The following is a 57,671-nucleotide window of genomic DNA, read 5'->3' on the forward strand; positions in this document are numbered from 1 at the left end:
ACTCATGACGGTTAGTGTGCTGGGGGTGGGGTGCTCAGGGCGGTGAGAATTTGCTCGGCCTTGGGGGTTAGTTGTGGTGCGGCGGTGAGGTGGTGGTCGTTGAGGTTGATGGTGACGTCCTGGAGGGGTTTGAGGGCGCGGATGACGCGTTTGATGCTGATCCCGGTGGCCTCCTGGAGGTGGCGGGCTACGGTCAGGGAGGCCATGACCATGGTCAGGTGGGCTTCGATGGCGTCTCGGGTGTGGTGGAAGACGGGGCGGGCTCTCAGGTCGTGCTTGCTCATCCGCAAAGGACTGCTCGGGCGTGCCACAGCTCGTGGTAGGAGGAGATGACCTCGCTGGCGTCCATCAAGCGTGCAGGAATGTTGGTGACGTAGCCCTTGAGCCCCACCAGGGGCCTGGCCCTGGCGATGGAGGCCTCATCAAGGACCTGATCGCCTTGACGGACGGTGACAAAACGCGTGTTCTTGGGACGCTTCTCGCCGGCGATGACGGCCCTGGCGCGGTTGGCCTGAGGGGTCAGGGTCTGGTTGTCCCGGGCCGCACGCTTCTTGGAGTAGGCCCATACCGCTCTCCATGAGCCTGGATGGGTGTGCGGGGCCCATACCGGCTCGGACTTGCGACTCTTGTCCCGCTCGGTGTTCGAGCCTCTTCTGGGGGTGATGGTGTCGATGACCTGCCCGTCGGTGAAGGCGTCCCCGCTCCAGCGGAAGTGGGCCTCCAGGTCGCCCGGGGCGTGGGTGGTGCGTGAACCGACGATGAACCGCAGCCTCGCCTCATCCAACGCACTCAGGTTCGATGCTGACAGCATGCCTGCGTCAGCGACGATGACGAGGTCGGCGATGCCGTGGGCGGCCTGGAAGGCCTCCACGATGGGGATGATCGTGGCGGTCTCAGCCTTGTTCCCCTCCCAGCAGCCGACCTGGAGAGGGAAACCATGACGATCGACCAGCAGCCCGACGATGACCTGAGGATCGACCCTCCTCTCCTTGGAGTAGCCGACCTTGCGCAGGTCGTCCTCACGCTCGGCCTCGAAGTAGAGCGTGGTCACGTCATACAGGCACAGGGCCAGGCCCCCACTGGTGGTGACGTGCTCGAACAGGGCCCCAGACAGGCTCTCGCGGTAGCCCCGCTCCTGGGCTCGGGCCAGGGAGCGGAACAAGGTCCGCACGCTGACCGACTCCAGTCCCAGATCACCCAGCACGCGGGGCACCTGGGCCTTGGATGTCGGCTCGATCAAACGCGCCAGAACCATCTGCTCAAACGCCCGATCACCCCCAGTAGCATCCCCCAGGCCCAGGCAGTTATACGCCCTGTGCAGGACGTCCCACAGCAGGCCCGAGCGCTTGGAGGCCACCACCGCGTCAGTGCCGACCGGGACTGAGACTCTTGGAAACCCCTGGACCGCTGGTGGTGTGGGGGTCAGCTCCAGGGCCAGCTGGTCCGGGGCAATGCGGTGCCGGCCGATCTCCATCAGAGCAGCCAGCTCGGCCTGGGTGTGGGCCGATCCCAGGTGCTCGATGACCTTGTCCCGGCGCCCTTCCTTGACCGCGATCTGCACCGCCATCGCCCCTGAGACTGTCTTGACCTTACGCAGAAACGGGCTCACCACCCCCACCCTACCGGCCCCTTAGTGTGCCAGCACACCCACAACCACCACGCAACATCAACGAAAAACCCACCTCAAAACCCAGACCCCACCAAAGTGTCACGAGTCAGGTCAGCCTGCACGCCATGATCCGAAACGGCGCCCTCTACGATTCACCCCACCCATCGACTGCCCGCCGCCGTTTGATACGCAACATAGGAGTCTCAGATCGTCTACGGACATGAGCGGCAAATCATCATGTCGGCCCAGACGGGCCCAGCCCCGAGCTAACTCCGGACCACCAACAAGGTAACGGAACAGCAGATACTCCACCGTCCAGGGCGGCTCGCATGGTGTGCGTGAGGTTAGGTCACAGGTTTTCCCGTAGCAGCTGCCTCATATCCCTTTGAATACCACGTGGCCACCGTTGTAATTCTTGAGGTAGTCGTCGAAGTTCTGGGGGTAGGAGGGGTAGGAAGAGGTCATGCCGAAGAGCTGGGTCATGTAGGTGTGCCCTTCGGCGGGCCCCGAGGTATGCATGCTCACGTCGAGGTCGCTGTTGTCGACGAGCGACTCGGCGTTGTTCTTGATGCACTGGCCCTGCCCGGCTCCTGGGCTGATGAACTTGTAGCAGTCCGTCGGAGAGTCGCCGTAGTCGTCGATGCCATGATCGGATGAGAAGTCTGAGAGCGACCCGGTGGCGTCGCTGCCATAGTAAAGGCAGATCTCGCCATACTCGCAGACGCCGTTCTGCTCCACAGACTGAGCGGGCTGAGCTTGTGCGGCGGCGGCCGGGGCGCTCAGGGCGCCAGCGGTCAGGAGGACAGCTGAGGCCAGTCCCGTCAGGCGCGAAATCAGGGTGATGGACATGCGCATGAAATCCCCTCATCAAGAAGAGGCGCCCCGGCTGGTCAGGGACGCCGGTAGGGTTCAGGAACATATTTGGAAGCTGGTCGCTGACCAGGTTCGGTCGTGTCGAGACCGCTCGGTGACGACTCGACCAGTCAACCATATAGTGACATGGAAGTGATGTAGAACAGCCACCCCATGGGAAATTACTCCCCCCTTACCCTCTATACCCGCTCCCGAGGCGGCATGAGGACCATATGCCCCATCCAATGCCCCATCCAGCGGCTGACCGGTGCACCGCCCGCCCGAGCGAGTCGCGCATTGAGCTGGCTGAACTGGCCGGGCTAGTCGGGCTGATCAAGCATTGTCCTGCCGCACCTGCCGGTCTCCCAATTCCCTGCTCAGCGTCACTCGGCACCATGTGCGGGTGGTGACGGCGTCACATTGCGTCCCGTTTGAAGGATCGCCGATGGTCAGGTTGATCGTCACATCATCATCCGTCTCAATGAGCTCGACATAGATGGCCTGGCACATAGCGGGCAGACCCCAGAAGCTGACCTCAATCGTGTCAGGAGATACCAATGTCCACGATTCCCAGGCCTCAGGCCGGGGTGAAACCAGATCGTCGCGCGACGTGACCAGCTGCGGACCAGAGGCGTCAACGGTGGCAGATGCGCTAGCGCTGCTGGTGCGTCCAGCCGGACTGCGGCACCCGCTCAGAACTGCGCTTGCACCGGCCACCGTCGGAAGAAGCATTAGGCCGAGGAGGGCTCTGCGCCGGTTCGGGGCACGGTCGTGATTCATGCGCTGCTCCTTGGCTTATTGCGATTCGACTCAACGCCGCCGCAGGGTGCCGAAGATCGATCGGGTGATCTCGCGGGTGATCTGGCGGCCCACACTGCCGATGGTCTTCTCCACCTCGCGCTTGCGACGCTCTGCGGTCCTTTCGGCCTCACGCTGGCGGCGCTCGGCCTCCTTGGCAGCCTCCCGCTCCAGCCTTTCGGCCTCCTTCTCCTGGCGGGCCGCCTCCTTGGCCGCCTCTTTCTCCGCAGCTTTGGCGGCTGCCGCCTCGGCCTTGGCCTGTTCCTTGGCGGCTTCCTCGGCTGCGCGCGCCTCCTCGGCGGCCTGGGCGTCCGCCTGGACCCTGGCGGCCAGCAGCTCGTAGGCGGACTCGTTGTCCACCGTGTCGGCGTACTTGGGCTTCAGGGGCGAGGAACTCAGGACCTGGGAGACGGTGGACTCCGAGGCCGGACCCATGACAGCGGCAGGCGCGTTGATCACCACCGGCGCCACCGGTGCCGGGCGGCCCTTCTCGTCCAGGACGCTTACCACGGCCTGCCCGGTCCCGAGCGAGGTGAGCACGCGGCTCAGGTCCAGGGGACTGACCGGGAAGGTGGAGACTGCCTTCTTCAGGTTCGCGGCGTCGGCCGGGGTATGAGCGCGCAGGGCGTGCTGGACACGGCTTCCCAGCTGGGCCAGGACCTCGTCGGGCACGTCCGTGGGCGACTGGGTGATGAAGACGATGCCGACGCCCTTGGAGCGGATCAGGCGGACGGTGCGCACCACGGCCTCCAGGAAGGCCTTGGAGGCGCCCGAGAACAGCAGGTGCGCCTCGTCGAAGAAGAACACCATGGTGGGCTTGTCCGGGTCGCCCACCTCCGGCAGGGTCTCGAAGAGCTCGGCCAGCAGCCACATGAGGAAGGTGGAGAACAGCGTCCCCTGGGACTGGATGTCGGCCAGCTCCAGGGCGGAGATGATGCCCTTGCCGTCGGGGGAGATACGCATGAGGTCGTGCACGTCCAGGGCGGGCTCCCCGAAGAACGCCTCGCCGCCGGCCGCCTCCAGGGCGGCGATCTCGCGCAGGATGACCCCGGCCGAAGCGGCCGAGACACCGCCGATGGTCTTCAGCTCCTCCTTGCCGGCGTCGGAATTGGTCAGGTAGTCGACGACGGCGCGCAGGTCCTTCAGGTCCAGCAGGGCCAGCCCCTGGGAGTCGGCCCAGTGGAAGACCAGCTGGAGGGCAGAGGTCTGGGTGTCGTTCAGTCCCAGGACGCGCGAGAGCAGGACCGGCCCGAACTCGGTGACGGTGGTGCGGATGGGCGTGCCGCTGATGGCGCCCGCGCCCGACTGCGGCCCACCGCCCAAGGTGAACAGCTCGATGGGGAAGGAGCGCCCCTCCCATGCCTGCCCGGTGGAGGCCAGGCGGGCGGCCAGCTTCTCACTGGTGGCGCCGGGCTCGGCCAGGCCGGTCAGGTCTCCCTTGACGTCGGCCAGGAAGACCGGAACGCCCGCGCCTGACAGGCCCTCGGCGAGCATCTGGAGGGTGCGGGTCTTACCGGTTCCGGTGGCGCCCGCCACCAGGGCGTGCCGGTTGAGCAGTCCCAGGGGGATGCCGACGTTCAACCCCGGCACCGGTGCCGGGTCGCCCCCGGTGAGGGTGTCCAGGTAGGTGCCCACCGGCAGGGTGGGGGAGGAGAAGCTGTAGCCGGAGCGCACCTGGGCCGTATACCCCGTATCCCCGGAGCCATCAGCGCTTCTGGTTTCCCCGGTGTCTTCAGTGCTCTGAGCGTTCTCTGTGTGCTCTGAGCTTGGGGCGTCGGCGGGTGGCGCGGGCTCCGTCTGTGACGGCGGTGCTTCAGTGGTGTTCGACGGCGGGGCCGTGTCCTGCCCGTTCGATTCGGCCTGCTCGGCCTGTTCACTGCTCGGCTCTGCGGGAGCGTCCGTTGCCGCCTGAGCGGATTCTTCGGCCCGCGGTTCGGGGTGGTCGGGGTCGCCAGTCGCGAGTGCGGCGTCAAGGGCGGCTTGAGCGGCGGCCGCCTTGGCTGCGGCGGCGTCGGCGGCGGCCTGTGCGGCTTCGGCTTTGAGGCGTGCGATCGCAGCGGAGTCGGTCATAACGCCATGGTAGACGCCGACCAGTCGGGTATCAGGGACGTGTAGGAATGCGGCATGCCCTGGAGTTTTCCACAGAAGGGTTTGTGAGGGTGGCGGTCCTCACAAGGGGGTCGCTACAGTGTTGCTGTGATGCCTGTTCGGTCCTGAGTGGTGCTGAGGCGCTGGGTGGGGCCGCGAAGGTCATGGATGCCTGTTTTCCCTGAATCGTCGTTGTTGATAGTGGTGATGATGATGGCTGTCCCGGTCTGGTTCCGTCTCTGTGTGCACGTCTGCCGTGCCGGAAGAAGCCGTGTTCGCCGTGCCGGAGACAGTTGTCTGCGGGCGGTGTTGGTTGTGGTGCTGAGTGCGTCGGGGGCCTTGGGGGCTATGGGAGCGCTGGCGGCGTGTAGCAGGGGCGGTGATGATGTCCGTGGTGGTGGCGGTCCGTCGGCTTCTGCTGTGTCTGCCTCTGCGACGGCATCTCCGACGGTGGACCTTCCTGCCGATCAGGCGGCGGCGCGTGAGGCGGCCCTGGCGATGCCGGCTCCGGAAAAACCGGAGAATATGGATGAGAATTCCTCTGAGGGTGCTATTGCGACGGCGACTTACTTCGTTCAGTTGTATCCCTATGTGTATGCCACGGGGGACCTGGAGCAGTGGAAGTCGATGAGTCGGCAGGACTGCCTGTTCTGCAACTCGGTGATCACCAATGTGAAAGAACTCCACGAATCCGGCGGGTGGCGTGACCCATGGGCTCAAACTGTTGTTCAGTCGGGTTACTCCGATCCCGGCCCCGGCAGCGAGTACTCCCGAGTGGACATCGCCTTCGATAGAGATACCACGTATACATATGACGGAACTGGAGGAGAGCCCGAGGTCGCGGAACCTCATTCGTACACGGTAATTATTTTTGCCATGAAATACACGGACGGGCACTGGATCATTCGAGAGGGGGAGGTGGAATGAGGAATTTTAACAAAGTAAGTGCTGTACTTGCTGTGGCTTTGGTGGTGCAGATGATGATCTCGTCGACCGCTGTAGGAGATAGTGACGATGAAGTTTTTTCTTCTGAAGGAAGTGGGGATTCTGTTGGGGTTACCCGTATTCGTACGCGTGTGATCGACCCTGATACGGTTCCTGAGGCGGTGCCTGCTCCGGTGGTGCAGGGTGGGGAGGCTTCTGTGGGGGAGGGGGTCGGTGATCCGCTTGTGGAGGAATTCTCGAAGACTGTGGATGACTGCCTGCCGGAAACAGGGCTAGCTCGCGTATTTTGCACGTCAAAAGCGGTCGATCTAATGTTAATGCTCCTCAATAGACCCCAGTCCGCGCCCGAAGAACCCGCCGCCGTGGAAGCTGCAGGGGCAGCCGGCGTGCCCGTCGTGGTCACGTCCTCGGATGTTTCTAAAGTCATGGCCAACGGATCAGGCATTACACGCCAGCCCCCGGGCGCCAAGGCGTTGGTGTCCAAGATCGTGATTGTCTACACCTCGGGGGATTCCCAGACCTTGGAGACTGAGGTTGGGGGAGCCCCGGTGACCATTGTGGCTACTCCGGTGTCCTATGCCTGGGACTGGGGCGATGGGGCCACGACCACGACTACGGATCCGGGGGCTGCCTACCCTGATCAGACGGTTTTTCACAAGTACTCCCACACCGCCAAGGGCGTGGTCATCAGCCTGACCACCACCTGGACGGCCACCTACTCCGTAGGCGGCGGGCCCGCCCAGCCGATCTCCGGCACCCTGACCACCACCGACACCTCCGACCCCTTCGACCTCGTCAGACGCATCTCCTACCTCACCGACGACGCCGAAGAAGCCCAAGGCCACTAGAGACGCCCCCCTGAGGGGCGCGAATCGGGACCGATGGGTGGAGCGCCCAACGTCAACGGCAGTTCGCCACGTAAACGGGCCTTTCTCCCATACTTCTAGGCTTTATCCTCAGAAGGATGGGAGAAAGGCACGTTCACGTTGGAAAAGTACGTTGGTTCCACAGCAGGGTCGGCGTGGGGATCAGTGTGAAAAGTGCGCAGAGGCATCACTTTCATGTTCATGGGAACGGCGGAGTCCGGCGGGATTCCCGGACCGAGATCGGTCGCCCTTTGGCATCATCCATCATCGCCCATCAGGGTGCCCGAGGCGTTCAAGGATATTCGACGTTGTTGGCCCGGTCGGCCCGCTCGTCGTCGTTGGGAGGACCGAGGTCAGTGGCCGAACCACTCGGTAACCCGTGACATGATCGCCTTGTCGAAGGCGTCGTCGGAGTGATGATTGGCGATCCAGGACGAGAAGGATCCGCCTGCGGCCTCGTCCATCTTCCTGCGGCAGGCCTCCGGCTCCCTGAGCGCCCGGGTCAGCATCGTCGCCGCCTCGTCGAGGTCGCGGTAGATGAAGGGGTAGGACGGCGGGACGAGGGCGCGCGCCCACTCCCTGTCGGGCAGGACGCCGATGACGCCCGCGCCCAGCGCCTCCACATAGAGCAGGCCGTAGGACTCCTTGTCCGCGGTCGCGAGGAAGGCGGTTGTCCGTGCCAGGGCCTCCCAGTAGGACCGTCTGGTGGCGGTCAGCGGCCCCATCCACACCCAGTCCCGCTGCGAGATGCTCATAGCGGCCTCCGAGACGAGGCTGTCCTCCTGCAGACGCATCTCGACCCTGAGCGGAACTGCCCGGCGAACCTGTTCGATGACCCGGAAGAACTGCTCCGGGTGCTTGCCGCGCGTCAGATAGATCGACGGATACAGCACGATCGGCACATCCGAGTAGGTGCGGGGCTGGATGTGGTCAAGGCGGAATCCGAGATTGACCCATGAGAGCCTGGATTTCTCATACAAATGCTGGGCGGTCCACTTCGCCACGAGTTCGCGCACCTCGTTGGCGGTGCGCTGGGAGTCCGCGAAGGTGGGGAACAGGGCGCACGACAACGCGAGCGTCGCCATGTGGGCCTTGGGGGCGTCCGAGGGCATCGGGCGCCAGACGAAGTTCATGATGCGCGGCTCCGCCACCGTGCCCGGCGCCGTTCCGGGGGCGCGGGAGAGGACTTGCCAGACATGGGGGGAGTCCACCGCATCCATGTTGATGACGACCAGATCCGTCGGGTCGAGTCCCTCCAGGGGGACGACGTCGAAGTCCTCGCTCTGGCGGGGAACCGGGGCGATGACGGTCGACTCGGGGAAGATCCTCAGCAATCGCCGTACCAGGGTGTCGCCCGCCTCATGACCTGCGACGCGCCCTCCCGACGAGATGTCGATGTCGTCGTATTTGATGGCGATCCTCATGACCTTACCTCCATGGATTCTCAGTCCTCCGCCAGGATCTCGTCGATGTTGTCGTCGCCGCTTGTGCGAGCGGGGATCCTCATGCCGTAGAAGGAGCGGTGGACGAAGAAGAGGGACACGAGGAAGAAAGCCGCCGCCAGTACATGCACCAGAGTCCCCAGCCCCTGTTCGGAGAGGCTGGCGGCGAGCTCGACGGCGAGCAGGCCGAAGAGAGTCGTGAACTTGATGATCGGGTTCAGGGCCACCGATGAGGTGTCCTTGAAGGGATCGCCGACGGTGTCGCCCACGATCGAGGCGTCGTGCAGGGCGGTTCCCTTCATGTGCAGATCGACTTCGACGACTTTCTTGGCGTTGTCCCACGCACCTCCCGCGTTGGCCATGTAGATGGCCTGATACAGCCCGAAAACGGCGATCGACACCAGGTAGCCGATGAAGAAGAAGGGCTCGACGAAGGCCAGGGACAGCGTCGCGAAGAAGACCGCGAGAAAGATCGTGAGCATTCCCTGCTGGGCGTACTGGGTGCAGATCTCGACGACCCGCCTGGAATCCTCCACGGAGGCCCGCTCGGCTCCCGTGTCCAGGTGAATCGACTCCTTGATGAAGGCGACGGCCCTGTTGGCGCCGGTGGTTACCGCCTGAATGGAGGCCCCGGAGAACCAGAACACCACGGCTCCTCCGGTGATCAGTCCCAGAAGGAAGGGGGCGTGCATGAGGGAGAGATTCTCGATGCCCCTGGTCAGGTGATCGGTCAGCCCGATGATGATCGAGAAGATCATGGTGGTGGCGCCCACGACCGCGGTTCCGATGAGAACGGGCTTCGCCGTTGCCTTGAACGTGTTGCCGGCTCCGTCGTTGTCCTCGAGGAGGAACTTGGCCCTCTCCCAGCGCGCAGTGAGGCCGAAGTCGCGGTGCAGCTCCTCGTCGATGCCGTCGAGGTCCTCGATCCGTGAGAGCTCGTAGACGCTCTGGGCGTTGTCGGTGACGGGCCCGTAGGAGTCGACGGCGATGGTCACCGGTCCCATGCCCAGGAATCCGAAGGCGACCAGGCCGAAGGCGAAGACGGCCGGTGCCACCATGATCCCCTCCAGTTCGGAACCGGACAGGAGGAAGGCGCCGCCCATGAGGCCCACGACGGTGATGCCCAACCAGAAGGCGGAGAAGTTGCCCGCCACGACCCCGGAAAGGATGTTCAGGCTGGCGCCGCCCTGGCGCGAGGACTTGACGGTCTCGCGAACGTGCTGGGAGCCGGTGGAGGTGAAGACCTTGACCAGCTCGGGGATGAGCGCCCCCGCGAGGGTTCCGCAGGTGATGATCGTGGCCAGGCGCAGCCACAGTCCAGCGCCCTGACCGCCCAGGACGAGCCAGGTGGACAGGTAGGTCAGCGTGATGCACAGGGCGCTGGTGAGCCATACCAGTGTGGTCAGCGGAGTCTCGAAGTTCATCCGCTCGGCGTCCCCGAAGCGCGCTCGGCACCAGGCCGCGTTGATCCCGTAGGCGGCCCAGGCGGCCAGGATCATCGCGGCGCGCACCGTGAAGATCCACACCAGCAGCATCGCCTGGAGCCCGGCGTCCGGGACTGCCAGCAGTACGAAGGTGACCAGGGCGACGCCGGTGACGCCATAGGTCTCGAAGCCGTCGGCGCTGGGGCCCACCGAGTCGCCCGCGTTGTCGCCGGTGCAGTCCGCGATGACGCCGGGATTGCGCGGGTCGTCCTCGTCGATCTTGAAGACGATCTTCATCAGATCGGCGCCGATGTCGGCGATCTTGGTGAAGATGCCGCCGGCGATGCGCAGGGCCGATGCCCCGAGCGACTCGCCGATGGCGAAGCCGATGAAGCAGGCGCCGGCCACATCGGCGGGCAGGAACAGCAGGATTACCAGCATCATCAGCAGTTCGAGACTGATGAGCACCATGCCGATGCTCATGCCCGATCGAAGCGGTATCCGGTGCACCTCATGCGGCTTGCCGCGCAAGGAGGCGAAGGCGGTCCGGGCGTTGGCGAAGGTGTTGACCCGGATTCCGAACCACGCCACGCAGTATGAGCCGCCCATCCCGAGCAGGGAGAAGACCACGACGATGCCGACCCTGGCCCACCCGAAGCCGACCAGCGCCTTGTAGTAGACGATGATGACGGCGGTGATGAAGGCCCACAGGATCATCAGGAAGCGTCCCTGCCGGATCAGGTACGCCTGACAGGTGGAGTAAATGGTCTCGGCGACCTCCAGCATTGATGAGTGCACGGGGGCTCTGCGCAGGCGCAGGAAGGTGACCGTGCCGAAGCCCAGGCCGAGCAGGCACACTCCGATGCCCATCAGGAGCAGAAGCCGCCCGCTCAGCCCCCAGGAGACGAGGACGCCGGACAGGTCGGGGAGGACGAGATTGGCTTCTCCTCCGCCGGCGTCGGCGCTGTTGTCGCTGGTGAGGATGCTCGCTGCGAGGGGGGAGGAGGGGCAACACGAGAGGAACATGGATCATCGCCTGGTTCGTCCGCTGTGTGGGTGCACCACTGACCGGGGAGAGTCTAGTCACTGCCGGGAGGACGAACCAGGGGGCGGCGGGCCTCTAGCGACCCTCGCCCGTGGAATCGGCGTCGAGGCGGGCGCTGTAGTCCGCGATCTTGTCGTCGACGACGCTCAGCGACAGGGCCAGACGCGCCATGCGCTCGATGATGGCCTCCCGATGGTCCCTCAGCAGCGCGAGGCGCTCGGGCACGCCGTTGGGGTCTTGCTGCACGAGCCTGGTGAACTCGGCGATCCTGGCCAGGGGCATGCCGGTGTCGCGCAGGTGGATCAGGACGTCCAGCAGGTGCAGCTCCTCGGGCCCGTAACGGCGCCGGCCGCCCGCGTCGCGAGCAGCCGGAGGAATGACGCCGGCGCGCTCGTAGTACCTTAGGGCGTCAACGCTCAGGCCGAGATGCTCGGCGGCCGCGCCGATCGTGCAGTCGTGATTCCGGGCGCCGGCCATCATACCGTTCCGCGTGCGCTCTCCAGGTCGGCCAGCACGGCCGCGGGCAGCGGGGCGCTCATCGCCCGCACGGCCGAGTCGAGCTGGGCCCTGGTGGACACCCCGACCACGGGGAGCACGGGCACGGCCCTGCCCGCCATCCACGCCAGCACGACCTGGCCCGCGTCCAGTCCCGTCGAGTCCGCCGCACGTGCGAGTGCGGCGAGCTGCGAGGCGGTCGCACCGTGCTGGTAGGCGTCGGGCAGTCGACGATCGTCCCGGGTGTAGGCGCCGCCGAGCAGCGGCGAGTAGCCGGCTAGACTGAGGTGCTGGCCGACGGCGAGGTCGATGAGGTCGTCGTCGAGGAGCACGTGGGGAGACAGGTCCGCGCCGGGCGCGGCGGTCAGGTAGGTGAAGCGCTGCTGGACGACGGAGTAGCGCGGGCCGTCCGCAGCGGCGCGCAGTCCGGCCCCGAGTCGCGAGGAGGTGATGTTGGAGCAGGCGATCACTCGGGCCGTGCCGCGGCGGACCTCCTCCTGAAGGGCTCCCACGGTCTCCTCGATCGGCACCCGGGTGTCGTCGATGTGGGCGTAGAGCACGTCGATGCGATCGGTGCGCAGGCGCATCAGGCTGTGCTCCGTCTGCTCCCGCACTGCGGGCGCCGACAGGCCGAGGGCCTCGTCCAGGCTCCTGGTGCCCGGCCGCGGGCGCGCGCCGATCTTGGTCGCCAGGACGACCTGCTCGCGGGCGCCGGGGCGCGCGTCGAACCAGTCGCCGAGGACCGTCTCGGACTCGTCACCGGTTCCGTCCTCGACCCAGAAGGCGTAGTTGTTCGCGGTGTCCAGAAACGTCGCGCCGGTGTCGAGCGCGGCGTCGAGGATCTCGTGCGCGATGGTCGGGGCGACGCGGGTGCCGAAGTACATCGTGCCCACCGCCAGCGGCGGCACCATCAGGGCGTCATTCGGGCTATTACTGCAGAGTTCGATCGTCTCCATGCGGGCCAGCGTGCTCCCTGGAGCCCGCTCCAGGTCAAGTCGTGGGCACCGAGGGCGGGCCGGGAGCGGGACTCGGTCAGCCCAGCGGGCGCACGAAGCCCTCGAGCCGTCTCATGCCCTCGGCGAGCTCGGCGCGCGATGCCGCGTAGGACAGGCGCACATGCGTGTCGGCCATGGCGGGGCCGAAGTCCACTCCCGGCGTCAGGGCCACATGCGCCTCCTCCAGGGCTCGCATGCAGAATGTCGTCGAGTCCAGTCCTGTGTCCGAGACGTCGAAGTAGGCGTAGAAGGCGCCGTCGGGCTTGGCCGGTACCGGCAGTCCGATCCTCTTCAGGCCGTCCAGGACGATGCCGCGCCGTGCCAGCAGCTCGACTCGCCGGGCCTCGCAGGAGGCCAGGGCCTCGGGCGTGAAGCAGGCCAGTGCCGCCATCTGCGTGGGCGTGGAAGCGCACAGGAAGAAGTTGACGGCCAGGTTGTCAGCGGCCTCCAGCAGTTCCTCGGGCAGTACCAGCCAGCCCAGGCGCCAGCCCGTCATCCCGAAGTACTTCGAGAAGCTGGAGACGATGATGGCTTCCGGATCGGCCTCCAGCGCTGTGCGGGCCGGATGACCCTCGGGGTCGGGATCCGCCAGTGACAGGTAGATCTCATCGACGATCCGCCAGGCGCCGCGCGCCTGCGCCTGTTCGCAGATGCGTGCCAGCTCGTCGAAGGGGATGGTCGTGCCCGTCGGGTTCGACGGCGTGGCGAGCATGACGGCGCTCGTGGCCGGGGTCCAGGCCGCCTTCATCGACTCGACGTCGAGCTGATAGCGGCTGGAGGCGCTCGTGGGGGCCAGGACCACGCGGCCGCCGAAAGCCTGGACCAACTCGCGATTGCAGGGGTAGCACGGATCCGCCATGACGACGTCGTCGCCGGGCTCGGTGGTCAGGGCCGTGGCCAGCAGAAGGCCCGCCGAGGCTCCGGCGGTGATGAGGATCCTGCGCGGGTCCACGCTCACCCGGTGCCGCGACGCGTACAGGTCGGCGACGGCCTCGCGCAGGGCGGGCAGTCCCGCTGCGGGCGTGTAGGGCAGGGGGCGGCCGTCCATGGTGGCGCGCATGGCCTCGTGCACACCGGGTGGCGCGCCGAAGTCCGGCTCGCCCAGACTCAGTTTGGACACATGACCGCCCGCCGCCTCGATCTGGCGCGCGCGTGCGCCAATGGACATGGCGTGGAAGGGCTGGGCCATGCGGGCGCGCTGAGCAAGTTTCATCGTCACTCCTGGGCAAGACGGGAGGCCCCGGCGGGGTGCTCGCCCACAGCGTAGGCGGGCGGTGGTTCTCGCGCTCGGTGCGTCCGGGGATCGGGTGCTGCGGTAGGGTTCGGACGTCGGAACGGAAGGGCCATCCTTCCCAGCTCCGACGGGCCCCCATAGCTCAGCGGTTAGAGCAGCGAGCTTATACCTCGTGCGTGCCTGATAAGCACATGGTCCTGGGTTCGAATCCCAGTGGGGGTACCGGCTCCCGGAGAGACTTCGGGTGTGCCCAGCCCTCGTGGTGGAATCGGTAGACACCGCGACCTTAAAAGTCGCTGCCTGCGGGCGTGCGGGTTCGAGTCCCGCCGGGGGCACTACGACTTCTCCTTGCTCAAACCCGCACAATGCCCGCATCGTGAGTACCGGGTGTCGATCACAGCAGTTCACCCCACTACGTTCCGCATCGAAACTCCACCCGCATCATGTGTTCTTCCAGGAGGTTGGGATTGGGTATCGGAGGATTCGCATTCATCACGATCGTGCTGTTCATGGTGCACGAGTTCGAGGAGATCATCTTCGTCCGGCCATATATCGGCAAGCACGCGGGGGATGGGCGCTATGAGGCCGAGGTCTTCATAGCCGGCGCCGATCACTGCCCATCGACCGAGGCGGTTGCCGCGATGATCTGTGAGGAGTTCGTGGTCTCCAGCCTCATCCTGCTGGCCGGGGTCCTGATCGGGTCCATCGAGGTGGTGGCTGCCACGTTCATCGCGTACGCCCTGCACCTCATCATCCACATTCGGGAGGCGCTCGTCTTCCCCGGGTGGGCGCCGGGGAGTAGGACGGCCGTGTTCACGATGCCACTGGTGCTGGTGGCCCTATGCGCCATGTTCGCCATGCACACGGTGAACTACGTGATGCTAGCGGTACTCACCGTCGCCATAGGCGCGGGCCTCCTGATGAACCTGCGGCTCATGCACGGGCTGGCACGCATAGTCGATTCTCAGATCAGAGCCTCCTCCTGATAGGAGGCGCCGGAACGCTGAGGGCGTTGCCGGCGCTAGACTTCAGCTCACTGAGGCCAGCAGCCACAATGCCGTGCAGCGGCGCAGCCCCAGCACGTGATGGCCTGCCAGCCCTTCCTCCCCTTCATTTCCCCTCCATCCCGAAAGACATCCCATGAACGGCACCAAAGCGAGCACGCCAGCCGACCCCGAACAGCACCGGAGTGAGTCGCAAAGGGCGATGATCTCTGAGCCAAGCAGCAGTACAGCCGACAGTGAGCGCACTGATCCCACCGCCATCGTCGAGGTGTTCCCCGGTGTGGCGGCCGTGTTCGGCGCTGTCCCTGAAGGGCTTGAGCGCATCGACCTCGAGGCATCGTCCCCGGACGGCGGCCAGCTGGCACAGCTCCTGGGCGTGGCGGGTAATACCAGCACCATCGCCGGAAACCTAGTGTCGCGTGTCGTTAGTTGTTTTGTGGTTGGTGTTTAGGATGATGGGGGGTATGGCGAATAGACCTGCTCCTGGACTGGTTCTGCGTGAGGGTGACCTGGAGGTGCTCGAGTCCTGGCTGCGTGCCACGACGGTGCCGGCTGGTTTGGCGCGGCGGGCGCGGATCGTGCTCCTGGCTGCTCAGGGGGTGGCTAACAGTCGGATCGCGCAGGCGGTGGGGGTCAGCGTCCCCACGGTGGTCTCCTGGCGGCGCCGCTACCAGGCCGGGGGTGTGCGGGGGCTGGAGGACGCGCCCCGCTCGGGGCGTCCCAGGCAGGTGCCTCGGGAGCGGGTCGTGGCCGCTACCTTGGCGCCACCTCCCAAGAGGTACGGGGTCACGCATTGGTCGAGCCGGCTGCTGGCCCGTCACCTGGGCATCGGCAACGCCACCGTGGCGCGGGTGTGGCGCAGCTATGGGATCCAGCCCTGGAGGTCGGGGACCTTCAAGTACTCCACCGATCCCGAGCTGGTCGCCAAGGTCACCGACGTGGTGGGCCTGTACCTGGCACCCCGGACAACGCCGTGGTGCTGTGCGTCGACGAGAAGTCCCAGATCCAGGCCCTGGACCGCACCGCCCCGATGCTGCCCATGGCGCCGGGCAGGATCGAGCGGCGCACCCACGACTACACCCGGCACGCCACCTCCACCCTGTTCGCCGCCCTGGAGGTCGCCACCGGCCGCGTCACAGCCGCCTGCAAGCCCCGCCACCGCCGTACCGAGCTGCTCGTCTTCCTGCGCCAGGTCACGCGCGCCTACCCCGACGACGAGCTGCACCTGGTGATGGACAACTACGCAACCCACAAGACCCCCGAGGTGCGCGCCTGGCTGGAGGCCAACCCCCGCGTCCACGTCCACTTCACCCCCACCAGCGCCTCCTGGCTCAACATGGTCGAGATCTTCTTCTCCGTCATCGACCGTGCGGCCATCCGCCGAGGAGTCTTCACCTCCGTCAAGGACCTCAACACCAAGATCCGCGCCTTCATCAACGGCTGGAACCAGCGCTGCCACCCATTCACCTGGACCAAGACCCCCGACGAGATCCTCACCAAATGCCAACCAAAAACAAACTAACAACACAAGACACTAGCAACCCAAGGGATTGTCGAGGAAGGCGACTATCCCTTGAGAAGACGCCAGATAGGGCGCTACCACATGTATGGAGTTGTATGGGCTGCCTGAGAGGTGCTAGGCTATGGCATGGCTCACAACGGAGGTGAGCGCAGCTCGGAGGCCGAGAGCCTCCCCAGGACGGGACTAGATCCCGCAACCCCGCAGCGCTTCGGCACTGCCAGTCGATCCACTAGCGCGAGACCCAGCGTCTCAGTGCCCACTGTCTACATCGGCTCCTATCGGAATCGCCTGGCCCATCCAGGTCAGGCCCCTCAGGAAGGAGGGTTCATCATGAGCTCCCTCACCACCCTGTCCTTACCCCTCCTCCGTCCCGCTCCAAGCGGTGGCTGGCCACCATCTCGGCCGTACTCCTCACCACCCTGGGACTCACTGCCATCGCTCCGGCCGCGCAGGCGGCGCCGACGGAGGCGACCGCGACGGTGTTCTCCGTACCGGGCTGGGACTACGCGAATGTGCGGAGTGGGCCCAGTACCGACAAGGCGGTGGTCAAGACCATCCCTGCTGGCTCGACGGTGACGCTGGGCTGCTCCACCCACGGCAGCATCGCCGCTGGCCCGTACGGAGCCTCCAACCTCTGGTACAAGGTGGCTGGGACCGACACCTACATTGCCGACGTCATGGTGTTGACGGGGAGTGACGAGGCGGTTACCGGCGCGTGTACCGAGACAGAGGAGGTACCAGCACCCGCGCCCAAGCCCGCCACCCCGTCGCAGAACTACAACCGTTCGGCAGCCGTCCAGTGGGCGCATGACAATGTGCGTACCGCGCCACGTTTCGAAAGCGACTGCACCTGGTTCGTCTCTCAGGCGCTGTGGGCAGGAGGTTTGCCTAAGTCCTCCGATTAGACTTCTAACGTTACCTCGCTCTCCATCAAGAAGCCATATCTCCTACACCCCAGAGCGGCCACCGGGACGGACTACCTGAAGAACTACCTCGTCAACGACACTGGCATGGCGACGATCACCGAGCTGAAGTGGAGTGACAACACTGCTGGAGGCGCCCAGCCTGGCGATATCATCGCCTACGACTAAAATAGCGGCGCTGACGGCGTGATCGACCACCTCGCCATCGTCACCGGTTCCACTCCTGAGGGCTACCCGCTCGTCTCTCAGCACACCCCCGCCCAGTACGACCGATACTGGTCTTACTCTGAGTCCGGTCGGGACTGGATCGAGAACGCCGAGAAGGGAGCGCGCGTCTACCTCATTCACATCGCCTACTAGTTGACAAAAGCCAGCCGGTAGCTCACAATATCCTCCAGCATGACCGCATAATTCATGCTGGAGGATATTTTTTATGGTTATATGCCCAGAGCCGGGATACACGAAGCAGCCATACAGTCACGAGATTATTGGTGACTGGGTCTTCACTCCTGTTCTTACGCGACATGTGGGTGGCGACTTCGGTCGCTCGTTAGACGAGCGCTGCGTCATCCCCTTCAATGCCAAGCAAGGCGTAAGTCTCTTCGCCTTCGGCGGTGAACTCGTCATCGTCGTGTCGTTGCTCATTTTTGCCCTGCTGACGCGGCGGCAAGCAAAGCGCACGCCACATACTCTCTGGAAGCGCGCGGCACGTGTGTCGATGTGGGTACTCCTATTCTACATCGTCGCTATATCGGCGGTGACTGCATGGCGGATCTTGAGACCCTAGGAGCGAAAATGTGCATAGCCTGAGAGACTCAGGAACTCGTTGACGTGAGGCTGCCATTGTAGATGCCACCGCTACACACAAGAGGTAAGAGGATTCAAGACTGCACGCCGAGTTCACAGATACCGACGCAGCCAGTCTGGAATATAGGGGTCGTCTAGAGCCCACGATTCGACCAGGCTCTCTTCCCGATCCCATGTGTTCTCGTCGCCATCGAAAAACTTCTGTCGATGACACTTGTACTTGACGACCTGGTCGCCTTCGCGGCGGTACTCATTCCAATAGTAGTTCTGCCTCCCGTAGCCTTTCCATTCATTGGTTCGGTAGATTAGCATGCGAAGCGCCCTCCTTGACATCGTGTAGTATTGATGCGTAGTTCATGCGTATTGGTTGCTCAGATCAAGCCTGCGTCAGACGGTATGAAACGTACGGATATCCAATGTCGTAGTGCTCGATTGGGCTCTTTTCCAACTCCTTGAGTTCACCACGTGAGGTGCGAAGCCAGTTGTGGCCAGCGGCATCGCGGAAGGCGAGCTCAACGCCGGGGTACGCATGCATACCACGCCAGCCTTGGGGGAACGGAAACTGCCAGTCTCCGGGTGGGACGCTCCTGAAGGTGTGACGGTAATTCTGATCCTGCTCGACGGGAGCGTGTCGCCCGTCCCCGTCCTTGATGACGAATGTCAGGCACGCGTCGTAAATCGGCTTGCCTGAGGTGTTGCTGAGGATCTGGAGCTCTTGTGCCTCGTCGACCCATGCGGTGAGCTGCTCGGCTTGGTGTCGGCGTCGATCTGAGCGGTCTTGCTCATAGTTGGCTTGATACTGGAGCGCATTGGCCTTCAACTGTTTGTTAGAGGTCCGCAATGCGAGGACGGCAGTAATAGCGGCAATTGTGGCGCAGAAGGTGCTGATTACCGACAACCAGTTTTGAAGCATGGTCGTTCTCTTTCGGTGGTATTCGGATATTGGTGACTGAACATCACAACCAGTTAACCAAAGGGAGCATCGATGATTTCCAACCTACGTCATCGCTCTTCGTGAGCCATCCGACTGGGCTAACTGGGCCAGGTCGCGCATCATCTGTGTAGCCTTGGTCATTATGTCAGCAATGAACTGACTGGATGAAACCTCGGCCAGCTCCTTCTTCATGAGATTTTGTCCGCTTGAGCCTGAAGCGTGCGCGGCGATCAGGGACCTCATTTTCTGGATCTTCTGTAGCAGGGTGATATCTCGATCGACGTGCGAGTAGGAGTGATTCTCCAGATACCGCTTGAGTTTTGCGATACCCTTCTCGTTGTCGATCTTTGGAAGCTCTGCGGTCAATTTCTTCTCATTGAGCGGGTCGACGAGCACGAGTGCAAGATTCAACAGTTGATCGCGAAATTCCGTCTCAGTTTCGTTCAGTGGAATCCTTAGACGCTGAAGGGCTGAGGAAACTTGCTGGTCATCCGAGCGATAGAGGGTCCAGCCTTTGTTTTCGTTCCATGCGTTTTGGAGATCTCGGTAGGCAATCTTGAAGAGGTGCTCTGGGCTCTCGCTACCAACCCATTGCCCTAAAATTGATCGTCTGAAATGTGATTCGCTCATGCGACCTGTCGGCGGGACGTTGTGCGCCAGCCAGTGCGGCCACTGTGCGCTTGGGATATCTCGTCCAATGTCGCCGAGAAAAACCATGACGCGTCCTGGCGTGTCGTTGTCGATCTCGACACCCCATTTGTGCGCACATGAAAGGCGGCCGGCCTTGACCGAGTAAAGCGAGGTGTCATCGTAGTACCTTTGGAGCACCTCTGGCTTGAAGAAGACAGGAGTGAGATAATGTGGTGCCCCCGGATTGGCGCCGAAGTAGTTCCCCAGTTCTTTCGGATTGCATGTGTACTTGATTGGCCGTCCGTAGTCATCTTCACCGATAATGAACTCGGGGTACTCACTCGCTGAGACTTTATCCCATGGCCAGAGACCGCACGTCTGCTGTGGTGGAGCCTTGATGATCCGCTTCGCCAGAACTCGAGAGAATATTTCCTCTCGATGTAAAGTGCCGATATTGCGGCTAAGAATGAAGTTGTCCTGTACGGTTCGTTCCAGATCGAGATGCGAATAGTCGTGATTGTCGCCTATCGGCTCGGACACGACAGAATCGACGAACACTACCGCATCAAGTTGTCTCGCTGCCAAGTAGCGCTTGAGAATTGGTGTGCGGATCTCGATCTTACTGAGTGAGATACGAATGGCGAGATCTCGAGACCCATCATCCTCGATGCGATAATAGTCGCCTGTCTTGGGATCGAGCCAGAGATTCATGAGCAAGCGAAATTCTTCGGATATCAGGAGCGCATCAGGCACCGCTCCGTGGAATTCTTGCACAATGACGAGCGGCTCGATATCGGGACCACAGCCGGTCCTACAGTATTCGGTAACCTGCTCGCCATCCTCGTAAGACTTAGAGAAGCCAGGGGTCCCGTCCCCCTTCATGAGGTCCCAACAAGCATCTGCCAGGACTCGCTCGCGGATGCTCGGCTGAGAGAGCATGATGTACCGACCACCGTGGTCCTCAGCATGATGCCAGTCCTCATAGACGATAGTCCACGCGCTATCGCCGTTCGACAGACTCGACTGAATCAACTGTTCCTGGCGCAAACGTGATTCGACACGCCTGATCTCATCGTCTGCGTGGTTACTTTCAGACATGTCTTGCCTTAGTCCCCTTCTGGCGCATCAGATACGGTCGGATGGGCCACTCCACCGGCTGCCTCCGTGTCCTTTTGGAGTCGGTCAAAGTCGCTGACGTAGTGTCGATCCTGGATGAGCCGGAATCGCTCGAACTCACTCAAGGCGTAGTCGTCTGCCTGGGTTTTCGAGATACGACCTGCGCCTTCTAGGACCTGGCGGTCGTCGAGATCGAGGAAGGCGTCCAAGCGCTTGGCCCAGTCTTCCATGGTCATGGGGATATGACGTCGGGCTCGTGATTCGGCGAGGTCAAGGAAAGCGTTGACGAACCGGCCAAGATCCTCAAGTTCTTCGCGGGTCAAGTAGTTCTTGCCTATCGTCACGTCGCCTCGCAGGATCTTGCCATCAGGGCTACCGCCCCAGGTGGTCAGTCCCATGTGAGGGCGGTCTGCGTCTGCGCGCTCACGGATCAGCTCGGCAGCGGTATGCCCGTGGACTGCGTAGTGCAGCTTGTTCTGGACGGTGGCGAAGAAACGCTTGGTGGTGGGAGCATCGCGGTTGTAGTCCACGCTGGTGGCGTAGATGTCCGTGACCTTCTGGTAGAAGCGTCGTTCAGACAGTCGTATCTCGCGGATCTCCTCCAGGAGTCGCTCGAAGTAGTCCTCTCCCAGGAAGGTGCCGTTGGCCATGCGCTCTCGGTCGATGACATAGCCGCGGATGGCGAAGTCGCGCAGTACCCGTGTTGCCCACTGGCGAAACTGAGTGGCTCGGACTGAGTTGACACGGTAGCCGACAGAGATGATGGCGTCGAGATTGTAGTGAGGGACGCGTCTGCTGACTTCGCGTGACCCTTCGGTTCGAACCTGTAAAAATTCTTTACAGGTTGCCGCTTCTGTCAACTCTTCAGATTCATAGATGTTGCGGAGATGGATGGAGATGTTGGCTCGGCTCGTACCGAACAGTTCTGCCATTAGCTGCTTGGTCAGCCAGAGCGTCTCCTCTTCGTAGCGCGCCTGAATCGAATCGACGCCCTCTTGAGCAGTGAAGATCAGGAACTCGGCTGTCGAGTTACGAATAAGCTTCTCCGAACGATTTGACGGTATGGCGTCAGGTGTCATAAAACTATTATACCTCACATAAATTACATGTATATAGGCCGAAAATCTGGCTTCCACATTTCATGTGGTGCAGAGTTTTGGTGTTGTGATGGATGAAGTTGTCGGGCAGACTGTCGTGGTTTCAATTAGTCTTCTCCGGTCTGACCTGCTCCAACTCCTCAAGTGAACCCCTGATTTTTGTCTTGAGCTCCAACGACAACGGCATTCGCTCAACCTTGGCGAGGATCGTTTTTGTTGTCTCGCCGCGCCGATTCAGTTCTTTGGTAACCTCTAGGAATATGGTCTGCGCCCCGTACTTTGTGACTGCGTCCGAGACCAGTACTCCGACGCCAAGCGTCGCGACTCCTCCCAGCATGCCACCGGGACCAAGTGCTGCAAGTGCGGTCGTTAGTGCAGCGGCACCGGTGTAACCAGTAGCAGTCATGGCGACGACGAGTACCAAACCAGGTACTCCGAGCGCAGCGATCTTTGCTGCGACCACGTCGAGACTGAGGCGATAGCCAAGGCTTCCGACAGTCGAACGAATGGAGGGAACACGTGGCATGACGCGAGTCTAGGGTGACCAGCGAGGAGCCAGATGCGGACGGAGCGGCGCCGTTGGTCACGGTTCGGCCACGAGCGTCAGTGCGGGTACGCCACTACCCCTCTCGTTTAACAGCTCGTGGGGCGCTACCGCCGCTCCCTCACCAGCTCCTCTGCCTCCACCCCGATGGTCTGGGCAATGCGCTCAAGGCTCTGCAGAGTCAGGTTGCGTTCTCCTCGCTCAACACCACCCATGTAGGTGCGGTGTACACCCAGTAGCTCGGCGAAGGCTTCTTGGCTGAGACCTTGAGACAGACGGTAGGCGCGCAGGTTCGCGCCTACCGTCCTCTGCAGATCTCCTACCGCCACAAGGCCATAGCCTCACCATGCGCTACTTGAAGGTCTACAGACTTATGAGTAGCATCAAGGGTGACCTGCACGGATGCGAGCCCGAGGAGGTGGGAGCCATGGGTGGCGACTGAAGCGCGACCAGGGCAATCCACTCCTGGCGGCAGCCTGGGTGCAGCGAGAGATCAAGGGAGGCGATGGCCATGCTGTGCGGTGGCGACTGAGATCAAAGATCGTCAGGCTGCCTCGCGATGCTCGGTGTCGCGGGGCAGTTCGTCGTGGAGAGCCCAGGTGGCGGAGAACCCGGCCTTGGGAAGGAGCCAGCCGTCGAGATTGACCGATGAGACCTTCCCGGCCGCAGCAGCCGGCGACCGGGTGAGCTGCGTGGCCCGGCCGCTTGGTAGGTTGTCGGTGATAGCGAGCTCAGCGATCGTCGTGTCGGTGTAGTCGAGGCGGAGTGAGAAGCCGCGTGCTGGTTGTGGGACCTGAAAGTAGAGCCGATGGCCCCACATCGGCGTCACCGTCCGGAAGACTTGGCGGATGCGGACGGGCTGGCCACTGCAGACTTGGCGGTCGAGCTCGATGGTGTAGGTCTGCCCGGTGGCGGTGACGGTGCGCTGGATAGGTTGACTGCGGCCGTCGACAGTCAGTTCGAGCAACTCGTACGCATCGCGGCTGGTGGCGTCCATGCCCGGACGCGGCTTCATCAGCCAGGCGGAGGTTGCGGGGACGTCCAGGAGGAGCTGGCGGTACTCATCCCGATCCGACACACAGGCGAAGCGGCGGATGCTGTGTGCGGGAACGGTGGTGTACTCCCACTCCACCGTTAGGTCAAAGAGAGGAGTACGCACAGTACTCCTCTCTGGTGCACCAGAGAGCCTGGCTCGGACATCGACGTCGTACCAGCGCTCGGCGGCGCGGATGGCCTGGTCGCGGATATCAGCATAGAGCTCCCGGGCGAACTGGTCGTCGCCCAGGCGCAGGGCCATGACGTTGGCGGCGATGTCATCGAGCAGCTCAGGCGTGGCGACGCGTTTGAGGTCGTCCGGGTGGATGGCGAAGCCGTCGATGACGGCATCACGCATAGTAGGAGCTTGCTCCCTGATGATCTGCCGGAACTGAGCGATGGTGGCCTGCTCTTGGTCTCGACGGAAGGTGTACTCAAACAAGGTGGACAGGACACCGGCGCCAAACAGGGTGCCACCGAGCTCAGTGAGCGGGAAGCTGTGCAGCCAGCTCCAGGTGCCGAGGTCGAGGTGATTAAGCCAGGCGGCGAGCATCATCAGGAGGATACCGGCCAAGGTGAGGGAGACCGCCAGCAGGGCCGCTTTGACGCGGCGGAGGCGATGCAGTGGTGATGGTCCGGTGTTGGCTGCCATTCATTGTTTAGTATAGCAAATCGAGGCAATGGCGGCTATGGCGAAGGGGTATGGACTTTACTGCTTGCGCTTGACTGGATTAGGTGAATTGTCGTCATAAAAGCGGCTCTTCGCGTTTGAGGGTGTAGTAGCCGGAGCCTATTGAAGTGCATAGGTGGGGGTGCGTCGTTACACCAGGTAGGGGTCGAGGTCTCCTGATGATGGGAGCTGCTACACAACCGTCACGAGAGACCTCGACGTGCCTGAGACTACCTTCGCCTGCCCTGATCTGACGACCTTCCTGGGGCTGGCTGCCCTGGGACTGACCGCGGTGGGCCAGCACCTCACAGCCAAGCGCGCGGTGATCGAGTGCCGCATGCCGATCGGGTTTGAGGACCCCTTCTGCAAGGCCTGCGGCGCTCAGGGAGTATCCCGTGGGACGGTGGCCCGACGCCTGGCCCACGTGCCGGTGGGGTGGAGACCCACGCAGCTGGTGGTGCGCGTGCGGCGCTTCGCCTGCACCCACTGCCGCCGGGTGTGGAGACAGGACACCTCCACCTTGGCTGAGCCCAGGACCCGGCTGACGCGCTCGGCGGTGGAGTGGGGCTGCGTGCCCTTGCCCTGGAGTGCATGTCGGTCTCCCGCATAGCAGCCGCCCTGGGGATCTCCTGGCACACCGCCAACAACGCAATCCTGACCCGAGCCAAGCAGATCCTCAACGAGGCGCCCGACCGATTCAAGGGGGTGGAGGTCCTCGGGGTCGACGATTCCCCCGCGCGCTTCGCTCCCGTGCGGGAGGTGCCCCCTCTGTGTGGCGCCACACCAGGCGGGGCGACCGGTACGTCACCGTCATGATCGACCTGACCCCCGTGCGCGACCGCAGTGGTCCGGCCCGGCTTCTGGACGTGGTCCCGGGTCGGTCCAAGAAGGTCCTCAAGACCTGGCTCTCCCAGCGCGACCAGGACTGGCGTGGGCGGGTCGAGGTGGTAGCCACGGGGCGGTTTCACCGGGTCCCGAGAGCGCCGCCGGCGAGGAGCTCCCACAGGCCCGGGCGGTGATGGACCCCTTCCATGTCGTGTCCCTGGCTGCCAGCAAGCTCGACCAGTGCCGCCGCCGCATCCAGCGGGCGATCACAGGGCGGCGGGGCCGGGCGGGTGACCGGCTCTACCGGGCCCGGCGCACCCTACACACCGGGGCCGGCCTGCTCACCGATGCCCAGGCCGAGCGCCTGGAGAACCTCTTCGCTGATGAGCGCCACGCCGCGGTCCAGGCCGCCTGGGGCGTCTACCAGCGCCTCATCCAGGCCTACCGCACCGAGGAGGCGGGCCTGGGAAAGTACCTGATGCAACGGCTCATCGACTCCCTGAGGCAGGCCGTCCCCGACGGGCTGGAGGAGATCCAGACCCTGGCCAGAACCCTGATCAGCCGCAGCCAGGACGTCCTGGCCTACTTCGACCGCCCCGGTACCTCCAACGGCCCCACCGAAGCCATCAACGGACGCCTGGAGCACCTACGCGGCATCGCCCTGGACTTCCGCAACCTCACCCACTACACCATCCGCAGCCTCATCCACACCGAACGCCTCAAAGACCACCTGACAACAACCACCTAAACCAGCCGACAAGCCCCACCTACAACACCCTCAAACACGAAGAGCCAGATTGGCGGCGTTGCGCCGACTTTATGGGAGACCATCGCCCCGCATGACCATACTTTGCGAGAGCAGCTTGACCTCTACCCCACGAAAGTTCAAGAGCACATCCACAAGCTCCATAGCGCACGGAAAGCGGAGCGACGCCAGTACGTCGAGAAGAATGCCGCGGCCATCTATTTCGATGCCCAGGCGCTGCTGCTGACCTTGAAGGCAAAGGTTGGCTACCAGGCGCTTTATGTTGCGCGCCTGCAAGCCCGCGGCACTACCGACCCGTTGGAGGCGCGTCAGGCTGACGTGGCGCTTAGAGACACCAAAGTACAGTTCGACGAGCAGTTCCAACTGGCCATCGACCTTTTGGTCGACCTCACCCGCGAGCTTCATCTCATCACTGAAATCTCGGGGTCTTCCACCTGGTCCTTCCCGTGGGGGCGCCAGGATGATCGGGTATCTCGCGAGGTGTGCGCCAAACTGCTGGAAGTCATCGAGCCATTGATCAACGCTTTCCACCCTGGAACGCCTGAGCTGAAAGTCCCGGATGTCACTTGCGCACCGGCTGATTTTGACGTTGATCCATATCTTCGTGTTCTTCGTTGGTTATTGGATGACGGTGAGGTGCTGCGAGGGCTAGCGCTCTCGCACATTTCCAATCAACTCGGTGTGCTTGCTGCTCAAACGGGTATGCTAGATACTGTTGTTGATAACAGCTGGAAGTCTCTCGCGCCCGATGTGCTAGCCTTGTCCTCTCTTATTGCCATCACCGACCAGCGCATCGTCACTGCCAACCCGCAAACGCTTCGCTCTGAGGGGAAGCTCGGTGATTGCTTTGACCTGACGTCGATTCGCAATGTTCGTCCACCGGAGATGCATGATAATCAAATTCGCCGAACCATCACGGTAACCACGGAGCGGCGGGACCTTACATGGATGTTCTCCCAGGCGGCCGACGATGACGCGATCAATCAACTTGCTGAATTACTTCAAAAGAACCTATCTGAGGAGAAGTCCCAACAGCTGGCCGTGAATGAACCTCAAGCGACTGCTGATGCGCCTGAGCCCCTGCTCGATCGGCCTCCGCGAACAGACGTTTCCGCGAAGTAGCGGAGCAGAAGGCCCCGCCTGCCGTCGGATGGCGTCCGCATTGGTCATGCGCTTCAACCCGGTTTATCCTCGCCTCATGAGGTTCGGCCCGCACCGCGGCAAGGAAGAGTCCAGCGAGATGTGCCGCGTGCTTCGTGCAATCTCTGTCGTCTGCGCGTTCGGATGGTTCGCCAATGCGTTACTCCATCTGCTGCTTCTCATCGGCATGCCCTTGGGCGCGTTCGTGCTGGGAGGCAAATACACGGTGATACCTGTTGCCATGCGGCCTATCAACCTCCTCCTGATGGTGCTGTGGAGCTTGTGCGGGTGGAGCTATCTGGCGTACGGCGGCGTCATCTTCCACACCCGGCGCCGTTGTCTGCGACCGGGCCTGATCATCATGACCGTCTTCCTCCTGCTCGCGTCCGTCTTCAACATCGCCGTCACCTCGAGTCCCACTGAGCGATACGCGACCGGCACCCTGAGCGTCGTCATGGTCCTACTCAGCGCAGTGCTCCTCCTCGGCTCCTCGGGACATGCCCGCACGATCTCCTGGCTTCGGTGCGGGACGCCGTAGCCGGCTCATGGGCGGATGGAGAACCACTCCAGGGCTGTTGCAATGGTGCTGCATATGTTGCGTATTCCTGCATGTTTCGCAGATGCTGCGCTGCCGTGTGCGCCGGGAGCCGGTAGGCAGCCAGATGCCTCGTCGGTGAGGATGGTCTCGATCTCTCGGTCAGCCTGCCGCAGCCCAGGCGCGCAGACGCTGCATAGCGGCGTGTGCGGGGGAGCCGGCAGACGGAGTGAACACGACGACCTGTGCGCCGTCGTCCTCGGCGAGCATGCGGAAGGGGACCGTGACAGTGCCGATGAGGGAGTGGAAGATCTTCTCCTCACCCTGCGATGAGTGCGGCGGCAGATCCTGATCGATCCACATGCGGCAGAACAGGCGACTGCGGGCGGTCAGAGTGCCGACCACACCGATGAGGTCAGGATCGTTCGGATACGCCTCAAGCGCCGTTCGCAGATCGGAGACCGCGCGTGTGATCACGTCGCCCCAGTCGGGCCAGAAGCTCTGCGCCGCGTCTTGGTCGAGGAAAGCGAATTCGAGCAGATTCACCGTCTTCTTCCGGGCTCCGGCCCATTCCAGCACGGGCGCGTACAGGAGGCGACCCGGTCGATTGACCGCCACGAGGTCGAGCGACCGAGTGCGCATGTAAGCCGGCATGTCGAAAGAATCCAAGAGCTGCCTGATCGGAGCATGTGAACTGTGCTCCGTATCTTGCTGAGAGTCTGGCTTACTCGCTTGCTGCTCGGGCGGATCGGCGGGTGTTTGCTCCGGTGTGACAGCACCGCCATTGGGATATGCGGCGTCGAGCAGGAGACTGAGGCGCCGGCGGTCATTCGGACTCAGCGCCAGCACCTCGCTGAGAAGATCCTGTAAAGACGTTTCAGGTGCCGCGGGCAGCAGACCTCGTTCGAGGTCCGCGTAGTAATCAGTGGCGACTCCCAGTAATCGAGCGATCTCATCGCGGCGGAGCCCGGGCACGCGACGCGGCAGGCCTTTGGCGGGCAGGCCCGCCATGGCGGGAGTGACTACTGCGCGATGCTCGGTGAGGAACACGCGCAGGTCTGTTTTCTGAGCCTTGGATCCTCGACGCATAACTCCAGAGTAAAAGACGGGCAGGGGTCCCGTTACCCTTTCATGATCTTTCGCTCAGCCGTGTCGCCTTGAATCGGTCTATTGAGATCCGCATTGGTACGCCTGTATCAGTCTAGCCTTCACTCATGAGCCAGCCCGTCATCGCTTCCAGCCCCGCCGAACCACTTTCCGCGCAGGCCGTCGATACCTCTCCTGACGCATCCCCCGCTTCCCCCACCGTTGCCGATGTCGTCGCCATGCTGCGCACCGCGGCCCCGCCCGAGCTCGCCGAGTCCTGGGACTCCAACCAGCTCATCTGCGGCGATCCCGCGGAGTCCGTCGGCTCGGTCCTCCTGGCGGTCGACCCGGTCACCGCCGTCGTCGAGGAGGCCATCGAGCGCGGCGTCGATATGGTCATCACCCACCATCCCCTCTACCTGCGCGGGACCGACCATGTGTCCGCCACCGACCCCAAGGGACGGTCAGTTCACCGCCTCATTCGAGCCGGAATCGCCCTGGCCAACGCCCACACGACCCTCGATGCCGCCCACGGGGGCGTCGCCGCCGCCCTCGCCGCTGCTGTCGGCGTGCTCTCCGCCGTGCCGCTGGAGCCCAATCCGCTGGATCCGACTCAGGGCATCGGGCGGGTCGGCACACTCCAGCGTCCGACTCGCCTGCGCGACCTGGCTGCGGCCGTCGCCGTCGCGCTTCCCGATTCCGCTCCCGGCCTGCTCGTCGGCGGGGACCCTGAGGCGACTGTTGAGACCGTTGCCGTGTCCGGTGGCGCCGGGGACTCCCTGCTCGCCGCCGCGCGCAACGCCGGCGCCGACGTATTCCTGACCGCCGATCTGCGTCACCATCCCGCGTCCGAGCACCTGGAGGCGGGGCGCCCCTATCTGCTGTGCGGTACCCACTGGGCCACCGAGTGGGTCGGCCTGCCTCCGCTCGCTGCCCGCCTGGAGCGTGCGGCCGCAGCCGACGGACGTAGACTCAGCGCGTATGTGTCCGAGGTCGTCACCGACCCGTGGACTCTGCGTCTGAGCACCGGCTTGTGAACGGGCGCTCGGATCATGCAGAACTCGATACCCAGCCAGTGAAGGATCACCGCAGTGACGAGCGCCCCCCTCAGCCAGCAGCGTCTTCTCATCGATCTGCAGAGCCTCGATTCCCGTCTCGCCCGCCTGTCACATGAGCGCGCCCATCTGCCCGTCCTGAGCCGCATCGAGGATGCCGTCGGGCGTCTGCGCGCCAATCGGCGTGATGCCGTTCGCGCCACAGGCGATCTGACCGACGCCAAGGCGGAGGCGACCCGCGCTGAGGATGAGGTCGGGCAGGTTGTGCGCCGTGCCGAGATCCTGCGGGAGCGGCTCTCCTCGGGAGCTGCCGGCACTCGGGACCTGAGCGCCATCCAGGGGGAGATCGACCAGCTCGGCCGCCGTCAGAGTATTCTTGAGGACGCGCAGATAGCCGCCATGGAGGCATTGGAGGCCGCCCAGGCGGAAGTCGATCGCCTGGCCGCCCAGGAGCAGGAGATCCGCGCCTCCGGTCGTGAGCTGACCGCCACCCGTGACGCCGAGTTCGCCCGTCTTGATCAGGAGATAGAGCAGACGAGCGCACGGCGTGCTGAGCTCGCCGGCACAATCGACGCCGCCCTGCTGGCCGAGTACAACGCCGCTCGGGCAGCGACCGGGGGCATTGGTGCGATCGCCCTGTACGGACGCCGGGTTGAGGGGGCCGTCGAGATCAGTCCGGCCGAACATGCGCGGATCGCGGCTGCCCCGGCGGACGCCGTCCTCCATGCAGAGGCCAACGACGTCATTCTTGTGCGCATGGAGGGCTGATCCGGCGGGCCCGGCGACCTCGGTGAGCCCGATGAACCCGGCGACCGCTGTCGCACTCGTAATTGTTGCCACTGCCGCAGGAGGCCCCGCTCAGAAGGCGAGCGGGCTCCGGGGAGGATAGAGTGCATTGTGCGGACGAGCCGACCGGGCGGCCGCGGTACTCCTGGGGGACCGGGAGATCGAGGAACGTCCGGGCTCCACAGAGCAGGGCGGTGGCTAACGGCCACCCGGGGCGACCCGCGGGACAGTGCCACAGAGAATAGACCGCCTGTCGGGGAACCGGCTGGTAAGGGTGAAACGGTGGGGTAAGAGCCCACCAGCACCGCAGGTGACTGCGGTGGCTTGGCAAACCCCGCCCGGAGCAAGACCGCACAGCAGGCGCTTGAGGGCTGCTCGCCCGAGCCTGCGGGTAGGTCGCGTGAGCCCGCCGGCAACGGCGGGCCAAGATGGATGGTCGCCACCGCCGCCGGCGACGGTCGGCGGTAACAGAACCCGGCGTACAGGTCGGCTCGTTCGCCTTCCTCGCAGAGTCCCTGAGAGTCTCTGCTGCGGGGCGTGGCCTATTGATATAGGGGAGTGCCCACCAGGTCATCCTGGTGGGCACTCCCACATCATGCTCGGGCGGCCGCTCAGCAGCGACCAGTCCCGCTCATTGGGTCACTGCGTCCTCACCTTGATGTAGGTCGCTTCGTTGTAGTTGGACAGGGCCTCGACGGCCCACACGCCGTCTTTCGCCTGAGTCTGCTCAGTCGTCATCAGGAACGTGATGTACCCCTTGGCGGTGCCTCCATCTCGCGGCATGTCCTGCCTCTTGAATTCATCGCGGATCTCGTATGAGATGTAGTCCTCGGGAGAGGTGGTGTTGCCGTTCTGGACGTAGTCGACATCCAGATCCGTATAGTTGAACTGTCCCGTTCCGTGGTACGTAACGCTCACCGGCACACGGACATAGACGTATCCGGCCGGGGGCTCCGTCCAGCTGTACTTCGAGCTGCTGTCCTTGAGCTGCTGTGTGGCGTCCCACTCGACGACGCCGAAAGTGACATCGATGGACGCGTTCGGATCAGTGCTGTACTTGTTCGCAGTGATAGTGACAGTCTCATTCGCCTCATACGGATTCTTCTCCGTTGAACCCACACCACCGCTGCTGCCGCTGCCGCCCGAGGACGGTGTGGGGCCGGCAATAGTCGGCGCCGGGTCATTCGTGTGATGGCTGTTATTGTTGTTGGAACTGCCGCTATTGCTGAGGATGGCGATGAGGCAGCCCGCGACCAGCGCGATCACGACGACACCGATGATCAGCCAGAACCACCACTGCTGGACGATGGGCTTGGGGCCGCTCGGGCCGCCGGGCCCCGGTGGCTGCCAGCCCGGCCCTCCCTGCGGAAGCCCGCCAGGGCCGCTCTGAGCGCCCCCCTGATTGTGGAAGGGCGTCGGCGACTGGGCGTAGTTCATGCCGGGGGCGTAAGAGGCTCCCGGGGCGGAGCCGGTCGCGGGCGCCGAGGCTGCGTAGTCGCCCGACGGCGCCGAGGCCGACTGCCCGGTCGGATCCGCTACCGGGGACGATCCGGTCGGGACGGCCTGGGTCGGGGCCCAGGCGGCGTCCGCGGCAGATGATGCCTGGGGCGCCGAACCGGCACTGGAATCGGGAGCGGAGTCCTCGACCCACAGCTGCCAGCCCTCGGGAGCCGGGCCCCAGGCGGGGTCGGGCTGCCAGCCCGCAGGAGGATTGAAACCCTCCGGGGGAGCGGGCCAGTTAGGCGGTGGGTTGAATCGAAGTGCCATGAGGAACCTCCGGGACGGTCGGATGATGGGGCATCGGTGCGACGTACGTCGTCCTGGGGAGGAATGTACACGTCATGGACGCGCCGTCGTGGCTCACGATCGTATATCGTACTGGGGAGTTCTGTCCTATCCGGTCGCATTATGGTGCCCGATATGGGAGCCTACTGGGCTCTCCAGGGCTCTGCAGGCCTATTCAGGGCTCATCCGGGATCTCGGCTCACGGCGTCGTCAGGACCTCCGCGCCGTTCTCGGTCACCACCAGGGTGTGCTCGAACTGGGCAGTGCGGGAGCGGTCCTTCGTGACGACCGTCCAGCCGTCGTCCCACTGCTCCCATTCCTCGGTGCCCAGGGTGAGCATGGGCTCGATGGTGAAGACCATACCGACCTCCATGACATCGGCGTACAGGGGGGCGGCGTCGTAGTGGGGGATGATGAGGCCGGAGTGGAAGGCCTCGCCCACGCCGTGGCCGGTGTAGTCGCGCACGACGCCGTACTGGAAGCGCCGGGCGTACTTCTCGATGACGCGCCCGATGACATTGACTTCGCGGCCCGGCCGCACGGCCTTGATGCCGCGCTCCATGGCCGTGCGCGTGCGCTCGATGAGGGCGGCCGTTTCAGGATCGACCCGACCGACCGGGAACGTGGCGTTGGTGTCGCCGTGGACACCATCGAGGTAGGCGGTCACGTCCAGGTTGACCAGGTCGCCCTCGCGCAGCTGCGTCGAATCCGGGATGCCGTGGCAGATGACCTCGTTGATAGACGTGCAGATCGACTTGGGGAATCCCATGTAGCCCAGACAGGACGGGTAGGCGCCGTGGTCGCACATGTATTCGTGGGCGATCCGGTCGAGCTCGTCGGTGGTGACTCCGGGGGCGATCGCCTTCGCGGCCTCGGCCAGAGCGCGTGCGGCAATACGTCCCGCACGGCGGATCCGCTCAACCGTCTCGGGGGTCTTGATGTCTGAGGCGGTCACCCGCTCGGGGCCGTCGTGGAACATGTACTCGGGGCGGGCGATCGAGCCGGGGACGTGGCGATCGGGACCGAGTCTGCCTTTCGTGAGAGTGCCGCGGGGAGCGCGATCGGCCAGGGACGCCGGTGAAGCCGAGGAAGCCGAAGAACTCATGAGAACAGCATAAGAGTCCGCCGCCCGCTTCGCGTACTGCCTCGGTTATAGGTGCTGCGAATTAGACTGCTGCTCATGAGCACTATTCTGGAAGTCCTCCATACGGGCACAGTAATCGTCGACAAGACGCTCCCGTACCACCGGCCCGAGGACCCTCCGCTGGCCTGGACCCATGCATTCCGCAGGCGCAGCGATCTCATTGCCGCGCCTGTGAGCGCCTACCTGGTGGAGAATCGTCACGGCCTGACTCTCATCGATACCGGCTGGCACAAGCTCAACCGCAGCAGACTCGGGCAGATCGCCAACCTGCGCCATCAGTATCCCGTCAACAAGGCGGATCTGCCCCCGGGCCGGGCCATTGACGAGCAGCTGGAGGAGCGGGGCATCCGCCCCCGGGACCTCGACCTGGTGCTCATGAGCCATCTCCACTGCGATCACGCCGACGGGCTGCGCCTGGTGCGGGAGGCCCCGCGGATCCTCGTCTCCCGTCCTGAGATCGAGGCGGTGCGCTTTCACCGCGCGACCTATCTTCCCCACGAGTGGGACGGCGTCGATTTGCGGACCTTCAGGTGGAATACTCCAGTCGGCCCTTATGACGCCGGGTACGACGTCTTCGGCGACGGCAGCCTGGTCATGGTCGCCGTGCCCGGGCACTCACGGGGACTGTGCGCCACAATCGTCCGCGGCGATGAAACGGCCGATGGCGCGATCCATGAACATGAATGGGACCTGGTTGAGGGCGTGGACGCTGTCGGAGCGCTGGGCGGAGCATCGGCGACTGCGCCCGTTGACGCTGATAGCCGTGTCTTCTACCTGCTCACCTCTGACGTCGGGTACGGGCGGCCCTCTTTCGATGAGGGGCTGCGCCCCAGCGTTGTCGTCGATGCCTCTCAGGCGGAGCGCTCCTTGGAATGGGTGCGCCGGGTGGAGCATGACCCCCGCTGCCTGGGGCTCATCGCCAACCACGATCCAGAGGTCGAGGAGGGGACCCGGGCATTGTGAGATTCCTGGAGTGAGATTTCCGGAGCCCGGATCCCCTACCTTATGGGCCGCTTATGGGCCGTCGTGGTGGAGGCCTCGGATGGCGAATGGTTGCGGGTGTGCGGGACGGGCCTTACGCTCGACGGCGCTCGGGGCCCGGAGAACATCGATAACACGACTCCACTCGTATGAAAGGGCGTGCATGAGCACATCGACGGCTGTGACCGAGGCTGTCGACGCCTGGCTGCGCCGGCGCCTCCGCCTGCGTGACATGCAGATCAACGAGACCTATGCGGCTGTGGCCCTCACGGCTGCAACTATCACGGCATTGGTATGGGCCAACGTCGGGCACAGCTACCACAGTTTCTGGCAGACCCCCGCCTCGTTGGCCATCGGCCCGTTCAAGGTCGAGCTCAGTCTTCACGGCTGGGTCGATGAAGGCCTCATGACCGCCTTCTTCTTCATGGTGGGCCTGGATGTGCGGCGCGATCTCACCCTCGGGGAGCTGAGACTGCCCGGTCGGGCGCTCCTGCCCGTCGTCTCCGCCATCGGCGGCCTCGTGGTCCCTGCACTCGCCTACTCGGCGATCACGCACGGCGCCGATGGCGCGCACGCGTGGGGATCGGTCATCTCCACCGATACGGCCTTCGCCCTGGGCATGCTCGCGCTCATCGGGCCCAAAAGGGCCCCGCGCCTGCGCGCTTTCCTCCTCGCCTTCGCCGTCATCGACGACATCGGCGCACTGATGGTCATCGCGGTCTTCTATTCCGGCTCTCTCAACCTCATGGCGCTGGGCTGTGCGGTACTGGGGCTGCTGGGGATCATGCTCCTGGCCCGCCGAGGCGTGTGGCGCATGCCCCCGTACGTCCTCCTGGCCGTCGTGACCTGGTACGCCCTATACCGCTCGGGCGTCCATGCCACGCTGGCCGGTGTCCTCATCGCCCTGCTCATGCCGGTCTACCCGGTGCGCAGCGCGGACGTCGACGCCGCCACCGAGGTGGCCCGCCTCTACCGGCAGTCGCCGCACCCCGGCACCGCCGTCATGCTACGTGAGTCCCTGGCCTACTCCATGCCCCTGAACCAGCGGCTGTCCTGGATGCTGCCGCCGTACGTCAACTACGTCGTCGTACCGCTGTTCGCCCTGGCCAATGCGGGTGTGGCGCTCAACGGCGGCACCATCGCCGCGGCCTTCTCCTCACGCGTCATGTGGGCCGTCGTCGCGGGCCTCGTCCTCGGCAAGTTCGTGGGCGTCGCCGTGGGAGCCGGCCTGGTCCTGCGCCTTGTGCCGGGATCCCGCCTGCCCGGTCTGGATCTGCCGCGGATCATGGGCCTGGCGGCCCTGTCCGGTATGGGCTTCACGATCTCCCTGCTCGTGGCCAATCTGGCCCTGGAGGACGAGGCGCTGCGCGACCAGGCCCGCTTGGGCGTTCTTGCGGCATCGCTGGGAGCCCTGCTCCTGGCCACCGTCATCTTCCGCGTCTCCGAGAGGATCTCCCCGCTTCCCCCGCCGCCCGGTGAGCATCTGTGCCGTGCAGTGGACTTCGATAAGGATCTGACGACTGGGAATCCGGATGCGCCCCATACACTCATCAATTATGCGGATATGTCCTACGAGGGGCGCTGGCGCCTCATGGAGGCGCTCAAGGGCATTGCCGCCCTGCGTGATGCCGGGCGCGTAAATCTTGTCCTGCGTCACAAGCTCACCGGTCCTGAGAGCCTTCTCGCCGCTCTCGCCATGGAGGCCGCTCGTCACGAGGGGCCGGAGAGACTGTGGCGCTTCCACGATGCTCTGGCCAACCTGCGCGGCCAGATCAGCACCGACAGCATCACCGTTGCCGCTCAGGGGGCCGGGCTGGACGCCCGGGCCATGTGGGAACGCATCGACAGTGGTGCGGATGAGCCCAAGGTGCTGGCCGACGCCATGGATGTCGAGGGACTGACCGAGGACGGCAGCCCGGTGGTCTATATCGACGGGCGCCGCTTCGAGAGGCTTCTCAACCGGTGGACCTTCTCCGAGGAGCTCACTCGGATCGAGGCCGTTGGTGCTGAGGGCGACTCAGGCGACTGAACTTCGCTTCTCGCGACGGGGAATGGATTGAAGGTCGTCAGGAACTGAACCAGTGCTCCGGTGCGGGGAAGGAGCCTTCGCGGACTGCGGCGGCGTACTCGAGGGCGGCCTGGCGCAGGGCGTCGCCGACCCTCCCGAACTGCTTGGCGAAGCGCGGCCTCCACTCCGTCATCCCGGCCATGTCCGACCAGACGAGGACCTGGCCGTCGCAATGGGCTCCGGCGCCGATCCCGATGGTGGGGACGGCGAGGGCCTCGGTGACGCGTGCGGCCACCTGCTCGGGCACCATCTCCAGGACCATGCCCATCACGCCCGCCTCCTCGATCGCCAAGGCGTCCGCCAGAAGCTTCTCGCCCTCCTCTCCCCGCCCCTGGACGCGGAAGCCGCCCAGCGTATTGACTGACTGCGGTGTGAAGCCGAGATGCCCCATGACGGGGATGCCGGCATCGGTCAGGGTCCGGATCGCATCCGCCCGTGGTCGGCCGCCCTCCAGCTTGACGGCGTTGGCGCCGGCCTTGACCAGGCGGACGGCGCTGGCCAGAGCCTGCTCGGGACTCGCCTCGTAGGTTCCGAAGGGCAGATCCGCGATGACGAACGCGCGCTCGACTGCACTGGCGACGCCCCGGGTGGCGACCACCATCTCATCAAGGGAGACGGGGAGAGTGGAGCCGTGGCCGAGCATGACGTTGCCGATCGAGTCGCCGACGAGGATCATGTCCATACCGGCCGCATCGAAGATCGCCGCGGTCAGGCTGTCGTAGGCCGTGATCATGGTCAGTCGGGTTCCCTCGGCCTTCGCTGCGAGAAGGCGGGGGAGACGAACCGGTTTGCTGCCGGCGACATTCTCAGCGGTGGAGGGCCCGTAGGGCGACTCGGGAGTAGCCATGGGGCGAAGCCTATGCCGGTTCACGGACCGCCGTCCTCAATGAGAATGAGTTGGCCTCGGTCCCGTTCCTCAACGGGGCGTGTGAAATCTTCCCGACCCATCCGCCTCGGTAGGCTCTCGTCAGGAGGCGGCAGCGCCTTCGCACACCCCGTGCAGGAGGGACTCAGGAGGCACTATGGACAAGCAGCAGGAGTACGTTCTGCGGGCGATCGAGGAGCGCGACATCCGCTTCGTCCGCCTGTGGTTCACCGATGTCCAGGGGCAGCTGAAGTCCGTCGCCATCGCGCCGGCCGAGGTCGAGGGCGCCTTCGAGGAGGGGATCGGCTTCGACGGCTCCGCGATCGAGGGGCTCACGCGGGTCTACGAGTCCGACATGCTGCTGGCCCCGGACCCGTCCACCTTCCAGATGCTGCCCTGGCGAGCCGGAGCCGACGGGGTCGCCCGCATGTTCTGTGACGTCCTGACTCCCGACGGCGAGCCCGCCCGCACCGATCCGCGAGCGGTTCTGGAGCGCCAGTTGGCGAGAGTCGCCGAGGCCGGCTTCACCTGCTACCTCCACCCCGAGATCGAGTTCTACCTCGTCAACCGGGATGCGGAGGGCCGCATTACCCCCACCGACCACGCCGGATACTTCGACCACGTACCGGGCGGCACCGCGCACGAGTTCCGGCGCCGGGCGATCCTGATGCTCGAGCAGATGGGCATCTCCGTGGAGTTCTCCCACCACGAGGGAGGTCCCGGGCAGAACGAGATCGACCTGCGCTTCGCCGACGCCCTGTCCATGGCGGACAACATCATGACCTTCCGCGCCGTTGTCGAGGAGGTGGCCCTCCAGGAGGGCAGCCTGGCCACCTTCATGCCCAAGCCCTTTGCCGACCAGTTCGGCTCGGGCATGCACACCCACTTCTCCCTGTTCGAGGGCGACCGCAACGCCTTCTACGACCCGTCCGGGGAGTACCAGCTCTCAGTGACTGGCAGGTCGTTCATCGCCGGACTCCTGCATCACGCATCGGAGATCTGCGCGGTGACCAACCAGCACGTCAACTCCTACAAGCGCATGTGGGGCGGGGATGAGGCTCCCAGCTACGTGTGCTGGGGTCATAACAACCGTTCTGCTCTGGTGCGCGTGCCCATGCACAAGCCGGGCAAGGGGCAGTCCGTGCGCGTCGAGTACCGTGGCATCGACTCCTCGGCCAACCCCTACCTGGCCTACGCAGTCATTCTGGCCGCGGGTTTGAAAGGGATTGAGGAGGGCTACGAACTGCCCTCCGAGACTGAGGATGATGTCTGGGCGCTGTCCGAGGGCGAGCGCAGAGCCATGGGTATTGGCGCCCTGCCCACCTCACTCAAGCGGGCCGTGGCCGCCATGAGCGACTCCGACCTCGTGGCGGACACGCTGGGAGAGGACGCCTTCGAGTACTTCTTGCGCAATAAGCGCAGGGAATACCGCTCATACGACGCCCAAGTCACCGACTTCGAGATCAGCCAGTTCTTCCCGCGCACCTGAATGCCTGAATCCCCCGAATACGGAGCAGCGCTATGACCGGTCGATGGAACGAGAGCTCCTCCAGGCCATTCGGACAACGGCGCACGAGTGTGCGCACGCGGCTGGTGCGAGCGGGCTTCGACGAAGTCGATCGTGCTGGGTCGTGCCTGCACGACGAGGCTCTGAGTCGCTTGCTCCCCCTTGTACAGGAGCCTGAGGAAGCGGATCGCGAGCTCGACCCGGTTCGGTCCGAGCTCGTCGAGGAGCTCAGTCGGGTCGCCGATCCCGACCTCGCGTTGCTCTCCCTGGTTCGCCTGGCCTCCGCCGTCGGCTCCCGTGACGAGGAGCTGCGCGGGCTTCTCGCATCTCTGGGCACTGGAGGACCGGATTCCTCCGACTCCGAAGTTCCAGGGGTTTCAGGGGCAGGGGCTTCAGAGGCGTCAGCCGAGGAGATGCAGGTCCCCGATGAGCGCGACGAGCACCGTCGTCGGCTCCTGGGCGTTCTGGGCGCCTCCCGGGCGCTGGGGGACTTCCTGGTCAGCCACCCCGATCACCTTGCCGCCCTGAGTCCGGCCCATGCTGTGGATGCTCCCGATCAAGCGCCGATGGACGTCGTCCTGGCAGAGGCGGTTGCGGCGGCCCTCGACCCCGACGGCACCGGCGACAATGACGGGGCCGAATGCACGCGTGTCGAGGCCGCCACGGCCGCCATGCGCGTGGCCTACCGCGACCGGCTCCTGGCCATCGCGGCCGATGACGTGACCTGCTCCGATCCGCTCGCGCACATACCGGTGGTCGTTGAGCGCATGACTCGGCTCGCCGATGCCGCCCTGGAGGCGGGGCTGGCCATTGCTCGCGCAGGAGTGGGGGAGCAGGCCGACTCCGTGGCGCTGGCCGTTATCGCAATGGGCAAGACGGGGGCGCGTGAGCTCAACTACGTGTCCGACGTCGATGTCATCTATGTCGTCGGGCCCGCAGACCGCCCCGACGCCCCCGAGACCCACGACGGAGCCGTCAGTGCCATCGATGCCATTGACGCCATCGATGAGGACGAACTGGTCCGCCTGGGCACGGATCTCGCCATCGGGCTGGCCCGCGCGACTTCGGCCACTGGTCGCGAACCGCCCTTATGGCCGTTGGACACGGCTCTGCGTCCCGAGGGCAAGGACGGCGCCCTCGTGCGCACCCTGAGGTCGCATGTGACCTACTACGAGCGCTGGGCCGCCTCCTGGGAATTCCAGGCGCTGCTCAAAGCACGTCCATGCGCTGGGGACGCGGGTCTCGGCGCCGCCTATGCGAGTGCCGTCGATCCCTTCGTGTGGGGGGCCAGCAGCCGCGAGAATTTCGTCGACGACGCCCGTGCCATGCGCCGCCGCGTCGAGAACGAGTCCGGCAAGGGCGGTGGGGAGGACCGTCGTATCAAACTCGGCCCGGGTGGGCTGCGGGACGTCGAGTTCACGGTTCAGCTCCTTCAGCTCGTCCATGGGCGCGGCGATGAGCGCCTGCACGTCCGTTCGACGCTGGGGGCGCTGGCCGAGCTGTCGGCGGCCGGGTACGTCGGCCGCTCCGATGCCGCTGAACTGGACTCCTGCTATCGGCTGCTGCGATTGCTGGAGCATCGCAGTCAGCTCTACCGCCTGCAGCGGACCCACGACCTGCCCCGCGGCGAAGACGACCTGCGCCGTCTGGGGCGGGGCATCGATCGGCGCATCATGGGTGAGCCCGAGGCCCTGTGGTCGACTTTCACCTCGGTGCGCAGGCGCGTGCGCGCCCTCCACGAGGAGATCTACTACCGCCCGCTGCTCGCAGTGGCGGCGACACTGAGCGCCGACGAGATGACAATGAGCCCGCAGGCGGCGCGCGAGCGCCTCAAAGCGGCGGGTTACCTCGATCCCGATGGCGCCCTGCGCCACATCCACGCCCTGACCGAGGGAGTCAGCCGGCGCGCTGAGATTCAGCGCCAGCTCCTGCCCGTCATGATCAGCTGGCTCGGCCGGGGTCCGGATCCGGATAACGGTCTGCTCTCCTTCAGGCTGCTGTCGGAGCGGGTGGGCGGATCCCACTGGTACTTGGCGATGCTGCGCGACTCCCGGGCCGCCGCTCGATCCCTGTGCCATGTCCTGTCCGGCGCCAGGTGGACCACCGAGCGCCTGGCCGAACGGCCGGAGTCGATCGCCTGGCTCGATGACGCGAGCGAGTTGACCGCGCGCGATCCCGCTGCCCTGCACTCCGAGGTCCACAGTCTTCTGCGCCGGCGCGTGCTGACTGCTGACAGCGAGTCCGCCTTGGAGGGCCAGGCGGCGGAGGCCGTGCACGCGGTCATGAGCGTGCGCACCCGTGAACTCGTTCGGGCCGCATTGGCCGACTCTCTGAACGGCGTTGATCCTGAGCGGACCGCCCGTATTCTGACCGACACCACTGACGCGGTTCTCGACGGGGTGCTCAGCCTGGCCACCGGCGTCGTCATCGCCTTACGGGACGGTCCGGACGCGGTTGCCTCCGGACCGGAGAGGGACGGAACCTGGTCGGGAGCACTGGCGCGCCACGCGATGATCGCCATGGGTCGCCTCGGCGGGGCCGAGACCACCTACGCCTCCGACGCCGACGTCCTGTTCGTGCACGAGGCGCGCCCCGGCGCTGATCGGCATGAAGCCGCCGATGAGGCCGAGGCGGTCGCCCGATGGGTCGTGCGCCTGCTGTCACAGGCCCAGCCGCATCCCTTCGAGGTCGACGCGGACCTGCGCCCGGAAGGACGCCAGGGGCCGATGAGCCGCTCGCTGGGCTCGTACGCCGATTACTACGAGCGCTGGTCAGCGGTTTGGGAGCGCCAGGCGCTTCTGCGGGCCCGGGCCTGCGCCGGCGATGCTGAGCTCGGTCGCGCCTTCGAGGAGCTCGTGGAGCCTCTGCGCTGGAGCCCAGACGGGCTGGACGACGACGGTCTGCGACAGATCCGTCGTCTCAAGGCACGCATGGAGGCAGAGCGTCTGCCGCGTGGAACCAATCCCGCACGCCATATCAAGTTGGGCCCCGGCGGCCTGTCCGACGTCGAGTGGGCGGTGCAGGTCCTGCAGCTCCAGCACGCGGCGCGAGTGTCGGAACTGCGTACAACGTCGACTCTGGAGGCTCTTGACGCGGCCCGATCGGCGGGCCTGCTCACCGAGAGTGAGGAGGCCGCCCTGCGCGGCGCCTGGCTGCTGGCCTCACGGGTGCGGGCGGCGACCGTCCTCGGCACTGGGCGGGACCATGGAGAGCGCATCGAAGTTCTTCCCAACGGCCTGAGGGAGATTCGTCTGGTCGGGCGCCTGGTGGGCCTGGCGGCAGGCAGGGAGCGCCAGCTGGAGGACCTCTACCGGCGGCACGCCCGCCATGCGCGCCGAGTCGTCGAACGGGTCGTGTTCGGACGGACCTCCGAGACTCGGAAGGCCGGAGCCGGGTCTGCGACCCGGACGGGCGACAACCCACCGGTCGGCGATGATTCCCGAGCCGGTGGAGGCCGAGATGAGGCTGCGGGGCGCCGAAATCGTTCGGACAATGGTCAGCTGCAGGGCATGTCCGACGGCCAACGGGCGCGCACGAGGAGCGCGGGCGCCTCGGCCCCTTCACGATCCGAGACGCCTGAGAAACGTCCCGCCTCGACAACCGGAGGGCATGCTGCCAAGCCTCCGCGGCGCGCTGCACGCCGTGGAGGCGGTCCCTATCCGTGGTCGTGACCACCCTGAGGCCCCTGCGGAGGAGACCGCGTGCGTTCCCTGGCAGGATTAGAGCCGTGAAGCTTCTTCTCGTCCGTCACGGACGGACCATCGCCAATATCATGGGCGCTCTCGATACGGCTTTTCCTGGTAACTCTTTGGACGCCGCCGGCTTGACTCAAGCGGCATCGTTGCCGGGCAGGCTCGATCCCGACCGGCTCGGTGAGATCTCGTCGCTGTGGACGTCGCCCATTGCCCGCGCGCGTCAGACGATCGCCCCGCTGGAGGGCGCCACCGGCCTGATGGCGACTATCGATTCGGGCCTGCGGGAGGTTCTCGCAGGCGATCTGGAGATGCACACGGATGCGCGCTCGGTTGCGTGCTACACGGACACGACACGGGCATGGATGATCGGGCGCACGGCCGCACGTCTGCCGGGCAGCCCCGAGGACGGAGCCGACACTTTCGCCCGATTCGATAACGCCGTCACCCGGATCGCCCGTACCACGGCTGAGCATGTCGGAGCGGAGGGGACGGCCCTGCTGGTCGCCCACGGCACCGTTCTGCGGCTGTGGACGGCCCTGGCCGCTGCACCGGGCGGGGGAGCGGATCCCGCCTGGATCGCCGACCACCCCATGCGGAACGCGGGCATCAGCCTTGTCGAAGGCGATCCGGAAGAGGGCTGGCGCCTGGTGGATTGGAACGAGGGGGAGTGGAATTCAACGCACTCAACGGGGCGGCCCAGCAGCGCATGACGCGCCGTGATGAGCTGAACGGTTCTGTGGTGAGCAAGAGGTGAGCCAAGAGGCGAACACAGAACCGTTCAGCGCCTGTCACAGGTCGTAGTAGAGCTCGAACTCGTAGGGGTGGGGGCGCAGTCGCATGGGAACGACCTCGTTGTCCCGCTTGTATTCGATCCAGGTATCGATGAGGTCAGGGGTGAACACATCGCCCTCGGTGAGGTACTCGTGGTCCTCCTCCAGGGCGTCGAGCGCCTGGTCCAGGGAGTGGGGCAGCTTGGCGATGTCGTAGTACTCCTCGGGCGCAAGCTCGTAAAGATCCTTGTCGATGGGCTCTCGCGGCTCGATGCGCCCCCGAATACCGTCGATGCCCGCCATGAGGACGGCCGAGAAGCACAGGTACGGGTTGGCAGAGGGGTCGGGGACGCGGTATTCGATGCGCTTGGCCTTGGGCGAGGTGCCGGTCACGGGGATGCGAATGCAGGCCGAGCGGTTGCGGGCCGAGTAGACGAGGTTGACGGGAGCCTCGAAGCCCGGCACGAGACGGCGGAAGGAGTTGACCGATGGGTTCGTGAAGGCCAGCAGGCTGGGCGCGTGCTTGAGAATCCCTCCGATGTACCACCGGGCGTAGTCGGAGAGCTGTCCATATCCGCGCTCGTCGAAGAACAGCGGTTTTCCGCCCTTCCACAGTGAGTGGTGGCAATGCATCCCCGAGCCGTTGTCACCGAAGATCGGCTTGGGCATGAAGGTGGCCGTCTTGCCCCTGCGCCACGCCTCGTTCTTCACGATGTACTTGAACTTCATCATGTCGTCGCCGGCGGCGAGCAATGAAGCGAAGCGGTAATTGATCTCCTGCTGTCCGGCGGTACCGACCTCGTGATGGGCGCGCTCGATCTCGAGCCCGGCTTCATGGCAGGTCCGTACCATGGCGTTGCGGATGTCGGTCATCTGGTCGGACGGGGAGACGGGGAAGTACCCGCCCTTGAACGGGGTCTTGTAGCCCTTGTTGCCGCCCTCCTCGCTGCGTCCGGTGTTCCAGGCCGCCTCATTGGAGTCGATGGCGTAGCGAGTGGATCCCGGCGTGGTCTCGTACTCGATGGAGTCGAAGAGGTAGAACTCGGCCTCGGCGCCGATGTAGCAGGTGTCGGCGATACCGGTGGATCGCAGGTAGTCCTCGGCCTTGGCCGCGATCGAACGGGGATCGCGGGAGAAGCGCTCGTCCGTGAACGGGTCCACGATCGAGAAGTTGACAACGAGGGTCTTCTCCTCGCGGAAGGGGTCGAGGTAGGCGGTGGTGACATCGGGCACGAGCTTCATGTCGGACTCATGGATAGCCGTGAAGCCGCGGATCGAGGAGCCGTCGAACATCAGTCCGTCGGTCAGGGCATCCTCCTCGAATGCGGCCACTGGAATCGTGAAGTGCTGCATCATGCCCGGAAGGTCGCAGAAGCGGACATCGACGAGCGCAACCCCCTCCTTCTCAATGTAGGCGAGGATCTCGGACGCGTCCTTGAACATGTGTGTTCCTTCATCAATGGTGTCCGCCTTGGGCGCGGGCTCGGCTCGGATGCCGAAGCAGCGCGGTGTGCGGCTGGTCGAAGGCTACGGGCGCGCCATGACGCCGGTGTGCCGTGCGTGTGTCTCCGTTGTTTCACTCGCCCGGTGATTCAGGCGCCCGGTGGAGTGCTTCTCCCCGGACATCACTGGCATCACCGACCGCGCATGGCTCGTCGGTCCGGACGGGCCTTGGCCGGGTCGATGCCCTTGGGGATGGGCAGGCCCTTGGTCGACAGGGAGGACAGGCGCTTGGAGACCTGACTGATCTCGGCGTCGGTGAGCCTTGTGGGCTTTGTCGGCAGCTTGCTGATGGTGGGCCACAAGTCCATCAGGCGCGTCTGGCCCTCGTCCATGCCGACATTGATGACGTGCACCGGCACGGTGGACAGGATGCGGCGAAGGATCTTCTGCTCATCCGCGACTGGCCGCTGCAGGCGGCCGGTGGGTCCCTCCGCCACGAGTACCACTCCGGGGCGGCCGACCATGCGCCAGATCACGTCCCCCGTCTTCCGGTTGACGTACACCGGGTCCGATTCGAGGTTCCAGCCGCGACCGAGACTCTGATCGAGCACGAGTTTGGCAGCGCCCGACTTGCCCTCGATCTGGGTGTAAGAGGCGCGTCGCGTCGTCCACGACAGGATGGCGACGTCCGCAGCGAGCGCCAGGGCCACCGCCATGAGCACCCAGTACCAGATCGCTTGTTGCGTGACCAGGGCGAGTACGACGGCCAGGCAGATGAGCAGCAGTACCGTTCCCACCATGGCCCACCCGATCCACGGGTAGGTCCTGCGCGAAATCGTGTAGGAGTCCTTGAGGTTCTGGACGACACTCTGAATGCGCTGGACAAAGCGGCGCTTCTTCTCGGGCTGGGCGCTGGGGGCGGTGCTCACAGTGCTCCACCATAGCTGACGGCGCCGTGCCGCTCCCCGTGCGATCGTGGTTCATCGGCTGGTAGGTACTCCCCGATCCTGCGAATCAAGGGATATGTCACTTCAAACGGGCGACGACGGTACTCGCCTCCTGCCGGGCGGTGACCGGTGCCGCGAGCTCCGTCATGTTCTCCGGTATGGGACGGCCCTTGGCGCGCATGGCCCTGCCCCAGAGCGTTCCCGAACGGTAGGACGAGCGCACCATCGGGCCGCTCATGACGGCGGCAATGCCCATCTCCTCGGCCATCTTCGCTAGCGCCACGAATTCCTGGGGCTTGACCCACCGGTCGATGGGGTGATGCAGCTTGGAAGGACGCATGTACTGGGTGATGGTGAGGATATCGACCTTGGCATCGACAAGACTGCCGATGGCATCCTCGATCTCGGCGCGGGTCTCACCCATGCCCAGGATCAGATTCGACTTGGTCAGCAGGCCGGCCTCCGAGGCCTGTCGCAGCACTGCCAGACTCCCCTCGTAGGAGAAGGCCGGGCGTATGCGTCGGAAGATCCGCGGCACGGTCTCCAGATTGTGTGCGAAGACCTCCGGTGCGGAGGAGAAGACCTCTTCCAGCGGCTCCGCACGTCCCTTGAAGTCGGGCACCAGGAGCTCGACGCCGCAGCCGGGCAGCATCGTGTGGATCTGTCGAGCGGTCTCGGCGTACAGCCAGGCACCGCCGTCGGGAAGGTCATCACGGGAGACGCCGGTGACGGTCGCGTAGCGCAGTTCCATCTGCGCCACCGAGGCGGCCACCCTGGCGGGCTCGTCCTCGTCGTACTCGGTGGGACGGCCGGTGGCGATGTCGCAGAAGTCGCAACGGCGCGTGCACAGTTCGCCGCCGATGAGGAATGATGCCTCGCGCTCGTTCCAGCATTCGTAGATATTGGGGCAGTTGGCCTCCGCGCATACGGTGTGGAGCTTCTTCTGCCGCACCAGGCCGCGCACTTCCTGGTAGGTCTGCGACACCACGGCGCGGGTCTTGAGCCACTCGGGCTTGCGCTCGATCGGCGTCTCGGCGTTTCGTGCCTCGACGCGCAGAAGACGACGGCCCTCGGGGGCGACGGTGTTTGTCACGAACCCTCCTCAGACAACAATGGCAGCACGCTTCAGTCTATGCCAGAGATCGCTTGATCTGGGACTGAAGGCCCAGTTATGCGCTGTGAATCGGCGTGTCCTGAGCCACCAGCGGCGTCAGGTGCGCTGCCAGAGCGGCGGCGACATCGTCGGCCACGTCGGCCGCGCGCAGGCGCTGTCCGGTCTCAACCACCAAGGATGTGACACCGGCATCATCAATGCCGCACGGCACGATCCGGTCCAAGCTGAAAGCGGTCAGGTCCGGATTCACGTTGAGGCCGATGCCGTGCATCGTCACGCCGCGGGCCACTCGCACTCCCAGAGCGCATATCTTGCGCTCTACTGCGCGGAACGGAGAGGGCGAATCGGACTCCGCCCCGATCCACACGCCGGAGCGCCCTTCGACCCGTATGGCGGCGAGCCCGTAGTCGGCGCACACCTCAATGACGGCTGCTTCCAGTGCGCGTACGTACTGGATCACATCAATGGGGGAGGCCAGGCGCACGATCGGGTAAACCGTGAGCTGACCCGGGCCGTGCCATGTGGTCTTCCCGCCCCGATCGACATCGACGACGGGCACATGCCCCGGTTCAACGAAGCCGCTGTCGGGGCGCTCCCAGGAATGCGCTCTGCGGCCCACCGTGTAGACGGGTTCATGCTCCAGCATGATGAGTGTTGAGGGACGGCGTTCCCCGACGACCTCCTCGTGGATCCGCCGCTGGAGCTCCCATCCCTCCTGGAAGGGGATCAGGCGGGAGCCGAGGGCGACGTCCAAACGGTGCACGCCGCCTACCATAGGCGCCCGGACGCGAAAGTTATCCACAGGCAGTCTCGAACCTGGTGCGACAGCGGACCTGGCAAGGACGATGACGGTCATGAGATCCCTGAAGCAGCGTCGTGCCAGATCAGAGGCGTCACGTGATGATGAGAGCCCAGCCGCCCAGGACACAGACCTCCCCGTGGAGGTGAGCGACGAGCTCGTGGCCGCGGGGCTGGCCATCGGCGAGCCGATGGGGCGTGATCGCCCGGGCCATCTCGCTCCGCGGCGGGCACTGGACGCTGCCGGGAATGACGTCGTGCTTCACGTCGTGGACGGAGGCGCCGCTGAGGCTCGAGTTCTGCGCCGCCTGGCCGACCTGCGACTGCTGCGCCATAAGGCGATCGCGGGAGTGCGCCGGGTGATCTCTTTGCCGGAGGGCCGCGTGGGTGTGCTCAGCGAGTTCATCATCGGGGCCGATCTGGCGGTCGTGCTGGGGGCTCGCGGCGGCCTGACCCGCGATGAGGCCGCACGACTGCTCGACGACCTGGGAGGCGCACTGGCGCATCTGCACGAGCGGGGCATGGCTCACGGTGATGTGGCGGCGGCCAATGTCATCGTCAATACCGATGGGCAGCCGGTTCTCATCGATCTGCTGGGAGGGGCGCTGGAGACCGGCACCGAGTCGAGCGCCGCCCCTGAGCGCGGGGAGGGGGCGCCGGCGACTGCGGCCGCGGACGTCTACTCCCTGGCGGCTCTGCTGCGCCAGTGCGCGGCGGGGTCACCGGCCCTGGCCGAGCGGCTGGAGCGAGTGCTTCCCGACGCCCTGGACGCCGACCCGGACCGCAGGCCCAGTGCACGCGACCTGGCCGCCCGCGCCCCCGAGATCGGTCAACCGGGCGTCATCGAACTGCCCGATGGGGCCAGACTGGCCGCCGGGGCACTGCGGGCCGCGAGTTCGCGGCCGACGCGCGCCGTGGCCTCACGACGCGGCCGCCCCGCCTCGGAGGGGCGGCCGGTACGAACCTGGGGGCCGGGAGGGCGTCCCACCGGTCGCCGTGGGCGGGGAGCACGTCTGGGGCTGGTGCTGCTGGCGCTCAGCATTGCGCTAGGCGCTGCCGCCGTGGCGCGGGGATGGCGGCCCGACTGGATGCAGGCTTCCGCATTGTTGGCCACTTCCCCTTCTTCCGCACCGGTATCGGCCGAGACGGATGATCCGCAGGGGGCCGCGATGGGCTCTGCGGACGCTCCGGATGCCGCCGATTCGGGGAGCACAACGGATACAGCAGATACAGCGGATGCGACGGATGCGACAGGCACTGCGAGTCCCGAGGCGCCCGATATGCTGCCGATCGTCGTCGAGCTCTCTCTGGCGAGGGATTCCGCCCTGAACGACAACGATGCCGAGGCCCTGGCGACCACGACCGTTCCGGATTCTCCCGCGGCCCTGGCCGACGAGGCGCTGCTGGCCGCGATTTCCGACTCGGGAGAGCGGATCGAGGGGCTGGACACCATGGTGCACTCCGTGACCGGTGCGCGGGTCGGGCAGGAGGCTCAGGAGGCCGCTGAGAGTTGGCCGGATGCCGCCGCCGTTCGTGTGTCGCAGTCGCAGGCGCCCTCGGTGCGCATCGGTGCCGACGGATCGAGACGGGCGGTGCCGGCTCAGGAGACCCGAGATGTCGTGCTCGTCCTGGTCCCCGGGCCGTGGAGGGTGGCCGAGGTCCTGCAGGCGGACTGACCCCCGCCTCTCCCGCTCCAGTGCTGTCTCAGTGAGGCTCAGTAGGGCTCGGTGAGCACCTCTGCGGCATCCGCTTGATCGAGGATCGCTCGGCAGTCCATCACCATGGCGGCGGAGCCGCACAGGTAGACGTCCGCTCCCGACAGGTCGATGTCGGCTTCTGCGAGCGCGTCCGTCACCCGCCCGTGGAAGAAGCCGTCGGCCGTTTCGCGGCTGAGGCAGCGCACCATGCGGCCGGGCAGGGTGGCATCGACCATGGCGGTGAGGTCCTCCTCGCGGTTGCGACAGCCGAACAGGAGCGTGTCTCTCTCAAGACTATCCGCATGGCGGAACATGGCCAGGAAGGGGGCCAGGCCGGTACCCGTGGCGATGAATATGCGAGGCCGTCCGGTCTCCTTGAGCTGATATCCGCCCAGAGGCAGCTCGACGACGGTACGAGTCCCCGTCTCTACTTTCTCGATGAACCGCGACCCGCGCCCGCCCGTGCGCGTCGAGATGAGCAGCTGGAGCACGCCTTCCTCGAGGCCGGCGATGGAGTAGTCGCGCCACGAATCGTCGCCGACATGAAGACGGGCGAACTGTCCTGGAGCCCATGCGCCGACTGAGCCTTCCACCTCCAGGTTCACCTCCCAGATGCTGGGCGTCAGGCGCCGCTTGGAGGCCACGGTGACATGATGCTTCCCCTCGGGAAGCAGGCGAGGACCGATGTCGGATTGCGTCGGAGTCTTCGTGCGCACGGCCTTGGTGATCATGGGGTATCCGCGTGAACCGAGCGCTTGGCAGGCGGCCGCTACTCCGCCCATCATGGCGCCGACGATGCCCAGGCTTCCGGCATCCTGTCCGGACAGCAGCAGACCGGGTACAGCCGTGCGCGGACCCAGCGGCCGGGCCTTGTACCGCTGCGGAGTTGCGGGCACCCCGTAGAAGGCCCCGGCCGGATGGGCGGTGTAGTGCTCGAAGGTCAGGGGAGTGGAAGCCTCCATGTACTCCACCAGGTCGGTCAGACCGGGAACGGCGGTTTCCGCAAGAGCCAGCATGCCGGAGGCGATGCGCTCCTTGAGGGCGGAGTAATCGGCGCCGCGGTCGCCCTGCGGGCGGTCGGCCCACGACGCGAACGGTTCGGCATCGCAGAAGGAGATGATCTCGGCGGTGTGAGGCGTTTCGCCTGATTTCAAGGAGGGGAAGGAGACGAAGGCGTTCTGCGGCTTCCCCTCCAGCAGGGCGGCTCCATGCGTCTTGGCGGCATCGTGGTCGAGGTCCCGACTGACCCAGATATTGCCGCCGTCCACGCCGATGCTGCGCGGATCATCACGCAGGCGCAGGAACACGGTGACGGCCGATGCTCCGGTGCCCAGGCGCTTAATTGTGCGCCGGGCAGGAGCGGTGGCGCGCCCGACGGCGCCGCCGGTGGGCAATAGGCGGGAGAACGTGCTGGAGGCGCCGATGGCGGAGATGACCACAGGGGCCCGGTAGGTCCGCTCGCGTGCGATCGGACCGCGATGATCCAGTGCGCGCACGCCCACGGCGGCACCGTCCTCGATGAGGATCTCCGTGACTTCCTGGGCGACCCGGACCGCTCCTCCGGCCTGCTCGATCCCCTTCTCGAACGTGCGGGCGATGTGCGCACTGCCGCCTTTGGGGAACCATCCGCCGTCCAGATAGTGGGAGACGATCATTGCGTGCACGGCGAAGGCGGAACGCGAGGGCGGCAGGCCGTAGTCGCCCCACTGGCTGGCCAGGACGGCCTTGAGCTCGGGGGAGCGGAAGTGGGCGTCCAGATATGCCTTCGTTGTGCCGGTGGCGGTGCGTCCGGTCATGCGCTGCACGGATCTGAGCACAGGAGTGATGGGACGGGGCACCATTCCTTGAACGAATTCGAGTGTCGCCCAGGATGTGGCCCGGCGAACATCTTTGAAGTAGTGCCGGATAGCAGCCGCTTCGGCCGGAAATTCCTTGATGAGGGTGCGCTCGTATCGCTCGGGCCCGCTGCTGGCGCGCAGGTCGATTCCCGGATACACGAAACGGTCGTAGACCTCCGGCATGCGGTTCCACTCCAGCTCGCCGTCCGAGAGATAGTCGAAGTACGCACGGATCTGAGAACCGGGGTCGAGCTGTCCGATGTAGTGCACGCCCACGTCCCAGGAGGCGCCATCGCGACGGAAGGTGTGCGTCAGCCCTCCCGGTTCCGTGTGTCTCTCGAGGACGAGGACCCTTTTGTCCGCCGCACGGGCCAGAAGGCCCGCCGTGGTCAATCCTCCTATGCCGGAACCGATGACGATGGCGTCATATGTCATGCGCATTTCCTCTTGTCGTTGTTAGACAGTGTCAAGTGGAAGTGTAGCAGCTGACTAGACACTGTCTAGTGGCTGTTCTTAGACTGCCCTGCATGGGGATCGAACAAACGGATCGATCGGCTGAGCGCAGTGGTCGCGACCTGCGCACCGAGCTTCTTCGGACCAGTCGAGAGCTTCTCAACGAGGGCGGACCGAGCGCCCTGAGCATGCGCGAGGTCGCTCGTCGTGCGCGATGCACCCATCAGGCGCCGTACCACCACTTCGCCAATCGAGAGGCGATCCTGGCGGCATTGGTGTGCGAGGGATTCGAGGAGCTCGCGGAGCGGTTGTGCGCGGTGCACAATGGGCTCCAGGCGCATGGGCTGCTTGCCACGCTGAAAGCGTCGGGAGATGCCTATATCGAGTTCGCGCTTCGCAATCCCGGGGTCTTCCGCGTGATGTTCCGTCCTGATATGTGCGCCCCGGAGCGTTTCCCGGAAGTCGTACGCGCGAGCACGCGTGCTCGCGGTGAGCTTGCGCGGCTGGCGAGCATGGTTGCGGGGCGGGAGAGGGCGGCTCCCGAGATCGAAGCATCGATCTGGGCCTTCGTTCACGGGCTGGCCTCGTTGCTGCTCGACGGTCCGTTGCTGGCAGAGCACGAGACTCTGTCGGAGCGCATGGACTTCGCCCGCCGGGTGACCCGCCTCAATGCCGCTCCGCTCGCCGCGCTCGCGCATCAACAACTGGAGGGGGCTGTGCCGGAGTGCGAGGGCGTCGATGATGCGCCCGTGGAGAACGATCAATGAGCAACGTGGGTTGACATATGAACATGTGTCAACTTAAGTTGCTCGCATGGATGCTCTGACTGCGGCCGCCGAAGCCGCCGACACCACACGTCCGGAGGAGGGGCTGCGCGCCGTCGCAGCGCTGCGCCGCTTCACCGACACCCTCGAACTGGCGCAGGTCGAGGCCGCCCTGCGCTCGGGCATGGGGTGGACGCAGATCGCTGCTCAACTCGGCGTCTCCCGGCAGGCCGTCCACAAGAAGTACGCCAGGCGCGTATCTCCGGGCCTGGCTCCGACGCGGAAGGGCTGAGCATGGCGCCCATGGACCACTACCTGACCTGGGTCAACGCGGCATGGTCGGAGGCGGCCAGACTGCGCCACCAGCAGATCGAGCCCGAGCACCTGCTACTCGGCCTCATCGCCCATGGAGGCCGGGCCACTGCCATCCTCGGAGCACACGGTGTGACCCTGGCGCGGGCTCGAACCGCCGTCGATGCGCTCGCCGACGCCGACCTCGCACGCGTCGGAATCCGCCTGCCCGAGGGCCTGCGTCCCGAGCCCCTGTCCGCGAGTGATCTCATCGCGGGACCGGGTTCGGGGGAGATCCCCATGTCGCAGGCCGCCACCGAGCTCGTCGACACCGTCGGCAGGGGAGCGGGCGATCCAGGCCTCCGTGTGTTGCTGGCCCTGACCGCCCGCCCGCAGACCCCGATCGCCAGGCTCGTGGACTACTGCGGCGCCGACGCTGCTGTCCTGTGCGCGGACGCGGCTCGCGCTGAGGCGGAGCTGTCAGAGTCGTCGGAGTTGACTGCCCATCGCTACCGGCTGACCGATGAGTACGCGTCATACGGTCTGGACCGCGTGCTGAGTCAGGAGCGCTTCGTCTCGGTGCCGGCGGCGGATCTGGCCGCACTGCTGTCCGACCCCGCCGGGCTGACCCAGTGGGCGGTACCGCGCGAGGAGCTCGTGGAGCTGTGCGCGGACGGCGTCGTGCAGCGAGTCGATGGGCGCCGTCAGAGGGGCCGCGTGCGCTGGCGCCTGGAGGAGACTTCTCCCGGCAGGATCGTATGGTCGTGCACAGCCGGCCTCGGGCCCTCACGACGGCGAGGTCCTCCTCGTGCGGGACCTGCGGCTGGCCGAGGCGCCCGGAGGCGCCCGCCTCTGCCTGATCCTGGTTCATCGGACCTGGGGCCGGTTCGGCCCTATCGTCTACTGGTTCTCCTGGCGGTGGATTCGTCTTGGCGTGGCGCAGATGCTCACCGGCATCGCCCGAGCGGCGGCCGAACTGTTGTGAGGGACGGGTTGCCCCGAGTACTCGTCGTCAGAAACGGGCGTGGCCCCGCACCTGAGGTGCGGGGCCACGCTTGGCCTCGGCCGCGCTGTACGGCGGACAGGGGCGGGCCGAGGGCGGAGTTGGGTTACAGCCCCAGTTCCCCGGCGAAGTCCCCCTCCTCCAGCCGCTTCTTGACTGTCATGAGGTAGCGCGCGGCGTCCGCGCCATCGACCAGGCGGTGGTCGTAGGACAGTGCCAGATAGCACACCGAGCGGATGGCGATCGCCTCGTTTCCGTCCGCCCCCTTGATCACGCGCGGCTGCTTCTGGATCGCGCCCAGGCCGAGGATCGCCACCTCGGGCTGGTTGATGATCGGGGTATCGAACAGCGCACCGCCGCTGCCGGTATTGGTGATCGTGAAGGTGGAGCCGCTCAGCTCATCCGGGTTGACCTTGTTCTCCCTGGTGCGGGCGGCCAGATCGTTGATGTGCTTGGCCAGGCCCGGGATATTGAGGTCACCCGCGTTCTTGACCACGGGCACGAGCAGACCGCGCGGGGTGTCGACCGCGATGCCGATGTGCTCGACATCGTGATACGTCACCCGCTTGTCGTCGATCGTGGCGTTGACCTTCGGGTGGGCCTTGAGAGCCTCGGTGGCAGCGGCCACGAAGAAGGGCAAGAAGGTCAGTTTCGTGCCGTTCTTGGCGAGGAAGTCGTTCTTGGCCCGGGCTCGCAGGGCGGCCACACGGGTGACATCGACCTCGACCACGGTGGTCAGCTGAGCAGAGGTCTGCAGCGAGCTGATCATGCGCTCGGCGATGACTTGGCGCAGGCGGCCCATCTTCTGCGTCGTGCCGCGCAGCTCAGTATCGACGGCGCCGGCCGCGGGCTTGGCCGCTGGCGTTGCCGGAGCCGCAGCTGCGGGTGCCGCCTGGGCTGCGGCTTTGGCGGCTTCAGCCCTCTTGGCGGCCTCCTCGACGTCCTGCTTGCGGATGCGGCCGCCCACGCCGGTCCCGGTGAGAGTCGTCAGGTCAATGCCCTTGTCCCGAGCGAGCTTGCGCACGATTGGAGTGACATAGGCGGCGGAGGCGACAGCCGCGGCGGATGGCGCCGCATCTGCGGGCTCTGCGGGCGTGGGTGCCGCGTGCTTCCCGTAAGCGGGGGCGGGAGTCGTTGGGGCGGCTGCGGCGGGCGTCGGAGCCGCGGGTGCTGGAGACGGCGCGGCGCTCGGCGTCGGGGGAGCCGGAACAGGAGCTGATGCGGCAGTAGGCGCCGGAGCGGCCGGGGCGGATGCTGGGGGAGCCGGAACAGGAGCTGATGCGGCGGCAGGCGCTGGAGCGGCCGGGGCGGATGCGGGGGCGCCCGCTTCGGAGGGGGCCCCGATCACGGCCAGAACGGTGCCGACCTCGACGGTTTCGTCCTCGGGGACGCGGATCTCCAAGATCGTGCCGGCGACGGGGGAGGGGACCTCGGTATCGACCTTGTCGGTTGCGACCTCGAGGAGGGGCTCATCCACCTCGACGGTGTCGCCAACGGCCTTGAGCCATGACGAGACGGTGCCCTCGGTGACGGATTCGCCCAGAGCGGGCATCTTTACGGACTCGGACATGATGGAAAACTCTCTATCTCTTCGAGATCAGCCGTGATTGTGCAGCGGTTTGCCCGCCAGAGCCATGGCGGCCTCCCCAATGGTCTCATTCTGCGTGGGGTGAGCGTGCACGAGCGAAGCGACATCGTGGGCATCGGCCTCCCACGAGACGATCAGCTGGCCCTCACCGATCTGCTCGCCCATGCGCGTGCCGATCGCGTGGAAGCCGACGACGGGCCCGTCCTTGAGCGAAACGAGCTTGACGAAGCCCTGCGTTCCCAAGATCTGGCTCTTGGCATTGCCGGCTACGTTGAACTCGGCCGTCGTGACCTTCTCCGCGCCGTGGATCTCGATGGCCTGAGCCTCACTCAGACCCACAGAGGCGATCTCGGGCTCGCAGAATGTCACCTTGGGGACCAGCGTGTCGTCAACGGGGCGGGGATCCAGTCCGGCGATCTTCTCGGCGACCACGATGCCCTGGGCGAACCCGCGATGGGCGAGCTGGACGCCGGGGACGATATCGCCTACCGCCCACACACCGTCGACATTCGTGCGGCCGTAGTCGTCCGTCAGGACGAAGCCGCGGTCCATGGCGACTCCGGCCTCTTCGTAACCGAGATTCGCAGTGGCCGGACCGCGGCCGACTGCGATGAGAAGAACCTCTGCGTCGTACGTCTTCGAGTCGGCGGTACGTACGGTCACGCCAGTGGCCGTGCGCTCGACCGACTCGAACATGGTGTTGGTCTTGAAAGCGATCTTGCGCTTGCGGAAGGTCCGCTCGAGCTGCTTGGAAACGGCTTCGTCCTCGTTCGGAACCAGACGGGGGAGTCCCTCGATAATGGTGACCCGGGAGCCCATGGAGGCCCAGGCGGAGGCGAACTCGACGCCGATGACCCCGCCGCCCAGAATCACGGCCGAGGACGGCACGCGATCGAGCTCGAGAGCCTGATCGCTCGTCATGACCGGCCCGGAGATCTCCTGGCCGATGGTCTTGGAGAACGAGCCGGAGGCGAGCACGATGTTCCTGCCCCTGTATCGCCGCCCATTGACCTCGACGGTGTCCCTGGCGACCAAGCGGCCCCAGCCGCGCACGACCTCAATGCCCCGGGATGCGACGAGCCCCTCCAGGCCCTTGTGCATCCGGGAGACCACGCCATTCTTGTACTTCTGGACGGCGGGCATATCGAGACCCTGGAAGACGGCGTTGACGCCCACCGAAGCGGCCTCGCGCACGGCCTCGGCGGTTTCGGCCGAGTGCAGGATCGCCTTGGTCGGAACGCAACCGCGATGGAGGCAGGTGCCGCCGATCTTGTCCGCTTCGATGAGCGCGACCGTCAGTCCCAGCTGTGTGCCGCGCAGCGCGGCTGCGTAACCGCCCGAACCGGCGCCCAGGATGACCATGTCGTACACGGTGTCTGTCACGAAAACTCCTCGTTGATATCCTCCGCTCTCCCAGAGCGGCTCGGCACGGTGCCCATTGTTGCATCTGGCTGCTGCCCGCAGCCCCGAAACTGCTCGCTCGGAAGGACTTGAGTCCTGCAAGACCTGTGAGACCTATCACCTATCGGAGCGGCTCGCTGGGTGGCCGCCGGCCGCGGTCGCTGAGAAGGGCCAGCAGCGTGGCGAGGCCGGCCCCCGTCCCGCCGACGGGCGTCGCTCCCCAGGGCGACTTCTCGTTGTAGGCCGGGCCGGCGATGTCGAGGTGGGCCCACGGCACATCGCCCACGAACTCGCGCAGGAAGAGCCCCGCTACGAGCATTCCTCCTGCACGGCTGCTGATATCGGCGTTGCGGAGCCCGGCGAAAGGGGTCTCCAGGGCGCTGCGCAGGTGCTCGGGCAGGGGCATGGGCCAGAACGCCTCGCCGGCCTCGGCGGCGCATCGGGCCACCTCGTCGCGCAGCGGCGGCGTGCCCATAACACCCGACACCCGGTCGCCCAGCGCGATGATCTGCGCCCCGGTAAGGGTCGCGATATCGAGCACGCAGTCGGGCTTGTCCTCAATGGCGCGCGCCAGGGCGTCAGCCATGACCAGACGGCCCTCCGCATCAGTGTTGGTGACCTCCACCGTGGTGCCGTCGCGCATCGTCACAATGTCGCTGGGGCGCTGGGCGTCGGCCGTGGGCATGTTCTCGGCCAGAGCCAGCCAGGCGTCCACGCGCACCCCCAGTTCCAGGCGAGCCGCCGCCAGCACCGCGCCCAGAACGGTGGCCGCACCGGCCATGTCCGACTTCATCTCCGGCATGGAGGCCGGCGGCTTGAGTGACAGGCCGCCGGAGTCGAAGGTGATTCCCTTGCCGATCAGCGCTATGCGCTGCGCCGGATTCTCCGGCACCCAGGAGACTCGCACGAGGAAGGGCGGGTGCACTGAGCCCTGGCCGACGCCGACGATGCCGCCGAAGCCCTGTTCGCGCAGGAGCGCTTCGTCGAGGATCTCGATGCCGAGGCCCGCATCGTCCGCGATGGCCCGCGCCCGCTGGGTGAAGGTCTGCGGAGTCAGGCGGTTCGGCGGCTCATTGACGAGATCACGTGCCAGAGCGGTCGCCTCGGCCAGAGCGATGGCGCGCGCCTCGGCGGCACTGGCCTCCACAGAGTCCGCCAGAGCAGTGGCGACGACGACGCGCCCCAGCGGCGCTGTGGGTGCCGGCACGCGTCCCGACCAGGCGTAGGCGCCGACAAGCGCGCCTTCGGTCA

At 65.4% G+C, this 57,671-nt stretch carries 46 protein-coding genes, 2 tRNA genes, 1 other RNA gene and 3 pseudogenes (1 of these 52 cut by a window edge); 24 read left to right on the forward strand and 28 right to left on the reverse strand.

The annotated features are described in order from the left end of the window. Nucleotides 1-11: 11 nt before the first annotated feature. The 4 genes and pseudogenes from W5W_RS14855 to W5W_RS0108895 form a co-directional block, all read right to left on the reverse strand. A pseudogene (locus tag W5W_RS14855) lies at nt 12-1,567 on the reverse strand (IS1634 family transposase). Between the two features lie 417 nt (nt 1,568-1,984). Further along, nucleotides 1,985-2,464, reverse strand: a complete 480-nt coding sequence (locus tag W5W_RS0108885) for a peptidase inhibitor family I36 protein (RefSeq protein WP_017195153.1) — start codon at nt 2,462-2,464, stop codon at nt 1,985-1,987. 330 nt (nt 2,465-2,794) lie between these two features. Then, the gene (locus W5W_RS16125) at nt 2,795-3,241 is read right to left on the reverse strand and encodes a hypothetical protein (RefSeq protein WP_154650311.1); all 447 of its coding nucleotides are present in this window, start codon (nt 3,239-3,241) and stop codon (nt 2,795-2,797) included. A 30-nt stretch (nt 3,242-3,271) separates the two neighbouring features. After that, complete coding sequence (locus W5W_RS0108895) at nt 3,272-5,329, reverse strand: helicase HerA-like domain-containing protein (protein ID WP_017195155.1); 2,058 nt, start codon at nt 5,327-5,329, stop codon at nt 3,272-3,274. A 438-nt stretch (nt 5,330-5,767) separates the two neighbouring features. Here W5W_RS0108895 and W5W_RS14860 point away from each other — a divergent pair, with 438 nt between their 5' ends. Further along, the gene (locus tag W5W_RS14860) at nt 5,768-6,274 is read left to right on the forward strand and encodes a DUF6318 family protein (RefSeq protein WP_017195156.1); all 507 of its coding nucleotides are present in this window, start codon (nt 5,768-5,770) and stop codon (nt 6,272-6,274) included. 380 nt (nt 6,275-6,654) lie between these two features. Then, nucleotides 6,655-7,140, forward strand: a complete 486-nt coding sequence (locus W5W_RS0108905; RefSeq protein ID WP_238533318.1) for a hypothetical protein — start codon at nt 6,655-6,657, stop codon at nt 7,138-7,140. Between the two features lie 371 nt (nt 7,141-7,511). On the opposite strand, the gene W5W_RS0108910 is transcribed toward W5W_RS0108905, so the two are convergent. From W5W_RS0108910 to W5W_RS0108930, 5 genes are all read right to left on the reverse strand, one after another. Continuing rightward, nucleotides 7,512-8,582: a glycosyltransferase gene (locus W5W_RS0108910; protein WP_017195158.1), complete on the reverse strand. Its 1,071-nt coding sequence runs from the start codon at nt 8,580-8,582 to the stop codon at nt 7,512-7,514. A gap of 20 nt (nt 8,583-8,602) precedes the next feature. After that, complete coding sequence (locus tag W5W_RS0108915) at nt 8,603-11,050, reverse strand: sodium-translocating pyrophosphatase (protein ID WP_017195159.1); 2,448 nt, start codon at nt 11,048-11,050, stop codon at nt 8,603-8,605. Nucleotides 11,051-11,144: 94 nt separating this feature from the next. Next, nucleotides 11,145-11,546 (reverse strand): MerR family transcriptional regulator, encoded by a 402-nt coding sequence (locus W5W_RS0108920; RefSeq protein WP_238533319.1) that lies wholly within the window; start codon nt 11,544-11,546, stop codon nt 11,145-11,147. Continuing rightward, a complete protein-coding gene (locus tag W5W_RS0108925; protein WP_017195161.1) occupies nt 11,546-12,520 on the reverse strand; it encodes an aldo/keto reductase in 975 nt (324 codons plus the stop codon). Before W5W_RS0108925 ends, W5W_RS0108920 begins: the two co-directional genes overlap by 1 nt. A gap of 76 nt (nt 12,521-12,596) precedes the next feature. Then, nucleotides 12,597-13,772 (reverse strand): aminotransferase class I/II-fold pyridoxal phosphate-dependent enzyme, encoded by a 1,176-nt coding sequence (locus tag W5W_RS0108930; protein WP_017195162.1) that lies wholly within the window; start codon nt 13,770-13,772, stop codon nt 12,597-12,599. Between the two features lie 152 nt (nt 13,773-13,924). Here W5W_RS0108930 and W5W_RS0108935 point away from each other — a divergent pair. From W5W_RS0108935 to W5W_RS16130, 7 genes and pseudogenes are all read left to right on the forward strand, one after another. Beyond that, nucleotides 13,925-14,015: transfer RNA gene (locus W5W_RS0108935), tRNA-Ile, on the forward strand. Nucleotides 14,016-14,046: 31 nt separating this feature from the next. Next, nucleotides 14,047-14,128: transfer RNA gene (locus W5W_RS0108940), tRNA-Leu, on the forward strand. A gap of 132 nt (nt 14,129-14,260) precedes the next feature. Then, complete coding sequence (locus W5W_RS0108945; protein ID WP_017195163.1) at nt 14,261-14,779, forward strand: HXXEE domain-containing protein; 519 nt, start codon at nt 14,261-14,263, stop codon at nt 14,777-14,779. Between the two features lie 154 nt (nt 14,780-14,933). Continuing rightward, the gene (locus W5W_RS0108950) at nt 14,934-15,248 is read left to right on the forward strand and encodes a hypothetical protein (protein WP_017195164.1); all 315 of its coding nucleotides are present in this window, start codon (nt 14,934-14,936) and stop codon (nt 15,246-15,248) included. Between the two features lie 13 nt (nt 15,249-15,261). Then, nucleotides 15,262-16,335, forward strand: a pseudogene (locus W5W_RS14865) (IS630 family transposase). Between the two features lie 496 nt (nt 16,336-16,831). Further along, complete coding sequence (locus W5W_RS15270; protein WP_274517143.1) at nt 16,832-17,224, forward strand: SH3 domain-containing protein; 393 nt, start codon at nt 16,832-16,834, stop codon at nt 17,222-17,224. 204 nt (nt 17,225-17,428) lie between these two features. Next, nucleotides 17,429-17,602, forward strand: coding sequence for an amidase domain-containing protein (locus W5W_RS16130; RefSeq protein WP_017195167.1), 174 nt, complete (start codon nt 17,429-17,431; stop codon nt 17,600-17,602). A gap of 540 nt (nt 17,603-18,142) precedes the next feature. Here the strand turns inward: W5W_RS16130 and W5W_RS0108980 are convergent. The 7 genes from W5W_RS0108980 to W5W_RS0109010 all read right to left on the reverse strand — a co-directional run bounded on the left by W5W_RS0108980 (nt 18,143) and on the right by W5W_RS0109010 (nt 24,057). Continuing rightward, nucleotides 18,143-18,361, reverse strand: a complete 219-nt coding sequence (locus W5W_RS0108980) for a hypothetical protein (protein WP_017195169.1) — start codon at nt 18,359-18,361, stop codon at nt 18,143-18,145. A gap of 64 nt (nt 18,362-18,425) precedes the next feature. After that, nucleotides 18,426-18,962, reverse strand: coding sequence for a hypothetical protein (locus W5W_RS0108985; RefSeq protein ID WP_017195170.1), 537 nt, complete (start codon nt 18,960-18,962; stop codon nt 18,426-18,428). A gap of 84 nt (nt 18,963-19,046) precedes the next feature. Then, nucleotides 19,047-20,711, reverse strand: coding sequence for a hypothetical protein (locus tag W5W_RS0108990; protein WP_050980387.1), 1,665 nt, complete (start codon nt 20,709-20,711; stop codon nt 19,047-19,049). An 8-nt stretch (nt 20,712-20,719) separates the two neighbouring features. Continuing rightward, on the reverse strand, nt 20,720-21,808 hold the full coding sequence (locus W5W_RS0108995; protein ID WP_017195172.1) for a virulence RhuM family protein: 1,089 nt from the start codon (nt 21,806-21,808) through the stop codon (nt 20,720-20,722). A 121-nt stretch (nt 21,809-21,929) separates the two neighbouring features. After that, nucleotides 21,930-22,352, reverse strand: coding sequence for a hypothetical protein (locus tag W5W_RS15735; RefSeq protein ID WP_081486237.1), 423 nt, complete (start codon nt 22,350-22,352; stop codon nt 21,930-21,932). 125 nt (nt 22,353-22,477) lie between these two features. Further along, nucleotides 22,478-22,699, reverse strand: coding sequence for a helix-turn-helix domain-containing protein (locus tag W5W_RS0109005; RefSeq protein WP_017195174.1), 222 nt, complete (start codon nt 22,697-22,699; stop codon nt 22,478-22,480). A 215-nt stretch (nt 22,700-22,914) separates the two neighbouring features. Then, entirely contained in the window at nt 22,915-24,057 is a 1,143-nt protein-coding gene (locus tag W5W_RS0109010) for a hypothetical protein (protein ID WP_017195175.1), read from the reverse strand. Between the two features lie 238 nt (nt 24,058-24,295). Between W5W_RS0109010 and W5W_RS15740 the strand changes: the two are divergent. The 3 genes and pseudogenes from W5W_RS15740 to W5W_RS0109040 all read left to right on the forward strand — a co-directional run bounded on the left by W5W_RS15740 (nt 24,296) and on the right by W5W_RS0109040 (nt 27,344). Then, nucleotides 24,296-25,648, forward strand: a pseudogene (locus W5W_RS15740) (ISL3 family transposase). A 102-nt stretch (nt 25,649-25,750) separates the two neighbouring features. Beyond that, nucleotides 25,751-26,788, forward strand: a complete 1,038-nt coding sequence (locus W5W_RS16135; protein WP_154650313.1) for a hypothetical protein — start codon at nt 25,751-25,753, stop codon at nt 26,786-26,788. A gap of 76 nt (nt 26,789-26,864) precedes the next feature. Beyond that, nucleotides 26,865-27,344: a hypothetical protein gene (locus tag W5W_RS0109040; protein ID WP_238533320.1), complete on the forward strand. Its 480-nt coding sequence runs from the start codon at nt 26,865-26,867 to the stop codon at nt 27,342-27,344. 159 nt (nt 27,345-27,503) lie between these two features. Here W5W_RS0109040 and W5W_RS0109045 read toward each other — a convergent pair whose 3' ends face one another. Beyond that, on the reverse strand, nt 27,504-28,430 hold the full coding sequence (locus W5W_RS0109045) for a helix-turn-helix transcriptional regulator (protein WP_029574213.1): 927 nt from the start codon (nt 28,428-28,430) through the stop codon (nt 27,504-27,506). A gap of 125 nt (nt 28,431-28,555) precedes the next feature. Between W5W_RS0109045 and W5W_RS0109050 the strand changes: the two genes are divergently transcribed. The 3 genes from W5W_RS0109050 to rnpB all read left to right on the forward strand — a co-directional run bounded on the left by W5W_RS0109050 (nt 28,556) and on the right by rnpB (nt 30,766). After that, nucleotides 28,556-29,464 (forward strand): Nif3-like dinuclear metal center hexameric protein, encoded by a 909-nt coding sequence (locus W5W_RS0109050; protein WP_008733871.1) that lies wholly within the window; start codon nt 28,556-28,558, stop codon nt 29,462-29,464. A gap of 54 nt (nt 29,465-29,518) precedes the next feature. Continuing rightward, complete coding sequence (locus W5W_RS0109055) at nt 29,519-30,250, forward strand: zinc ribbon domain-containing protein (protein ID WP_008733878.1); 732 nt, start codon at nt 29,519-29,521, stop codon at nt 30,248-30,250. 136 nt (nt 30,251-30,386) lie between these two features. Next, an RNA gene (gene rnpB, locus W5W_RS15295) (RNase P RNA component class A) lies at nt 30,387-30,766 on the forward strand. A 141-nt stretch (nt 30,767-30,907) separates the two neighbouring features. Here rnpB and W5W_RS0109060 read toward each other — a convergent pair. After that, nucleotides 30,908-32,035 carry a hypothetical protein gene (locus W5W_RS0109060; RefSeq protein WP_008733862.1) on the reverse strand — a complete coding sequence of 376 codons (1,128 nt, stop codon included), beginning with the start codon at nt 32,033-32,035 and terminating at the stop codon, nt 30,908-30,910. Nucleotides 32,036-32,252: 217 nt separating this feature from the next. After that, nucleotides 32,253-33,158 (reverse strand): type I methionyl aminopeptidase, encoded by a 906-nt coding sequence (gene map, locus W5W_RS0109065; RefSeq protein WP_017195182.1) that lies wholly within the window; start codon nt 33,156-33,158, stop codon nt 32,253-32,255. A 75-nt stretch (nt 33,159-33,233) separates the two neighbouring features. On the opposite strand from map, the gene W5W_RS0109070 reads away from it, so the two are divergent. Both W5W_RS0109070 and nhaA read left to right on the forward strand, forming a co-directional pair. Beyond that, complete coding sequence (locus W5W_RS0109070; protein WP_017195183.1) at nt 33,234-34,160, forward strand: N-acyl homoserine lactonase family protein; 927 nt, start codon at nt 33,234-33,236, stop codon at nt 34,158-34,160. A 181-nt stretch (nt 34,161-34,341) separates the two neighbouring features. Then, entirely contained in the window at nt 34,342-36,207 is a 1,866-nt protein-coding gene (gene nhaA / locus W5W_RS0109075) for a Na+/H+ antiporter NhaA (protein ID WP_017195184.1), read from the forward strand. Between the two features lie 37 nt (nt 36,208-36,244). Here the strand turns inward: nhaA and panB are convergent, their stop codons facing one another. Then, entirely contained in the window at nt 36,245-37,093 is an 849-nt protein-coding gene (gene panB / locus W5W_RS0109080) for a 3-methyl-2-oxobutanoate hydroxymethyltransferase (protein WP_008733864.1), read from the reverse strand. 175 nt (nt 37,094-37,268) lie between these two features. On the opposite strand from panB, the gene W5W_RS0109085 reads away from it, so the two are divergent. Genes W5W_RS0109085 through W5W_RS0109095 form a run of 3 tightly spaced genes read left to right on the forward strand, consistent with a single transcriptional unit; the run spans nt 37,269 to nt 43,023 of the window. Next, nucleotides 37,269-38,600: a glutamine synthetase family protein gene (locus W5W_RS0109085; protein WP_008733855.1), complete on the forward strand. Its 1,332-nt coding sequence runs from the start codon at nt 37,269-37,271 to the stop codon at nt 38,598-38,600. Nucleotides 38,601-38,632: 32 nt separating this feature from the next. Further along, on the forward strand, nt 38,633-42,289 hold the full coding sequence (locus W5W_RS0109090; RefSeq protein ID WP_017195185.1) for a bifunctional [glutamine synthetase] adenylyltransferase/[glutamine synthetase]-adenylyl-L-tyrosine phosphorylase: 3,657 nt from the start codon (nt 38,633-38,635) through the stop codon (nt 42,287-42,289). A gap of 56 nt (nt 42,290-42,345) precedes the next feature. Further along, the gene (locus W5W_RS0109095; RefSeq protein ID WP_008733872.1) at nt 42,346-43,023 is read left to right on the forward strand and encodes a histidine phosphatase family protein; all 678 of its coding nucleotides are present in this window, start codon (nt 42,346-42,348) and stop codon (nt 43,021-43,023) included. A 78-nt stretch (nt 43,024-43,101) separates the two neighbouring features. Here W5W_RS0109095 and glnA read toward each other — a convergent pair whose 3' ends face one another. The 4 genes from glnA to lipB form a co-directional block, all read right to left on the reverse strand. Continuing rightward, nucleotides 43,102-44,526 carry a type I glutamate--ammonia ligase gene (gene glnA / locus W5W_RS0109100; protein ID WP_017195186.1) on the reverse strand — a complete coding sequence of 475 codons (1,425 nt, stop codon included), beginning with the start codon at nt 44,524-44,526 and terminating at the stop codon, nt 43,102-43,104. 191 nt (nt 44,527-44,717) lie between these two features. Then, on the reverse strand, nt 44,718-45,455 hold the full coding sequence (locus W5W_RS0109105; protein WP_017195187.1) for a DUF4191 family protein: 738 nt from the start codon (nt 45,453-45,455) through the stop codon (nt 44,718-44,720). A gap of 97 nt (nt 45,456-45,552) precedes the next feature. Next, nucleotides 45,553-46,566 (reverse strand): lipoyl synthase, encoded by a 1,014-nt coding sequence (gene lipA, locus W5W_RS0109110; protein WP_017195188.1) that lies wholly within the window; start codon nt 46,564-46,566, stop codon nt 45,553-45,555. A gap of 76 nt (nt 46,567-46,642) precedes the next feature. Beyond that, the gene (gene lipB / locus W5W_RS0109115) at nt 46,643-47,350 is read right to left on the reverse strand and encodes a lipoyl(octanoyl) transferase LipB (protein ID WP_029574214.1); all 708 of its coding nucleotides are present in this window, start codon (nt 47,348-47,350) and stop codon (nt 46,643-46,645) included. A 91-nt stretch (nt 47,351-47,441) separates the two neighbouring features. On the opposite strand from lipB, the gene W5W_RS0109120 reads away from it, so the two are divergent. Continuing rightward, nucleotides 47,442-49,061 carry a protein kinase domain-containing protein gene (locus W5W_RS0109120; protein ID WP_034498969.1) on the forward strand — a complete coding sequence of 540 codons (1,620 nt, stop codon included), beginning with the start codon at nt 47,442-47,444 and terminating at the stop codon, nt 49,059-49,061. 38 nt (nt 49,062-49,099) lie between these two features. On the opposite strand, the gene W5W_RS0109125 is transcribed toward W5W_RS0109120, so the two are convergent. Continuing rightward, nucleotides 49,100-51,355 carry an FAD-dependent oxidoreductase gene (locus W5W_RS0109125; RefSeq protein WP_017195191.1) on the reverse strand — a complete coding sequence of 752 codons (2,256 nt, stop codon included), beginning with the start codon at nt 51,353-51,355 and terminating at the stop codon, nt 49,100-49,102. Nucleotides 51,356-51,447: 92 nt separating this feature from the next. On the opposite strand from W5W_RS0109125, the gene W5W_RS0109130 reads away from it, so the two are divergent. From W5W_RS0109130 to W5W_RS14880, 3 genes are read left to right on the forward strand one after another with little or no spacing between them, the layout of a single operon-like run. Then, complete coding sequence (locus W5W_RS0109130) at nt 51,448-52,140, forward strand: TetR/AcrR family transcriptional regulator (protein WP_017195192.1); 693 nt, start codon at nt 51,448-51,450, stop codon at nt 52,138-52,140. Between the two features lie 46 nt (nt 52,141-52,186). Continuing rightward, nucleotides 52,187-52,429, forward strand: a complete 243-nt coding sequence (locus tag W5W_RS0109135; protein WP_017195193.1) for a hypothetical protein — start codon at nt 52,187-52,189, stop codon at nt 52,427-52,429. 2 nt (nt 52,430-52,431) lie between these two features. After that, complete coding sequence (locus W5W_RS14880) at nt 52,432-53,601, forward strand: Clp protease N-terminal domain-containing protein (RefSeq protein WP_238533321.1); 1,170 nt, start codon at nt 52,432-52,434, stop codon at nt 53,599-53,601. On the opposite strand, the gene sucB is transcribed toward W5W_RS14880, so the two are convergent. The 3 genes from sucB to W5W_RS0109155 all read right to left on the reverse strand — a co-directional run. Next, nucleotides 53,538-55,001, reverse strand: coding sequence for a 2-oxoglutarate dehydrogenase, E2 component, dihydrolipoamide succinyltransferase (sucB, locus tag W5W_RS0109145; RefSeq protein WP_029574217.1), 1,464 nt, complete (start codon nt 54,999-55,001; stop codon nt 53,538-53,540). The two genes, W5W_RS14880 and sucB, sit on opposite strands and share 64 nt — an antisense overlap. A gap of 27 nt (nt 55,002-55,028) precedes the next feature. Continuing rightward, a complete protein-coding gene (gene lpdA / locus W5W_RS0109150) occupies nt 55,029-56,402 on the reverse strand; it encodes a dihydrolipoyl dehydrogenase (protein ID WP_008734272.1) in 1,374 nt (457 codons plus the stop codon). 139 nt (nt 56,403-56,541) lie between these two features. Continuing rightward, nucleotides 56,542-57,671, reverse strand: partial view of a leucyl aminopeptidase gene (locus W5W_RS0109155; protein ID WP_008734276.1) — the 3' portion only. Its footprint extends 424 nt past the window's final position; the window shows 1,130 of its 1,554 coding nt (coding positions 425-1,554); its start codon lies off the right edge, out of view; its stop codon occupies nt 56,542-56,544.

It is taken from the genome of Actinomyces massiliensis 4401292, assembly GCF_000269805.1.
In the GTDB taxonomy this organism is placed as follows: domain Bacteria; phylum Actinomycetota; class Actinomycetes; order Actinomycetales; family Actinomycetaceae; genus Actinomyces; species Actinomyces massiliensis.

Excerpts from the sequence above, each read along its gene's own strand:
- W5W_RS16125 (WP_154650311.1), bottom strand. The coding sequence starts at position 3,241 with ATGAATCACGACCGTGCCCCGAACCGGCGCAGAGCCCTCCTCGGCCTA.
- sucB (WP_029574217.1), bottom strand. The coding sequence starts at position 55,001 with ATGTCCGAGTCCGTAAAGATGCCCGCTCTGGGCGAATCCGTCACCGAG.
- W5W_RS0109090 (WP_017195185.1), top strand. The coding sequence starts at position 38,633 with ATGACCGGTCGATGGAACGAGAGCTCCTCCAGGCCATTCGGACAACGG.
- nhaA (WP_017195184.1), top strand. The coding sequence starts at position 34,342 with ATGAGCACATCGACGGCTGTGACCGAGGCTGTCGACGCCTGGCTGCGC.
- W5W_RS0108915 (WP_017195159.1), bottom strand. The coding sequence starts at position 11,050 with ATGTTCCTCTCGTGTTGCCCCTCCTCCCCCCTCGCAGCGAGCATCCTC.
- W5W_RS0109120 (WP_034498969.1), top strand. The coding sequence starts at position 47,442 with ATGAGATCCCTGAAGCAGCGTCGTGCCAGATCAGAGGCGTCACGTGAT.
- W5W_RS0108995 (WP_017195172.1), bottom strand. The coding sequence starts at position 21,808 with ATGACACCTGACGCCATACCGTCAAATCGTTCGGAGAAGCTTATTCGT.
- W5W_RS0109045 (WP_029574213.1), bottom strand. The coding sequence starts at position 28,430 with ATGCGTCGAGGATCCAAGGCTCAGAAAACAGACCTGCGCGTGTTCCTC.
- W5W_RS0108985 (WP_017195170.1), bottom strand. The coding sequence starts at position 18,962 with ATGCTTCAAAACTGGTTGTCGGTAATCAGCACCTTCTGCGCCACAATT.
- W5W_RS0109125 (WP_017195191.1), bottom strand. The coding sequence starts at position 51,355 with ATGACATATGACGCCATCGTCATCGGTTCCGGCATAGGAGGATTGACC.
- W5W_RS0109010 (WP_017195175.1), bottom strand. The coding sequence starts at position 24,057 with ATGGCAGCCAACACCGGACCATCACCACTGCATCGCCTCCGCCGCGTC.
- W5W_RS14880 (WP_238533321.1), top strand. The coding sequence starts at position 52,432 with ATGGCGCCCATGGACCACTACCTGACCTGGGTCAACGCGGCATGGTCG.
- W5W_RS0109040 (WP_238533320.1), top strand. The coding sequence starts at position 26,865 with ATGAGGTTCGGCCCGCACCGCGGCAAGGAAGAGTCCAGCGAGATGTGC.
- W5W_RS0108885 (WP_017195153.1), bottom strand. The coding sequence starts at position 2,464 with ATGCGCATGTCCATCACCCTGATTTCGCGCCTGACGGGACTGGCCTCA.
- W5W_RS0109050 (WP_008733871.1), top strand. The coding sequence starts at position 28,556 with ATGAGCCAGCCCGTCATCGCTTCCAGCCCCGCCGAACCACTTTCCGCG.
- W5W_RS0109070 (WP_017195183.1), top strand. The coding sequence starts at position 33,234 with ATGAGCACTATTCTGGAAGTCCTCCATACGGGCACAGTAATCGTCGAC.
- panB (WP_008733864.1), bottom strand. The coding sequence starts at position 37,093 with ATGGCTACTCCCGAGTCGCCCTACGGGCCCTCCACCGCTGAGAATGTC.
- W5W_RS0108930 (WP_017195162.1), bottom strand. The coding sequence starts at position 13,772 with ATGAAACTTGCTCAGCGCGCCCGCATGGCCCAGCCCTTCCACGCCATG.
- W5W_RS0108925 (WP_017195161.1), bottom strand. The coding sequence starts at position 12,520 with ATGGAGACGATCGAACTCTGCAGTAATAGCCCGAATGACGCCCTGATG.
- W5W_RS0108895 (WP_017195155.1), bottom strand. The coding sequence starts at position 5,329 with ATGACCGACTCCGCTGCGATCGCACGCCTCAAAGCCGAAGCCGCACAG.
- W5W_RS0109060 (WP_008733862.1), bottom strand. The coding sequence starts at position 32,035 with ATGGCACTTCGATTCAACCCACCGCCTAACTGGCCCGCTCCCCCGGAG.
- W5W_RS0108950 (WP_017195164.1), top strand. The coding sequence starts at position 14,934 with ATGAACGGCACCAAAGCGAGCACGCCAGCCGACCCCGAACAGCACCGG.
- W5W_RS0109085 (WP_008733855.1), top strand. The coding sequence starts at position 37,269 with ATGGACAAGCAGCAGGAGTACGTTCTGCGGGCGATCGAGGAGCGCGAC.
- W5W_RS0109130 (WP_017195192.1), top strand. The coding sequence starts at position 51,448 with ATGGGGATCGAACAAACGGATCGATCGGCTGAGCGCAGTGGTCGCGAC.
- W5W_RS0108910 (WP_017195158.1), bottom strand. The coding sequence starts at position 8,582 with ATGAGGATCGCCATCAAATACGACGACATCGACATCTCGTCGGGAGGG.
- W5W_RS0108980 (WP_017195169.1), bottom strand. The coding sequence starts at position 18,361 with ATGCTAATCTACCGAACCAATGAATGGAAAGGCTACGGGAGGCAGAAC.
- map (WP_017195182.1), bottom strand. The coding sequence starts at position 33,158 with ATGAGTTCTTCGGCTTCCTCGGCTTCACCGGCGTCCCTGGCCGATCGC.
- glnA (WP_017195186.1), bottom strand. The coding sequence starts at position 44,526 with ATGTTCAAGGACGCGTCCGAGATCCTCGCCTACATTGAGAAGGAGGGG.
- W5W_RS15735 (WP_081486237.1), bottom strand. The coding sequence starts at position 22,352 with ATGCCACGTGTTCCCTCCATTCGTTCGACTGTCGGAAGCCTTGGCTAT.
- W5W_RS0109135 (WP_017195193.1), top strand. The coding sequence starts at position 52,187 with ATGGATGCTCTGACTGCGGCCGCCGAAGCCGCCGACACCACACGTCCG.
- W5W_RS0108990 (WP_050980387.1), bottom strand. The coding sequence starts at position 20,711 with ATGTCTGAAAGTAACCACGCAGACGATGAGATCAGGCGTGTCGAATCA.
- W5W_RS0108920 (WP_238533319.1), bottom strand. The coding sequence starts at position 11,546 with ATGGCCGGCGCCCGGAATCACGACTGCACGATCGGCGCGGCCGCCGAG.